Annotated in this window: 48 protein-coding genes and 1 other RNA gene (2 of these 49 cut by a window edge); 30 read left to right on the forward strand and 19 right to left on the reverse strand. The window is 34.4% G+C overall.

From position 1 onward, the window contains the following. Together WH267_RS12565 and WH267_RS12570 are read right to left on the reverse strand one after the other, a co-directional pair. On the reverse strand, positions 1-278 hold the beginning of the coding sequence (locus tag WH267_RS12565; protein ID WP_340008646.1) for a hypothetical protein. It extends 718 nt beyond the left edge of the window; the window shows 278 of its 996 coding nt (coding positions 1-278); the start codon lies at positions 276-278; the stop codon falls past the left edge of the window. 7 nt (positions 279-285) lie between these two features. After that, a complete protein-coding gene (locus WH267_RS12570) occupies positions 286-3,120 on the reverse strand; it encodes a hypothetical protein (protein WP_340008648.1) in 2,835 nt (944 codons plus the stop codon). A 366-nt stretch (positions 3,121-3,486) separates the two neighbouring features. On the opposite strand from WH267_RS12570, the gene WH267_RS12575 reads away from it, so the two are divergent. From WH267_RS12575 to rpoN, 5 genes are all read left to right on the forward strand, one after another. Further along, a complete protein-coding gene (locus WH267_RS12575; RefSeq protein WP_340008650.1) occupies positions 3,487-4,134 on the forward strand; it encodes an LA_2272 family surface repeat-containing protein in 648 nt (215 codons plus the stop codon). A 2-nt stretch (positions 4,135-4,136) separates the two neighbouring features. Next, a complete protein-coding gene (locus tag WH267_RS12580; protein ID WP_340008652.1) occupies positions 4,137-4,712 on the forward strand; it encodes a hypothetical protein in 576 nt (191 codons plus the stop codon). 11 nt (positions 4,713-4,723) lie between these two features. Continuing rightward, the gene (locus WH267_RS12585) at positions 4,724-5,323 is read left to right on the forward strand and encodes a CDP-alcohol phosphatidyltransferase family protein (protein WP_340008654.1); all 600 of its coding nucleotides are present in this window, start codon (positions 4,724-4,726) and stop codon (positions 5,321-5,323) included. 111 nt (positions 5,324-5,434) lie between these two features. Continuing rightward, the gene (asnS, locus tag WH267_RS12590) at positions 5,435-6,883 is read left to right on the forward strand and encodes an asparagine--tRNA ligase (RefSeq protein ID WP_115970145.1); all 1,449 of its coding nucleotides are present in this window, start codon (positions 5,435-5,437) and stop codon (positions 6,881-6,883) included. A 160-nt stretch (positions 6,884-7,043) separates the two neighbouring features. Continuing rightward, a complete protein-coding gene (gene rpoN / locus WH267_RS12595; RefSeq protein WP_115970146.1) occupies positions 7,044-8,507 on the forward strand; it encodes an RNA polymerase factor sigma-54 in 1,464 nt (487 codons plus the stop codon). 83 nt (positions 8,508-8,590) lie between these two features. On the opposite strand, the gene WH267_RS12600 is transcribed toward rpoN, so the two are convergent. The 10 genes from WH267_RS12600 to WH267_RS12645 form a co-directional block, all read right to left on the reverse strand. Continuing rightward, positions 8,591-8,959: a cysteine peptidase family C39 domain-containing protein gene (locus tag WH267_RS12600; RefSeq protein ID WP_115970147.1), complete on the reverse strand. Its 369-nt coding sequence runs from the start codon at positions 8,957-8,959 to the stop codon at positions 8,591-8,593. A gap of 15 nt (positions 8,960-8,974) precedes the next feature. Beyond that, positions 8,975-10,210 (reverse strand): DUF6625 family protein, encoded by a 1,236-nt coding sequence (locus WH267_RS12605; RefSeq protein ID WP_340008661.1) that lies wholly within the window; start codon positions 10,208-10,210, stop codon positions 8,975-8,977. Between the two features lies 1 nt (position 10,211). Further along, positions 10,212-13,262 carry a lantibiotic dehydratase gene (locus WH267_RS12610; protein WP_340008663.1) on the reverse strand — a complete coding sequence of 1,017 codons (3,051 nt, stop codon included), beginning with the start codon at positions 13,260-13,262 and terminating at the stop codon, positions 10,212-10,214. After that, entirely contained in the window at positions 13,259-14,413 is a 1,155-nt protein-coding gene (locus WH267_RS12615; RefSeq protein WP_340008665.1) for a lanthionine synthetase LanC family protein, read from the reverse strand. The genes WH267_RS12610 and WH267_RS12615 overlap by 4 nt, the downstream gene beginning before the upstream one ends. After that, the gene (locus WH267_RS12620; RefSeq protein ID WP_115970151.1) at positions 14,406-15,323 is read right to left on the reverse strand and encodes an LLM class flavin-dependent oxidoreductase; all 918 of its coding nucleotides are present in this window, start codon (positions 15,321-15,323) and stop codon (positions 14,406-14,408) included. Before WH267_RS12620 ends, WH267_RS12615 begins: the two co-directional genes overlap by 8 nt. 61 nt (positions 15,324-15,384) lie before the next feature. Beyond that, entirely contained in the window at positions 15,385-15,570 is a 186-nt protein-coding gene (locus tag WH267_RS12625) for a class I lanthipeptide (protein ID WP_115970152.1), read from the reverse strand. Positions 15,571-15,742: 172 nt separating this feature from the next. Then, entirely contained in the window at positions 15,743-16,582 is an 840-nt protein-coding gene (locus WH267_RS12630; protein WP_340008669.1) for a carboxypeptidase-like regulatory domain-containing protein, read from the reverse strand. 395 nt (positions 16,583-16,977) lie between these two features. After that, positions 16,978-18,603, reverse strand: a complete 1,626-nt coding sequence (locus WH267_RS12635; RefSeq protein WP_340008670.1) for an AMP-binding protein — start codon at positions 18,601-18,603, stop codon at positions 16,978-16,980. 59 nt (positions 18,604-18,662) lie between these two features. Beyond that, positions 18,663-19,337 (reverse strand): beta-carotene 15,15'-monooxygenase, encoded by a 675-nt coding sequence (locus tag WH267_RS12640; protein WP_123318050.1) that lies wholly within the window; start codon positions 19,335-19,337, stop codon positions 18,663-18,665. Further along, complete coding sequence (locus WH267_RS12645; RefSeq protein WP_115970156.1) at positions 19,330-19,821, reverse strand: RNA polymerase sigma factor; 492 nt, start codon at positions 19,819-19,821, stop codon at positions 19,330-19,332. The genes WH267_RS12640 and WH267_RS12645 overlap by 8 nt, the downstream gene beginning before the upstream one ends. Positions 19,822-20,104: 283 nt before the next feature. Here WH267_RS12645 and rnpB point away from each other — a divergent pair. The 3 genes from rnpB to WH267_RS12660 all read left to right on the forward strand — a co-directional run bounded on the left by rnpB (position 20,105) and on the right by WH267_RS12660 (position 21,767). After that, positions 20,105-20,428: RNase P RNA component class A (gene rnpB, locus WH267_RS12650), an RNA gene on the forward strand. A 176-nt stretch (positions 20,429-20,604) separates the two neighbouring features. Next, positions 20,605-21,135, forward strand: a complete 531-nt coding sequence (locus WH267_RS12655) for a hypothetical protein (protein ID WP_340008673.1) — start codon at positions 20,605-20,607, stop codon at positions 21,133-21,135. A gap of 47 nt (positions 21,136-21,182) precedes the next feature. Beyond that, a complete protein-coding gene (locus WH267_RS12660; RefSeq protein ID WP_115970158.1) occupies positions 21,183-21,767 on the forward strand; it encodes a glycine-rich domain-containing protein in 585 nt (194 codons plus the stop codon). An 18-nt stretch (positions 21,768-21,785) separates the two neighbouring features. On the opposite strand, the gene WH267_RS12665 is transcribed toward WH267_RS12660, so the two are convergent. Together WH267_RS12665 and WH267_RS12670 are read right to left on the reverse strand one after the other, a co-directional pair. Continuing rightward, a complete protein-coding gene (locus tag WH267_RS12665) occupies positions 21,786-22,655 on the reverse strand; it encodes a polyphosphate kinase 2 family protein (RefSeq protein WP_340008676.1) in 870 nt (289 codons plus the stop codon). A 213-nt stretch (positions 22,656-22,868) separates the two neighbouring features. Then, positions 22,869-23,333 carry a DUF1573 domain-containing protein gene (locus WH267_RS12670; protein WP_115970160.1) on the reverse strand — a complete coding sequence of 155 codons (465 nt, stop codon included), beginning with the start codon at positions 23,331-23,333 and terminating at the stop codon, positions 22,869-22,871. 128 nt (positions 23,334-23,461) lie between these two features. Here WH267_RS12670 and WH267_RS12675 point away from each other — a divergent pair, with 128 nt between their 5' ends. The 6 genes from WH267_RS12675 (at position 23,462) to WH267_RS12700 (ending at position 29,971) form a co-directional block, all read left to right on the forward strand. After that, entirely contained in the window at positions 23,462-26,077 is a 2,616-nt protein-coding gene (locus WH267_RS12675; protein WP_340008679.1) for a valine--tRNA ligase, read from the forward strand. Between the two features lie 93 nt (positions 26,078-26,170). Next, positions 26,171-26,806, forward strand: a complete 636-nt coding sequence (locus WH267_RS12680; RefSeq protein ID WP_123318055.1) for a DUF4241 domain-containing protein — start codon at positions 26,171-26,173, stop codon at positions 26,804-26,806. 65 nt (positions 26,807-26,871) lie between these two features. Further along, the gene (locus WH267_RS12685; RefSeq protein ID WP_340008680.1) at positions 26,872-27,762 is read left to right on the forward strand and encodes a ribokinase; all 891 of its coding nucleotides are present in this window, start codon (positions 26,872-26,874) and stop codon (positions 27,760-27,762) included. A gap of 90 nt (positions 27,763-27,852) precedes the next feature. Further along, positions 27,853-28,695: an alpha/beta hydrolase family protein gene (locus WH267_RS12690; RefSeq protein WP_340008682.1), complete on the forward strand. Its 843-nt coding sequence runs from the start codon at positions 27,853-27,855 to the stop codon at positions 28,693-28,695. Then, complete coding sequence (locus WH267_RS12695; RefSeq protein WP_340008684.1) at positions 28,695-29,339, forward strand: HD domain-containing protein; 645 nt, start codon at positions 28,695-28,697, stop codon at positions 29,337-29,339. Before WH267_RS12690 ends, WH267_RS12695 begins: the two co-directional genes overlap by 1 nt. A gap of 113 nt (positions 29,340-29,452) precedes the next feature. Then, a complete protein-coding gene (locus WH267_RS12700) occupies positions 29,453-29,971 on the forward strand; it encodes a hypothetical protein (protein ID WP_165852190.1) in 519 nt (172 codons plus the stop codon). 63 nt (positions 29,972-30,034) lie between these two features. Here WH267_RS12700 and WH267_RS12705 read toward each other — a convergent pair whose 3' ends face one another. Both WH267_RS12705 and WH267_RS12710 read right to left on the reverse strand, forming a co-directional pair. Beyond that, entirely contained in the window at positions 30,035-30,265 is a 231-nt protein-coding gene (locus WH267_RS12705) for a hypothetical protein (protein WP_115970166.1), read from the reverse strand. Between the two features lie 132 nt (positions 30,266-30,397). Continuing rightward, a complete protein-coding gene (locus WH267_RS12710; RefSeq protein ID WP_123318057.1) occupies positions 30,398-31,288 on the reverse strand; it encodes a DUF72 domain-containing protein in 891 nt (296 codons plus the stop codon). Positions 31,289-31,495: 207 nt separating this feature from the next. On the opposite strand from WH267_RS12710, the gene WH267_RS12715 reads away from it, so the two are divergent. Next, the gene (locus tag WH267_RS12715; protein ID WP_340008686.1) at positions 31,496-34,699 is read left to right on the forward strand and encodes a TonB-dependent receptor; all 3,204 of its coding nucleotides are present in this window, start codon (positions 31,496-31,498) and stop codon (positions 34,697-34,699) included. A gap of 232 nt (positions 34,700-34,931) precedes the next feature. Here WH267_RS12715 and WH267_RS12720 read toward each other — a convergent pair whose 3' ends face one another. The 3 genes from WH267_RS12720 to WH267_RS12730 all read right to left on the reverse strand — a co-directional run bounded on the left by WH267_RS12720 (position 34,932) and on the right by WH267_RS12730 (position 38,020). After that, a complete protein-coding gene (locus WH267_RS12720; RefSeq protein WP_340008688.1) occupies positions 34,932-36,590 on the reverse strand; it encodes a ribonucleoside-diphosphate reductase subunit alpha in 1,659 nt (552 codons plus the stop codon). A 56-nt stretch (positions 36,591-36,646) separates the two neighbouring features. Further along, entirely contained in the window at positions 36,647-36,937 is a 291-nt protein-coding gene (locus WH267_RS12725) for a hypothetical protein (protein ID WP_340008689.1), read from the reverse strand. A 108-nt stretch (positions 36,938-37,045) separates the two neighbouring features. Continuing rightward, a complete protein-coding gene (locus WH267_RS12730; protein WP_115970234.1) occupies positions 37,046-38,020 on the reverse strand; it encodes a ribonucleotide-diphosphate reductase subunit beta in 975 nt (324 codons plus the stop codon). 423 nt (positions 38,021-38,443) lie between these two features. On the opposite strand from WH267_RS12730, the gene WH267_RS12735 reads away from it, so the two are divergent. From WH267_RS12735 to WH267_RS12805, 15 genes are all read left to right on the forward strand, one after another. After that, positions 38,444-39,133, forward strand: coding sequence for an ABC transporter ATP-binding protein (locus tag WH267_RS12735; RefSeq protein ID WP_115970170.1), 690 nt, complete (start codon positions 38,444-38,446; stop codon positions 39,131-39,133). A gap of 85 nt (positions 39,134-39,218) precedes the next feature. Then, on the forward strand, positions 39,219-40,451 hold the full coding sequence (locus WH267_RS12740) for an ABC transporter permease (RefSeq protein ID WP_115970171.1): 1,233 nt from the start codon (positions 39,219-39,221) through the stop codon (positions 40,449-40,451). A gap of 84 nt (positions 40,452-40,535) precedes the next feature. Next, positions 40,536-41,807 carry an ABC transporter permease gene (locus tag WH267_RS12745; protein WP_115970172.1) on the forward strand — a complete coding sequence of 424 codons (1,272 nt, stop codon included), beginning with the start codon at positions 40,536-40,538 and terminating at the stop codon, positions 41,805-41,807. A gap of 99 nt (positions 41,808-41,906) precedes the next feature. Continuing rightward, complete coding sequence (locus tag WH267_RS12750) at positions 41,907-43,118, forward strand: efflux RND transporter periplasmic adaptor subunit (RefSeq protein ID WP_185018689.1); 1,212 nt, start codon at positions 41,907-41,909, stop codon at positions 43,116-43,118. 175 nt (positions 43,119-43,293) lie between these two features. Continuing rightward, positions 43,294-44,811, forward strand: a complete 1,518-nt coding sequence (locus tag WH267_RS12755) for a glycosyltransferase family 39 protein (protein ID WP_340008695.1) — start codon at positions 43,294-43,296, stop codon at positions 44,809-44,811. 228 nt (positions 44,812-45,039) lie between these two features. Then, positions 45,040-46,077 (forward strand): cytochrome-c peroxidase, encoded by a 1,038-nt coding sequence (locus WH267_RS12760; protein WP_340008696.1) that lies wholly within the window; start codon positions 45,040-45,042, stop codon positions 46,075-46,077. Between the two features lie 151 nt (positions 46,078-46,228). After that, the gene (locus WH267_RS12765; RefSeq protein WP_340008698.1) at positions 46,229-47,131 is read left to right on the forward strand and encodes an NAD(P)/FAD-dependent oxidoreductase; all 903 of its coding nucleotides are present in this window, start codon (positions 46,229-46,231) and stop codon (positions 47,129-47,131) included. 152 nt (positions 47,132-47,283) lie between these two features. Then, positions 47,284-48,549 carry a serine hydroxymethyltransferase gene (glyA, locus tag WH267_RS12770; RefSeq protein ID WP_115970180.1) on the forward strand — a complete coding sequence of 422 codons (1,266 nt, stop codon included), beginning with the start codon at positions 47,284-47,286 and terminating at the stop codon, positions 48,547-48,549. Between the two features lie 50 nt (positions 48,550-48,599). Continuing rightward, positions 48,600-49,064, forward strand: a complete 465-nt coding sequence (locus WH267_RS12775) for a regulatory protein RecX (protein WP_394337814.1) — start codon at positions 48,600-48,602, stop codon at positions 49,062-49,064. Between the two features lie 33 nt (positions 49,065-49,097). Next, positions 49,098-50,234: an aminotransferase class I/II-fold pyridoxal phosphate-dependent enzyme gene (locus tag WH267_RS12780; protein ID WP_340008702.1), complete on the forward strand. Its 1,137-nt coding sequence runs from the start codon at positions 49,098-49,100 to the stop codon at positions 50,232-50,234. Between the two features lie 126 nt (positions 50,235-50,360). Continuing rightward, positions 50,361-52,289, forward strand: a complete 1,929-nt coding sequence (locus WH267_RS12785) for a polysaccharide biosynthesis protein (protein ID WP_123318067.1) — start codon at positions 50,361-50,363, stop codon at positions 52,287-52,289. A 37-nt stretch (positions 52,290-52,326) separates the two neighbouring features. Then, on the forward strand, positions 52,327-53,145 hold the full coding sequence (locus tag WH267_RS12790; protein WP_340008704.1) for a polysaccharide biosynthesis/export family protein: 819 nt from the start codon (positions 52,327-52,329) through the stop codon (positions 53,143-53,145). Between the two features lie 7 nt (positions 53,146-53,152). Further along, positions 53,153-55,534: a GumC family protein gene (locus tag WH267_RS12795; RefSeq protein WP_340008706.1), complete on the forward strand. Its 2,382-nt coding sequence runs from the start codon at positions 53,153-53,155 to the stop codon at positions 55,532-55,534. Next, positions 55,535-56,500 carry an SDR family oxidoreductase gene (locus WH267_RS12800; RefSeq protein WP_123318070.1) on the forward strand — a complete coding sequence of 322 codons (966 nt, stop codon included), beginning with the start codon at positions 55,535-55,537 and terminating at the stop codon, positions 56,498-56,500. Between the two features lie 14 nt (positions 56,501-56,514). Continuing rightward, positions 56,515-57,671, forward strand: partial view of an acyltransferase family protein gene (locus WH267_RS12805; RefSeq protein WP_340008708.1) — the 5' portion only. The gene runs 682 nt beyond the window's last position; the window shows 1,157 of its 1,839 coding nt (coding positions 1-1,157); its start codon is at positions 56,515-56,517; the stop codon falls past the right edge of the window.

Consider the following 57,671-nt stretch of genomic DNA (forward strand, 5'->3'; position numbering starts at 1 on the left):
ACCGAAAATATGGGACAAAAATTTTCCAATAAATGCTTATTCATCTTTATAATCTGATCCCGGGAAGGATTGGAAATATAGCTGAAATATCCTCTGAAATGATTCCCATGAAATTTGCCCACTCCTTCATACACATTTTTTTCTGTAAATTCTCCTGGCTTCCCTTTTGTTGGAGGAACTATAGCAGGTGGTCGGGGAGTAACTTGGTATGTGGGAGCTGCATTGGTAGCAGCTCCTGAATACCCTCCTTTTGGATTTGCGAATGTATCGTAGCCCATAATCTGTTTATTCTGAACAATTTTTTAATGGATAACTTGGCAAGCACTTAGACTTATCCCGTAAGAAAGTTAAAGTGGTTGGCGTAATAAATTCCCAGGGAGCACCTATGAAAACAGCTCCCGTAGACCACTTAAGGCCAGATGCTGTAGATCCTTCGTAGTTTCGTTCGAGTGTGATCAACCAGGAAGTATGTGCAGATACAGATGTATCTTCTGTAATGCTTATGATTCTGTACACTTTGCAGTCTATTACTATCTCTCTGTCAATATCGGCATTGATTCTTAATGCACTTACTCCCGGACCGTAATAATCCCAATAATGATCAGTATTGCTCAGCACTACAATATTTGAGGCATTGGTTACACTCAGCCCTCCCTCTCTGTCTGAATAAAAGTTTTCTTTTTGTTCCTTTATTTCCTGGGCAATGGAAACATAATGTGGATCATTAGGTAATGGAAGAATACCTGTACCACCCCAAATTTCCCCGTAAGCTATAAAATGAGAAACATAATCGAAATATCCGTCTCTTATAGGAACCATAACCCTACAGCTTCCGGCTTCTAAAAACTTTTTAAAGATCAGATCATTGGATTCTTCTTTCAGTTTTTCGGACCAGCTGCATTTCTTTCCCCAAAAGTAAGGGTAGAAAATATAAGTAATCAGGTTCCAATTAAAAGCTTGCTCAAAAAACTGGATAAATCTCCCTTGCTGTTCTGCTTCCTTAATATTCATTTCGGGATATCCACATGGCTCAACTCTGTTTTTCATGGCATCAAACCTGTCAAAAAACTGGCATGAAATATAACTGATGACCATTCTTTTCAATTCAGCCTTTTCGGTTTCTCTGTTAATGAATGGGTTTTTGTTGTAGCGCTCTTTTTTCAGTTCTTCTTCTTTCAGTTCAAATTCTTCTTTGGCTTTTTGATAGTCAGCAAATTCTTTATTGTACTTTTCCATTGCTTTATTATAAACTTCGGTAATTTTGGAGAAAACTGCCGTTTGCCATTGTTCCTTGACATCGTCTTTTAATTTGCATCTTACGATCAGATCCCATTTAAAATTTGTGACGTCCCAGGCATGCACATTTACCATTTGCGTCCCTTCTATAGACGGTAATGGTACCATATTTCCAAGATTATTCAGTCCTCCGTCCTGGTGCCACATACTGTCGCCGTTAGGTCCTAAGCTCGCGTTAATAGAAACCCCGCCGCCTTCATTGTAATTCAGGCGAATATTAACCACACGCATGCTGATTCCTGCATAACCGGAAGGAATGTTGCAGGGAAATGCTGAGGTCCATGACCCGGATTTATTGTTTTTGCCTTTCGGATCACCCGGTTCGCCTTCCAGAGGGACTGTAGTTTCTATGAAAAAATCCGGAGGAGCAGGTACATCTTTAAGTCCGTATTTAGAAATCAAAGATTTGTAATTTTCGGGGGTAATCATTTCCTGCTTAATATCGGGAGCGACAGGCTTTACAGGTATTGTTCCCTGGAATTTAGTTTCAAAAAGCCTTTTGTATAAAGAAGCAGGTTCAGGTAAAACCAGATCAATCACGGCCTTTCTTCCATAGTTATAAACCTGTGCTCTTGATAATTTATTTACATAGAGATACTGTCCCGAAATATTGCCTCCGCTGACGTTATTGAAAGAATGCTCATTGATTTCCTCTGTCTCGAAAAGTCTTTTAGTGGAAATCAGTTTTCTTACTTTTTCTTCAACCTGTTTGGTAGCACGGTCAATAACCTCTTTGGAAGAGTTTACAATCTCTTTATTCGTTAATGATTTGGCTTGGTTATTACTGTACTTGGAATCTGCCTGTAGTTTATAGGTTCCCCAGTCTGCATTGGCAGTAACACCTGCCTCAAAAGCCGAATCTTGTTTTACGATATTTTCTGTCTCTTTCTGTAAAGAGGCTTTATCTTCGGTTTGCAGATATTTTTCTTCAAACTGTCTTATTTCTTCTTCGGTTTCCACAAGTTCTTCCGTTCTTTCCAGGCGTCTGTGTTTAGTGGTTAGCTCTTCTCCTTCCAACACATTTTTTATATAAGATAAATCTCCTGCCTGATAAGATTTTGTGTAGTCTTTAACAATCATCAAATCAATAATGTCAATTCTGGGTTTGGCACAGCATTTACTTTGTGGTACGCAGTCATCATTTACTTTACATGTGCATTTTTCATTGATGCAGCCTGGAATCTTGGTTTCGGTGAGAGAGTCCTTCACATTCAAAAAAGGAAACTCGGCAGAGCGTATTTCGGTATTGCAGGGATCAAGTTTTAAAAAACAGGAAGGAAGTAAAACCCGTTTGTCAAAATACTTCAAAATATTATAATCCGGCAGTTTCATGTTAAAATCATAGTATCTTTCTACAAAGGTCATCAGGGTAAAAACTGAAAGATAATCCATATTGGAAGGATGGCTTAAATTTTTAAGCTGCGACAAGCACAAAATTGTATCGGAAATTGCTGTTCTTTGTGTAAAATAGAGACTTTTATCTTTTTTATCTTTTGCAAAAACCGTGTCTAACCCAGCTTCCTTAATAATGCTGTAGATCTTGCTTTTATCAGGTGTATTTCGTACCGAACTAAGGCCTTCAATTGCCTTCTTCCATTCTTTACCGAGATCATCTGCTTTTTTTATGGAATCTTTGCTTTGTAAAAACTGTTTCATTTCCATATTGAGTGTGCTTACATTATTTTCCCTGCATAACATCTGCCAGTTTTTAAATCTGTCTGACTGATAGTTTTCGGGATGAGACTGGATGCCAAAGGATTGAGTATCATTAGGACTTAGCATCTCAACAGCTCTTGTTGTAAAAATTCGTAATAATTCTGACATAATATTTATTTTTTAATATGAAATTAAAATTGGCAAAATGCCTTTTTACTAATTCTATCTGATTGTGCTCACAAAATTTAATTGACAATTGTTTGAATTAAAAAATGATATTTGTGACATCTATTGATAGCTATATCAAATATCACAATACCCAAGGGAAGACAAAAGAGAAAACCCCTATAAATTGATTAGGGATTTCCCTGTTTTTTAATGGGGGTTTCCCTGTATGCTTTTACACTGTTGAGCTTTTAAAAGGATGTTTGTTTTGCGATTTTCACAAATTCAATGTTTTTTTTAATTTTTTTTCACATTGAGATTCGCGTTTTCTGCTGATAATTTTGAAACATAATTTTAAAATCATGAGCTATGAAAGCACAATTTTTTTTAATACCAATTCTTTTATTCAGTAGTCTGTTCTATGCTTCAGACACGATAAAAGTGGATTCTTTAAAACCCAGATTTTTTGGATTTTCACCTTCAAAAAAAGTGAAAAATATTAATGGAGTTTTATTTAAATATTTTGAAGAAGATGGAAATTTTGCTCCTAAAAAAGTAAACGGATTGGGGATGGGCTTTAATATGATTGGCATTTTTTATCCCTTTTTATTGTTTTTTAATTTGCCCGACGCTTTGAGTAAAGGAAGCCTGAACAATGACTATGAAATTGCCCCTGAAAATAAAATGAATAAGATTAATGGGGTTCAGTTATCATTGGTTAATATGGAACCAGCAGTTACGAATGGATTGGAAATTAATGTTTCGAGTAATATAAATACATATGCCGTAACGAATGGAGTGGCTGTTTCACCGCTGTATAATCTGCATCATGAAATAATAGGTGTTTCTGTGGCGCCGTTTGCGAATGTTGGACAAAAATGCAGGGGCCTTCAGATCGGGCTTTACAACAGCTGCAAAGACTTCTGCGGGATTCAGATCGGGGCATGGAACGAAAATGGAAAGCGGAAACTACCTTTTGTCAACTGGAATTTTAAGAAACAAAAAACAAACAAATAACCATGAGAAATCTTGTTTTAATATCTGTTTTTACAGGTGTAGTATTGAGCTTGAGCTCATGTGTGAGTTTCAACAGAAAAATGATTCAGGATGATCTTTCGGAGCTAAAGAAAGAAAATGTTCAGATGATTGATGGTCAGTATGAATATAAAGGATATGAGCATATCAGAAATAGCAATGTAAAATCTGATGCAACAGGAAACGTTGGAGAAATGCTGAATGTGAAAGAGGGAGGGGTGAAAAATGTTAATAAGCTTATTATAAAATCAATGCCGCTAGCTAAAGATAAAACGTTTGAAATACGATTTATGCTTTTAAAAGAGGATAGTCTTATATATACTTTTACCTATAAAGCGCGGCTTAAGAAAGGATTGCTTTTATTAAATAATTTCACTTCTCAATGTGATGAAATTCCTTATCTGTTTGGAGGCTGTCAGAATTTTCAGTCAAGAATAGGGGTAACAAAAGATCATAATCTCTTGATTCAGGATTATTATGATAACAGTGGCGCTTTTTTATTCTTTTTCTGGGCAGGGTATACAATCAATTATGCAGAAAAATACAGGAGAATTAATTGAAAATAATAATCATGAAAAATATACCTTATTTATTGATCTTGCCCCGTTTTATTACAGCATTGGTGATTCTGTATCTGGGATATTTTGTAGGAGAATCAGCACGTCAATATATTCTGATTCTAATGTATTTTGGATTGTTTACCGATATTTTTGATGGGATTATTGCCCGTAAAGCTGGTATTTCCTCAGAAAAACTGCGAAGGATGGATAGCCAGACCGATCTTGTTTTCTGGCTTTCATTAGGATTTGCTTCTTATTTTCTGAATCCGGATCTGATTATTAATGAATGGAAAAGCATTCTGCTGATCTTCATCATGGAAGCATTATGTTATATCATAAGTATCTGGAAGTTTGGAAAAGAAACCTGCACCCATGCTTTTTTAGCTAAAATGTGGGGCTTGAGTCTTTTATTGGCTTTTACCTATCTGATAGGTTTTCAGAAAGCAGGCTGGACCTTTGATTTAGCTGTGATCTTAGGGTTGATTTCGCATATAGATGTTATCCTGATCATTCTGTTTCTTCCCCAATGGCAATATGATGTTCCAAGCTTCTACCATGACCTGAAAATCAGGAAGGGAAAGCAAAGAAAAAAGACCATTTTCTTCAACTGAAGCATTAAATAATTGATAAATGATTTTTAAAGACAGCGCAATCATCAAGTTGCGCCGTTTTTTTGTAACTTTGCAACCATTAATTTTTATACAAAAATTTATTATCAACAAATGAAAAAGCAAACGATCAAAGAAATCCTAAAGGATTACAAGAAAGTATTACATCATGACATTACAGTTTACGGATGGGTAAGATCATTCCGTGCAAATCGCTTTATAGCTCTTAATGATGGTTCTACGATTAATAATTTGCAGATAGTTGTTGATTTCGAAAATTTTGATGAAGAGATCATCAAGAATATTAGCACAGCTTCTTCTCTTAAAGTAGTTGGTGAAGTAGTGGAAAGTCAGGGAGCAGGACAGTCTGTAGAAATTGTTGCTAAAAAGATTATTGTTTTAGGAGATAACTTTACAGAAGAACTTCAGAGTACGATCCTTCAGCCTAAAAAACATAGCCTGGAGAAGCTTCGTGAGCAGGCACATTTGAGATTCAGAACAAACTTATTTGGAGCTGTTTTCAGAGTGCGTCATGCAGTAAGTTTTGCCGTTCACTCATTCTTCAACCAAAACCAGTTCTTCTATATCAATACACCGGTAATTACTGGAGCTGATGCTGAAGGAGCAGGAGAAATGTTCGGAGTAACGAACTTTGATCTGAACAATATGCCAAGAACTGAAGAGGGGGAAATTGATTTTGCACAGGATTTCTTTGGTAAGAAAACCAACCTTACGGTTTCTGGACAGCTTGAAGGAGAAACTGCAGCTATGGGATTAGGAAGAATCTATACTTTCGGACCTACTTTCCGTGCAGAGAATTCAAACACAACAAGACACCTTGCAGAATTCTGGATGATTGAACCGGAAGTTGCTTTCAACAACCTTGAAGATAACATTGATCTTGCAGAAGATTTCTTAAAATATGTAATCCAGTATGTATTGGATCACTGTAAAGATGATCTGGAGTTCCTAGACAACCGTTTTGCTGAAGAACAAAAGACAAAACCGGAAAAAGAAAGAGCAAAAGAAGGCCTTATCGAGAAACTTGAAAATGTAATTGCTAAACGTTTTAAGCGTGTAAGCTATACAGAGGCTATCGAGATTTTAATGAATTCTAAGGAGAACAAAAAAGGAAAATTTGCTTATCCAGTTGAAAGCTGGGGGACAGATCTTCAGTCTGAGCATGAAAGATTTTTGGTTGAAAAACACTTTGAATGCCCGGTTGTATTGTTTGATTATCCGAAAGAAATCAAAGCTTTTTATATGAAGCTGAATGAAGACAACAAAACTGTTGCTGCAATGGATGTTCTTTTCCCAGGCATCGGTGAAATCATCGGTGGATCTGAAAGAGAAGCAAGATTAGACGTTTTAAAACAGAAAATGGCAGATATGCATGTAGATGAACATGAACTTTGGTGGTATTTAGACACTAGAAAATTCGGTTCTGTACCACATGCAGGTTTCGGTTTAGGATTAGAAAGACTAGTTCTTTTTGTAACAGGAATGACAAACATCAGAGATGTAATTCCTTTCCCTAGAACCCCGAAAAGCGCTGAATTCTAGAATTATAAAAAAAAAGCCTTAACAATTGTTTAAGGCTTTTTTATTTTTCAATAGTTTATATATGTAAAAAGTATAAAGCAAAAATCATGCTAAATGTATTTTTTGTCAAATAAATTTATTAAATTCGTAGAATATGTTATGTTAAAACGCCAATATTAATATGCTTAAACAACACTTACAACTCAAATTAGGACAGAAGCTGGCCCCTCAGCAGATCCAGTTGATGAAGCTTATTCAGCTTCATACTCTTGAATTTGAAGAGGAGTTGGAGAGAGAGTTAGAAGAAAACCCTGCTTTGGAAATTGTAAAGGAGGATTCTAAGGAAGATGAGTATTCTTCCCTGGAAGATGCTTATCAGGATGAGGGTACAGAAAGCATTGAAACAGATTTCGACGTTAACGAATATCTTTACGACGACGAACCAAGCTATAAAACTGCATCCAGTAACTACTCTCCGGATGATGAAGAATTTGACAATGAAAGCCTTCTGACTGAAGGACAGTCATTATATGATTATCTGACTGAACAGATTCACCTTGTCAATATCAGTGAAGAAGACCTGAAAATTGCAGAATACCTGATCGGTAACCTGGATACAGACGGATATCTGAGAAGAGAGATCAAATCTATTGTGGATGATCTTGCTTTCTCACAGGGAATCTATACCACAAAAGAAAAGGTAGATGATATCCTGGAAAATTATGTTCAGAAATTAGATCCTTCAGGAGTAGGAGCAAGAGGCCTTCAGGAATGTCTATTATTACAGATCGAGAAGAAAGTAAGTTCAGATAAAGCTGTTTCTTTAGCTGCCAATATTCTGAGATATCAGTTTGATGCCTTAACCAATAAGCATTATAACAAAATTATCCAGAAATATGATATTGAAGAAGAAGATCTGAAAGATGCTTTGGACGAAATTTCAAAACTCTCCCCGAAGGTTGGAGGAAATTTTGATACCCAAACCATTACCATCAATCAGGAAATTATTCCGGATTTTGTCATTCAGGTGAAAGATGGGCTGGTTATTCCTATGCTTAACAGCAAAAATGCACCTACATTAAGGGTTTCTGAAGAATACAAAGATATTCTTACTACCTACTCACACGATAAAAATTCTTCTGAGCATAAACAGGCAGCTTTGTTTATTAAACAGAAACTGGATGCTGCGAAATGGTATATTGATGCGATTAATCAGCGTCAGAATACTTTATTACAGACGATTACAGCTATTGTAAAGTTCCAGAAAGATTATTTTATCACAGGTGATGAAAAATCTTTGAAACCGATGATTTTAAAAGATGTGGCAGATATTACCGGATTTGACATCTCTACAATTTCAAGGGTAGTAAAAAGTAAATATGCAGATACTCCCAATGGTATTGTTTATCTTAAGGATCTGTTCTCAGACAGCTTAACGAATGATGATGGGGAAGAGGTTTCCACTAAGGAGATTAAAACCCACCTTCAGGAAGTGATCAGTAAAGAGAATAAGAGAAAACCATTGACAGATGATGCTTTGGTAGTCATCTTGAAAGAACAGGGCTATAATATTGCCAGAAGAACGATTGCAAAATATCGTGAACAGCTCAATATTCCTGTTGCAAGGTTAAGAAAAGAATTATAATAACTTGTAACATATCCAACAATATAAAAAGGTGAACATTATTTGTTCACCTTTTGTTTTATACGATTTGATAAGTATACCTATTAAGAAATAAGAAATACAGTATCACTTATTCTTTTGAAGAGGCTGAATGTATTGATCTGTTTTCCAAATTCTTTATTTTCCCAATACACTTTTCCGTCTTTATAATCATTAACCAGAGCAAAACTGCCACCATTGATTTTTAGGAATGCGATAGCAGGAAAGGGCAGTTCCTCCAGCTCTTCATGCTCCAGTTTTACTACCATAGCTTCGATGTCAAAATCATCTTTTAATATATTATAAAAACTGAAAAAGTTGTAATCTTCTACTGGAATATGGTAGTCTTTTATTTTCCTGATTTTTATATTTTGTTGTATAAACTTTTTCAGCAAAAAATTAAAAGAGATTAAGTGGTTATTTTTTTCAATCATAAATGCGGATAGTTTTTAATAGATATAGTATGCATTTTCGCTGATACGGTTTCTGGTATTATTTATACTTATTTTATAAGGAATACTTTCTTCATTTTTAAAATGAAAATCAATCGTACTAATTACCTTTTTACTTTTTCCTATCCACTGATTATCTTTAAGCTTATAAAGAGAAAATTGATTGTAATGAAGAGTTTTTTCTAGTACATTGATAATGATAAGTTTGTTCTGATCTTGCGGATAAAATGTAATATGGGATTTTCCAATTTTATATGATTGTTCTTCAAGAAAATTAATGTGTTGCTTCTGTGGGTAAGAAACAAGCTTCGATTTGAACAATAAAAGACTGTAGTAGATCTGTCTCTTGTTTTCCTTTATTTTTTCTTTTATTTTGTTTAAAGAATAAGTGAACTTATTGAATGAATAATGAATGCCCTGTGGAGAAATTGAAAAATTGCCTTTAAATTTAATCGGATCAATAAAGAAATACGGATTGTCTTTAACATTGATAAGATGAATCAATAGGTATTGCTTTTCAGTTATACTATTAATAATATTTCCTTCTATCCAATGATGAACTACTTCTGAATAGGTGAATTCCTGTACTATATCTTTATGGTAATACTTAATTTCCTTTTGAAGTTCAAGCCTTCTTAAAACAAGAGTAAAGCTTTCAATTTCAGTAGCAATATCTGTGATGTCTTTGGTATGAATAAGGATAAATTCAAAGTTACATTCATCAAAACAAAAGTGTCGTCTATTTTCTAAAATATGAGCGTAATCTTTACTCTGTTTAAAAAGATTAATGCATTGCTCATTGTTTCTGAATAAAGTAAAGAATCCCGCAGGATAATTTTTAAGAGGCGATATCACATCATATTTTTTCAGCATTTTCTCGGTAATAAAATATCGGATATTACCAAAAACAATATCAATATCACAATATCCCCAAAAGTCATAATTTTTCAAATACTCCTGAAAAATAAGACCATAAGTAGGTTTAAAATCACATAATTTATAGCCATCTAAAATATTGATGGAAAGGTTCAGTTTTTCACTGGCAATTTTACTGAATTCACTTAGATCTTTGATTTTTATAAAATGAACATTGGCTATATGAAAAGGGGCTTCCAGATTGGTAAATATTAAAAAGTCTACATCCGAATTGTATTGGCAACTGAACAAGAAATGGTCGAAATAGGAGGGCCAGCTTTTCCCGAAATAACAGTTTATTAAAGCAATTCTAGTCATTCTATGTCAGTTTTTTCATATTTAATAATGAATCATAACTTTTGTGTAAAAAATAATACAAAATAGACTCATAGAGATTAGGTTTTGAGGCAAACATTCTGTTGATAAACATATGAATGTAGCTTATTACTAACGATTTAACCATTTGTTCAGACTGTAGCTTTCTAATGTCAACAATATAGCTGGCAGTTTTTTTTGTCCTGATGTTTACTATTTTATTAAAGTCATTATTTTCCGTCAAAAGATTGAGTAGATCGCTTCTGTTGTTTCTATATTTATCTTTTAGGGCTGTTTTAGAATCTTCATCCACCATATTGCTGTATCCATGGGCTAGCTGGTTCATGATATCTCTCTTTTCAGTTGGGTTATAGCCAAAATCATCCAGGATTCTATCAACTCCTACAATGGCGAATTTCCAGGTAACTGTTTCTGTTAATTCTGCTTCTTTTAATAAACTGCAAACACATTCACTGTCAAAATGGAAAATACTTTCCATGTGATCAATAGTAGATTCTCCATATCGTTCGATCTCTCTGTTGTAGGTATCCATAACGATTTTATGGATGATCATTTCCTGAGTCAAATATTTATCAAGCAGCTGATAAACCTGATTTGAAATGTTATGATTCTCAGATGAAGTTAAAAAACGAAGTCTGATATGGTGATCCGGATCGCTATATCGCATGAAAAACCATTTTTTGATAATCCCTTTTTTAATAAGGTTATTGGCAAATTTACAAATGACATTTTTGATAATCTGATCGGTAGCCTTTGGGCTGCAATAGATCTTATAGAAAAGCCATTCGCTTCCTGGAACGAAATTTCTAATTACCATATTTTTAACAGTAGGAAGTGGCAGTATTTTATTTTTTTTACTGCTTATATTATTCCATGGAATGAGAAATTCATTACTGTGTTTATTTCCATCAATATCTTTTACAATGCTTTCATACTGATGAGATAGGCTTTCAAAAACACGTATGTTTTTTTCCTTGTTAAGATGATCAAGTAATATTTCCAGAGACACATCCTCATTCATAAATACAGGAAGCTCCATATCTCTTTCTGCAAATGTAAAGATCTCAGGAATTTTCCTTTCCTTTAAATAATCTCTGAAAATGTTTATAGATGCTTGTTTTCCATTAAAAATTTTGTCATAAGACAGTTGCCATGATGTTCTTGATAAAATAACATTATTGACCATGACCCTTGGAAGATAGTCATAATTGGTAAACATGCCCCAATTCCAGGAGTAAGAAGGACTAACATTTTGATACTGGAGATCACAAAGAAAATGATAAAGAGGTACTTTATGTAAATTATAATTGTGAGCAGACGAAAGACTTGGAATAACTTCTTTATTGTATTTTTTAGAACGAAGGATAATTCTATCATTTTTGATAGAAATCATCAGATCATTCAGATAAATTGGTTCACTACCAGTGCTATGAGGAGTAAGAATTGGGATTTCGTATTTTCTTAAACAAGGTCTAAGAAGAATATTTCCAACTCTTGGTTGTGGAGTATGAGCAATTTCGGCAATGATTTGATTTTCAAAGAAATTTTCTTCCTGCAATAAAGCTGCTTTTACAGATTCTTCCAACTGGTCGTCCAGATGACAAAAACGTCCGATAAACGTTGATGATGACGGTCCATCTGTGAATTTATTGAAAATGATAGGTTGTTTTTCCTGATCCTCATAAATTTGTACGAGCGAAGACATTGAAAACGGAACATTTTTATTTTCATGTAAAAATGGTGCCAAATCATCCTGTGTAAGCTGTATTGAATGATGATTGTTTTGGACAGCATCAATTAATTTTTTACCTAAAAATTCATTCCATTTTAGAGATCCTCGAACTACATTGGAAGTGTTTTCAGATTTAAACTGAATTCCCTCAATCAAATCAGGAGTGTCGTGATCCGAATGTAATGGATAATTGATACCTGATAAGGGGTCAAGTGCTAATAATAAAGGAATTTCCTGCTGATCGTATCTTGCTGTAAATGCTTTTTTGAAATTTTCCAGGTCCTCAATAGTGTCTTCTGCTCCAATTTGAAAAGCTAAGGAAATTACCTTTTTAAAATCTTTAAAGATATTTTTATGAAGTGAATTAGAAGTATTGCCTTTTAATAAATCAGTTTGAAGAATGTTTTTCTTGTTGCTTATAATTCCTATGGTATTTAAGATTTGGTAAATCTTATCAATAGCATTACCTATTTCGTGGGTTTTATTTACTTCCTGTACAATTTCAAATATGGAAATGAGCTTAGTTATAAGCTGTACATCATCATTATTATTTTTTGAAGCAGGGATCTTTATTTCTTTTAAAAACTGATAGATGGAATCCTGAAAATGTTTGTCAGTCACTTTTGGAGAAAGTTCACTGACAAGAATTTTTGAATCGATAAGTTCATTGATGTAGTCAAAGCTATCTTCATAAGAAATATCCTGATTAACCAATATCTCTATGATGGATGAAAGTTTTAGTCCACTTTGACAGGCTTTTATAATTGAGTTTAGGTATTTATTTTTTTCTGTAGAAATAACTTCATAATTCAGCATTGCAACCTTTGATGAAGGCTCAATATAGCGATATTTGTTTTTAGTGCTGTATATCGTATTGTTGGTATAGAATTTACAGGATTGTCTTATAAATATTTTTTGCTCTAATAGTTCAACAATATCATGGATAACCTGCATGTCTAATCTGGCATGCACTTTATCCTGTTTTTTATCCAATGTTATCAGGGTATGATCATCCCACTGTCCCATGCTTACTCCGGCATTGGTGCCAAATGGAATTGTTCTGAAATGTATTCTTAGCCAATACTTAAGTAATGATTTTTTCATTTTATCAACTTTCTCCTTTGGAAGTTTTTTTTCATCCCAAAGAATAAGCTGGTCATATAAGTCTGGTGAAGATAGATAAATGGCTTTTCGGAAACTCTCTGTATTGATATCTTTTTCCCACTCTTCAATACTTGTTTGTGGAAACGAAGGAGTTCTCAGTACATAAAAGTTTAATCTTTCTATATCGTTGTATTTCATCCTATGTTCATTAAATAAATTTTATCCCAATCCTTAGCTTTGTCAGGATATTGATAATCCAATAATACCATTCCTACTCCGGAAATACCTTCCAGAAGCCCGGTATGCTCCACCCATACATCATTTTTAGGATCATAAGGGAACTTTATTCCTTTTTCCAGTTGTTGTAATGTAATAGACATCCAGTAATCGTGAGCTTCTTTGAGTTCCTCTCGGTGAAAAATTTTGAAAAATTTATTGAAAATATGTGATATTCCCGATGTACCATGACAAATTCCTGTGTCGATACAATCATGTGTTGTACTAGAAAATACGCCTGATTTATCCAACCTGATTTTTGCAGAATTTAAAACCATATAAAGGCTGATATCTTTAAGGGTTTCATCCTGCAAAACGGTATAGGCCTTCCATATGCTGAGCGCTACACCTAAATCGCCATAGCACCATGCCAGCCTGTTTGCTAATTGTTTTTCACCGGTAACCACATTTATCTTGGAAGGAAATATATGAGCTGCATTTTTATTTTCTTCATAGAGGTTTATAAGAAAGTTAACAGTTCCTCTGATTAATTTCTCACAAGTTTCTTTCTCACAGTTTTTATGATAACATTCTGCTAAAAAAGAAATGATGGATGGTAAACCATGTGCCAGGCCAAGATCGCAGATATTATCCTCTTTTACTATATGATCAATCCAAAAAAATGAATTGTTTTGTTCATGTTTTAAATGGTCAATATATGACACTATTTTTGCTACTGTGTCAAATCTTTGAATTTCAATAAAATAAAGACCTAATCCAATAAGACCTGTGAATAAATCATATTCTTTTTTGTCTACACAGGTAGCTAGTAATTCTAAGAAAAATTCGATAGAATCTTCTTCTATTGCATCAATATCTTCATCAGTAATAATGTCGGCAGTATGTAAAAGCCTCATAAAATAGGTTACCGCCAGACTGCCACTGGCAAATGAATAATAAGGAGCTTCAGAAGCCAGGTCGATGAGAGTTTCAACTCTTTCAATCTCTACATCCTCATGGTAAAATAATGAATAATAACTACTGCCCAGGCTGAAGGTAATATTTTCAGCTTTGTCCTCATTGCATTTTTTTGAAATTTCGTTTAGAAAAAAATCAATTTTATCTTTATACATATTGGCTTAATATTTCGATAGCGGTTAAAGAATCTTTGTGTGTTCTGGAGATATTATTAAAGATAAATTCATTGTATCCATAAAGTTCTTTGAACTCCAGAAGTTTTTCATGAAAAAAGTTTCCGTCTCCGATAAGATTTATACTATTTAAATCATTATTGGTACTGCTTTTGGCAACTTTTATTGCTTTTTGTTTTGTTTTATGACAGCAGCCAGAAAAGGTCAATACCATTGAAGGTTCTTTTCCATGTTTTGCTTTGTATTCTGCTTTAAAGTTTTGTAACTCTTCTTTTAAATAGTCTTTGTTGGATCCTACATGAAATATAGATCTTGCAAAGTTAAGATCATGCTGTAAAGACACATTCAATCCGGAATGTGAAGAGCCCATATACCATACATCAGGAATATTACCTTTATAAGGTGGAATAATTAAATCTTTTTTAAGAAATTCACTTTCTTCCCTTAAGAAACTTAAAGTAGATTCCAGTTTTGGAAGGAAAGATGAATAGTAGGTATCCTTATCAACACCTGCATTAAAGTATTGAAAATCATATTCACCAACCAAACCTTTTACAAATCCAAGATCTATTCTTTTTGGGTATAAGCTGGACAACAGTTTGTAATTATGAGCTACTCTGAATGGACTTTGCAGAGGCAGAATAATTCCTGCAATTCCTATTTTTATTTTATCTGTTAATCCTAATAAGATGGGAAGTAGCATTTCAGGAGTAGACCAGGCCATATCATGTGCTTTTGAAAAATAATTTTCAGTAACCCAGAATCTTGAGAAACCAATTTCGTCTGCTCTTGTAGCATAATCGATGATGTCGTATAATGACTTTTTAGAATTGTTGAGTGAATTTTCTCTGATTCCAAACTCTAAAAGACCTATTTTTAATTTTTTTGCCATGATAAGCTTTTAAAAGCAGCTACTCCCTGGGGAGTAGCTTTCTTTTGTAAAATGTTCTGATTTAGAATGATCCGCAGATACATGCATTAGAAGATCTAGTACTTCCGGCTGTACATGTCCAGTGTGTACAGTCAGCAATAGATGTGAATGCTAATTTTCCTGCCTTTACAGACTTCATTTCGTCAGAGTTCAATTGTGATAACTTCTCTTTTTTAAGAGTTAACTTTTTTGTAAGCTTTTTGCTCATGGTTAAAAAATTTAAAATTTACCTACTCGTTAGCTTTTCGGTTTCCGCTTTATATGTATTAATTGTAATACCTTATTGATTGATAATGCTATGTGTAATACCTTGTTTTGGAGAATAATTGGAGGTGTTAAAAATCTTCAAAACAAAATTTATTCTTGTTTTATCCAACGAATTACTTGCGTTTATCTTTATTGTAATTAACATCTATATTGGAGATAAAACTTCCCATGCTGGTCTCCCAATCTCCCTGACTCTGATAATGATATAACAGATCATTTGACAATGTCTTCTTGGCTGATATTCCAAATATGAAACCTGTATCCTCCTGAGGAATACTTTCTACGAGTTGTAAGGTAATAGCCAGTTTATCCAGATGAGTGTATATGAGTTTATATTCTTGAAGGTCAATTGTTTGCCAGCCTGTCGTAGTGGTTTTAAATATTATATTTTCATTAAGAAGGGATTCATAAGGCAATCCATCCTTAACGCTATATATATTTAACTTTAAAGTAATTTCTTTAAATCTTGAACTGGGAATAATATGAAAGCTATAGCTGTTAAGCTTAGTCCAGTTGTAAATATTGAATATTTGACCTTGTTCAATGGTAGGAACGTTTTGATCAAACATTTTAGAGAAGGTAAACATAGGTCTTTTTTTTGCCCCTATTATTTCTCTTTTAGTTTTTTGTCCTGTCAGATTAATTTCCCGAATGGCATTCACCTTTTTGCCTAATTTGATATCAGCATTTTTGATGATTTCATTTACTGTAAGCTTTTTACTTTCATATCCGTTAGCTTCAATGATGACATAATCATTTTTATTCGTGTTATTAGGAATCTCCAAAGAATAGTTACCATTGATATCGGTAATCGTACTTACTTTTTCTTTCCCTATACTTATTGAACTATATGAAACAGCTTCTCTATCTTCATTCGTGACAGTACCCGAAATTTTTTGTGAAAAAACAGGCATAGTAAGTAATAAGGCGCAGATGGCCATTACAATCCTCATCGTGGTTATTAGATTTTAATTATTAATTTTTTCTTGAGCCAATATAGGAATTAATTTGTATTAATCACCATCTTAGGAATAAAATAGTGGTATTTTTTTTATTGTATATGTATTATTTGGCTATAATATGTGTGTTATTTTTATAATATGTCAAAAAACAATATTGAATTTGCAAACGAGTAAAATCTGTTTGTTGTTATTTATTGAAGGGGCAATTAGCTTGTATATATTCATAATAATTCTAATTTTAATGATATATATAAATTGCAATTTCATTTTTTATTAAAAAAAACAAAATTCACCTTGAATTAGGTGAATTTTTTGTCTTTTTTATCTCATTTTTTCAGTGGAAAATGATTTTTTTTACACTGCTAATGTTTAACCGGTGTTTTTAGTTATAGATTTTTTACATTTTCCAGTCCCAATTCTTTCATAGAAATCTCCCGCATTTCCACTTTTCTGATCTTTCCTGAAATGGTCATTGGAAATTCATCCACGAATTTCCAGTATTTCGGAACCTTATAATGGGCAATTTTTCCTTTACAATAGTCTAAAAGCTCTGTTTCAGTGATTGTAAATCCTTGTCTTACTTTTACCCATGCCATTACTTCTTCGCCGAATTTTTCACTCGGAATGCCAATGATCTGAACATCCAGAATATGGGTATAGGTATATAAAAAGTCCTCAATTTCTTTAGGTGAAATATTTTCTCCACCACGGATGATAAGGTCTTTAATTCTTCCGGAAATAGTAATATATCCGTCTTTGTCCATCACTGCCATATCTCCGGTATGCATCCATCGGGCATCATCCAGTACTTTTTTTGTATTTTCCGGATCATTCCAGTATTTCAGCATAACAGAGTAGCCTCTTGTACAAAGCTCTCCATGTTCACCACGTTTCAGGATTCTTCCGTTTTCATCAATAATCTTGATCTCAAGGTGATCCTGAACGGTTCCTACTGTACTGACCTGTTTCTCCAATGGAGTGCCAATTAAAGTCTGAGTAGATACTGGAGAGGTTTCTGTCATTCCATAACATATACTCATTTCTTTGATATTCATCAGACTTTCCACTTTTTTCATGATTTCAGGAGGACAGACTGACCCAGCCATTACCCCGGTTCTTAAACTTGAAAAATCATAAGAGTCAAAATCTTTTACCGCAAGTTCGGCAATAAACATGGTAGGGACACCGTAAAGAGAAGTACATTTCTCATCCGAAACAGCTTTTAATGTAATGTCCGGATCAAAACTATCATTTGGTATGACCATGCAGGCTCCATGAGTTGTACAACAGATATTTCCGATAACCATTCCGAAGCAGTGATAAAAGGGAACAGGAATGCATACACGGTCTTTTTCCGTATACTTGAGTCGGATACCAATAAAATATCCATTATTTAAAATATTATGATGGGAGAGGGTAACTCCTTTTGGAAATCCTGTGGTTCCCGATGTATATTGAATATTGACAGGATCATCGAACTGTACATGTTCCTCGAAACTATGAAGAACCTCATCAGAAATCTCCTGTCCGTTATTCACAAATGCTTCCCAGGTATCATCAAAGAAAATTTCGTGCTCCAAATTAGGACAAACCTCCTTGGCGTATTCCACCATTTCTTTATAATTGCTGGTTTTAAAGCTTAAAGAAGAAAAAATAAAACGGATTTCAGACTGATTGAGTACATACGTAAGCTCATGGGTTCTGTAAGCCGGATTGATATTCACTAAAATGGTACCGATTCTGGCAGTAGCATACTGTAAAAGAACCCATTCATAACGGTTGGAAGACCATATTCCTATTCTGTCTCCTGCTTTGGCTCCTAAAAATATCAGGGCCTTAGAAATGGCAGTTGTTTGATTATAAAACTCCTGATAAGTTGCTCTGTAATCCTGATGAACACTGATAAGTGCTTCTTGGTTTGGGAATTTTTCTACAGTACTTTTAAGATTTCCTCCAATAGTCTGTCCTAATAATGGAATTTCAGATGCTCCATAAACATATGATAAAGGCATAGTAAAAGATTTGGTGAAATAAAATTAACAATAATATCTTGAACTATAGCCTATGAATGCTAATTTTCCTGTGAATCGATCTCCTTTAGCTGTTTCAGGTTTTTATCCAGTTTTTTGATGATACTACCATATACCAGTTTGTAGTAAAACCAGATCATAGATACAGCAAGAAGCGTACTGACTGTAATTCCAACAATAATGATGGTGAGATTAGAGTTGGTAGGCTGTATATTTTGAGTGTTTAAAGTATAAAAGATAAAGGCAATTAATACAAATGTAAACATAAGCAGCAATACAATGCTGATAAGAATAAATGCATTGACGGTCTTCTTGAATTTAATAATCCGGGTAATAAGCCCTTTAAGATTTTCTTCAATTTTGATTCTTCGGTAGTTCTGATAAAATTTCAGTACAAAATAAGCCGTAATCAGTAAGCTTAGAATTTTAATAGCAAGATAAAAATGTCCGAAGTTGTTTTCTACCTCTGTGGCTTCCTGAGCTCCCAACCTTTCAAGCACATTACGGAAGCTATCCGATTCTTCCTCCTGAAAGAAGTAAAATAACCCCAAAACTGAAAAAAACATAAACTCTACAACACTGATCCAGAAAATATACTTTACATAATTGCGTGATTTTCTGTTCAACATCCGAAGAATCTCACTGTTGTCATATTTTGGCTCTACAGGTTGTTCCTGCCAAGTCTTCTTAAAGCTATCTAAATCAAATTCAGGCATATTTTTCCATCTGTTCTTTAAGGGTTTTCTTTAATCTGTTCATTTTCACGCGTGCATTGACTTCAGTGATTCCGAGGTTTTCTGCAATATCCTTGTAAGGCAGATCGTCAAGATACATCATGACAATGGCTCTTTCTATATTAGGAAGAGTCTTGATGACAGTGTACAAAAGCGAAATCTGTTGTTGTTTTTCATCATCATCTTCCACAAAATCTCTGTGGTTGATATCCAGTTCATTGGTAGGAAGGCTTTTGCTTTTTTTTCTAAAGAGGGTAATGGCTGTGTTAAGCGCTACACGGTACATCCATGTTGAAATCTTGGAGTTTCCTTTGAAAGAGTCATAACTTCTCCAGAGTTGCAATACAATTTCCTGGAAAAGATCCTCTTCATCTTCCAGCGAATTGGTATATAAGCGCGATACTTTAATAATCAGGCCCTGATTATCTTTGATGAGCTGCGCAAATTCTTTTTCTCTGGAATTCATAGATGTATAATGGCACGAAGATAATAATAATGTGGTAATTGGAGAAGAATAATTATGGAGAAATCGAAGATAATTTGAAGCCTGAAGCCTGAAGCTGGAGGCTGGAAGTTATTTTAGAGATTTATTTTAAAACTAACCTTAAAATATGATCAGGCAGCCTTGAAAAAAATAATATAAAATGTGTGATAGCTCAACCTTTGTACCTCAATAACTTCCAGCCTCTTCCTTCCAGCTTCCGGCCTTTCTATACTTTTACAGTAAAATTTCTGTATCTTTGCGCCCACGAGAAAATCGGCTTGTTGATTTCCCGTTTACGGGAGGTAGGAAAGTCCGGACACCACAGAGCAGCAAAACGGATAACATCCGTCACCCGTGAGGGTAGGACAAGTGCAACAGAAAGCAAGTACAGTTCGGCTGTAGTGAAACCAGGTAAACTCTTTGCGGTGCAATGGTAAGTATATCGGTTCTTTTCAGTAATGGAAATAGGGGCGGCTCGTCCTGAAAACCGAGGGGTAATCAGCTCAAGTTTTGCAGCAATGTAAGACGTAGATAAATAACAGGCACTTCTTTGGAAGTACAAAATCCGGCTTATAGATTTTCTCGTTTTTTTACAATACAATTTTCTAAAGTACTTTTTCCTGAAATTATCATTGCTGTATGTATTTGTAATATAGTATTTTATGTTTTTGTAATTCCAATATAAGACCTTTAGCAGGCTAAATAAGACCTATCAACGACTTTTATATTTTTCTGTTATCTCAAATTTGTCTTAAAGAGACCGAGATGAAAACAGAAATAACTTTACAATCAGTTCCGGAAGAAAACCCTGGCTTTATTGCTATCATACTCTATCTGGCTTTTATATACGGATTATTTTGGGTAATTAATCAAGGCCTGATCTATCTTTTCCGTGATATAACAAACGAACTATTAGTAAAAATACTCAATAATATTATATGGATAGGATATATGTTTTTACATTATAAAGTTGTAAAATATTTTCTTTATCTGATACAGAGACAAAGAAGAAGTCCTGTTATTCTTCCTGTTTTGAGTATTTCAGAAATGGGAATAAATTATTATACAGAAAGCAAGAAAACAGAATGGAAAGATATTTCAGAAATACAGATTATAGATGCGGTACTTTCTGTAACTGTGGATCTTAATTCAGAAAAAGATTTTAAACTGAACCTATTCAAGACAGATCTTCAAAAACAAATGACGCAGGACAATTTTGAAAAATTACTGGAATATCATTATAAAAAAGACGTATATATTTACAATACTCCATCATCCTGCGGATGTGGATGCTGATTGAATACTCGTTTTAAAAAAGCATTAATCAATTAAGATTTTAACCTATGAAACCTGAATTTACCTCCGTTTTATTAGACAATACCCAGCTTGATTATCTCCAAAACCCTTTATGGAAAAGGATTTCAGATTATCAGATTGACCAGGCAGAAGTAGTTATTCCTTTTTCCAGAAAATTGGCTCAAACTGAAGGTTGGGCAAGAAGATTTTGTATGCTAGCCATTGAAGAATATAAAAAATTTGTTTATTTATGCTGTATCTCCAAAAATGGAGCATCTCCTTCTATAACAGTAGATAAAGTATGGCATCTGCATCTACTGTATACCACCGAATACTGGAAAGAATTCTGCCCGAAAATCCTCGAAAAAGAATTGCATCATTTCCCGAATGTAGGCGGAATTAATGATTATCATAAGCATCAGGACTGGTATCTGGAAACCTTAAAACTTTACATCCATATTTTTAGACAGAACCCACCCGAAATTTTTTGGAGGATTCCCAATGAAATTATACCTTTCCTGTTACCGGAAAATGAAAGTAAAATAAAAACTACCAAACAGTTTACATGGAAAAAGACCTTTGAAAATTTGCATTCAAAAGTCTTTAAATATATTCACGGTACATCGGTCTAAAAACAAATTAATTCCAAATTACTCTTCCAGTAACTGTTTTTTAGACTGTTGAAGAGCTTCTTTTTCTTTTTCCGAAAGTTGAGGATACTTAAGGTCCATTTTTTCCAGAGTATCTATAATGATCTGAATTGCTGCCGTTCTGGCAAACCACTTATTGTCCGCAGGAAGCACGTACCATGGAGCATGATCCTTTGATGTTTCGTTGATTGCTGTTTCATAAGCTACCATATATTGATCAAATAATGCTCTTTCCGGAAGATCTCCTGTAGAAAATTTCCAGTTTTTTTCCGGTTCATTGATTCTGTCCAATAGTCTTTTCTTTTGTTCATCCTTAGAAACATTCAGGAAAATTTTGATAATGGTAGTACCGTTTTGGGCAAGATGCTTCTCAAAATTACGGATGCTTTCATAGCGGTTTTCCCAGAATTTATTGTCAAAATCCTTTACAGAAGACCATGTTTTTTCACTTAAATTATATTCAGGATGAACTTTACAGACCAGAACACTTTCGTAATGTGAACGGTTAAAAATGCCAATCATTCCTTTCTGAGGTAAGGCCAGATAATGTCTCCACAAAAAATCGTGTGAATATTCCCTTGAGCTTGGCGTTTTAAAGCTGGTTACATTACAGCCCTGAGGATTCACCCCTCCAAAAACATGTTCTATCAGGCTGTCTTTTCCAGCAGCATCCATGGCCTGAAGAACGACCAGAAGAGACTGGCTTCCGTCAGCATAAAGCCTTTCCTGTAATTCACGAAGTTTCTCTTTTTCCTGAATTAATAATTGTGTTCCTTCTTCTTTGGTAAGCTTTCCTTTGTAAGAAGTAGAAGCTTTTTTAATTGAGAATTTTCCATTTACCCTAAAGTCATCTGAGAAATTGGTGTCCATATAATATTTTTTTATTTAAAGATAAAAGATAAAAGATAAAAGATAAAAGATAAAAGATAAAAGATAAAAGATATTGCCGTTAAAAAACAATTCCCATATGTATACCCACACGGATATCAACATCAATAGAGGTGGTTTTAGCCAAAACTCAAATATAAATATAACAAAAAAACCGCCCCAATAGAGACGGTTTCCTTATTTTTTAGTAGAGAACTATTTCGCAGCAGCCTTTTTAGCAACTTTTGCAGCTTTTTTCTCAGCTTTAGCAGCTTCTTTCTGCTCAGCAGGAGTTAATACTTTTGCTTCAGGAGCATTAGCATCTACGTTTCCTTTGATGTAGATTACACTTCTGCTGTTGGCAGGGTCATTAGAGAAAACCTCAATCATTTTGTTGAAGCCTCCTGTAAGAGCTGTGTTATATCCTACTTTGATCTTAGCAGTTTTTCCTGGCATGATCGGATCCTGGCTGAATTCAGGAGTAGTACACCCACAAGATGGTTTTACATTTGAAATGATCAAAGGCTTATCACCAGTATTTGTTACTGTAAAGAATCTTGTACCATCTGAACTAGGCTTAATATTACCGTAGTCAAAAGTAGTTTTATCAAAGGTAATAGTTTGTGCAGATGCAAGGGCAAATGTTCCGAATAATGCAATTCCTGCGATTAATTTCTTCATATTCTTGAATGTTAATATGTTTGTTAGATAAATTTTGTGAAACAAAGTTAAAAATTATTTTAATTCATGCTTAAAAATTTTTTTCTTTAGACTATTTTTGCAAATTGCAAGCCAAAGAAATAGAATTTATGCAGATTTCAGAAAAGTACAATCCACAGGAAACAGAACAAAAATGGTACAATTACTGGTTGGAAAACAAGTATTTCCACTCAGAGCCTAATGATAAACCACCATATACCATTGTTATTCCACCACCAAACGTGACAGGAATATTACACATGGGGCATATGTTGAACAATACCATTCAGGATGTTCTGGTCCGTCGTGCAAGAATGCGCGGATTTAATGCTTGTTGGATTCCGGGAACAGATCACGCTTCCATTGCTACCGAAGCTAAAGTTGTTGCTAAACTGAAGTCTGAAGGAATCAACAAGTCAGATATTACCCGTGAGCAATTCCTTGAACACGCTTGGGAATGGACTAATAAATACGGAGGAACAATCCTTGAGCAGCTTAAAAAATTAGGGTGCTCATGTGACTGGGACAGAACCCGTTTTACATTGGAGGATAAGCTTTCTCAGCAAGTTATCAAAAGTTTTGTAGACCTATATAACAAAGGTTTGATCTACAGAGGATACAGAATGGTAAACTGGGATCCGGAAGCGAAAACCAATATTTCAGATGAAGAGGTAATCTTTAAAGAGCAGAACGGAAAATTATATTTCCTTAAATATAAAATTGAAGGTTCAGAAGAATTCCTTTCAGTTGCCACTACACGTCCTGAAACTATTTTCGGGGATACTGCGGTATGTATCAATCCGAATGATGAGAGATATGCTCATTTAAAAGGTAAAAATGTAATCGTACCTATCGTTAACAGAGTAATCCCTATTATTGAGGATGAATATGTTGACATCGAGTTCGGAACGGGAGCTTTAAAAATTACCCCTGCACACGATACCAATGACTATGAGATCGGGCAGAAACATCAGCTGAAAATGATTGATGCGCTGGATGATGACGGTAACCTTAACGAACATGGTTTACATTATGCAGGACAAAACAGATTTGAGGTAAGAAAGCAGATCGCAAAAGAATTAGAAGAAAAAGATCTTTTACTAAAAGCAGAAGATTATGTAAATAAAGTAGGAACATCTGAAAGAACAGGGGCAGTGATTGAACCTAAAATTTCAGTACAGTGGTTCCTTAAAATGTCTGAAATTGCTAAACCTGCATTGGATGTCGTAATGGATGACGAAGTGAAATTCTATCCTGAGAAGTTTAAAAATACTTACAAATACTGGATGGAAAACATCCGTGACTGGAATATTTCCCGTCAGCTTTGGTGGGGTCAACAAATCCCTGCGTATTATTATGGGGCAGGAGATGAAGATTTTGTAGTAGCTGAAACCAAAGAAGAAGCTTTAGAATTAGCAAAACAAAAAACAGGAAATCAGGAGTTCACTGTAGAAGATCTTAGACAGGACGATGATGCATTGGATACCTGGTTCTCTTCATGGCTATGGCCAATGTCTGTATTTGACGGATTACTTGATCCTGAAAATAAAGATATCAACTATTACTATCCAACTTCTGACCTGGTAACAGGACCGGATATTATCTTCTTCTGGGTAGCAAGAATGATCATGGCAGGATTGGAATACAGAAAAGAAGTGCCATTTAAGAACGTTTACTTTACAGGAATTGTAAGAGATAAGCAGAGAAGAAAGATGTCTAAATCTTTAGGAAACTCTCCGGATCCGCTTGAGCTAATGGATAAATATGGAGCTGATGGAGTTCGTGTAGGAATTTTATTAAGTTCTGCAGCAGGAAATGACCTTCTTTTCGATGAGGACCTGATGCTTCAGGGAAGAAACTTCATGACGAAGATCTGGAATGCTTTCCGTCTGATCAACATGTGGAATCATGAAGATAAGCCAGCAATCGCTACAGATAATCAGGCAATCGAATGGTTCGAAAATAAATTAAATAAAACCATTGTTGAAATCAACGATCAGTTTGAAAAATTCAGAATTTCTGATGCCCTTCATTTGATTTATAAACTAATTTGGGATGATTTTTGTGGTTGGTACCTTGAAGCTATCAAGCCTAACTATGGAGAAGGTATTTCTAAGGAAGTGTATAACAAAACAATATATTTCTTTGAAGAACTGATGAAGCTACTTCATCCGTTCATGCCTTTCTTAACAGAAGAATTATGGCAGACGATTTCAGACAGGAATATTGAGGAAGCTTTAGTCGTTGCCCTGCAGAAAGAGGCTGGTGTATTTGATGAAGCTGTTATTAAAAACTTTGAAACTGCAGCAGAATTGATCTCGGGAGTGAGAAATTACCGTCAGACCAAAGGAATTTCACCAAGGGAAGCCGCTGAAATTTATACCAATGCTTCTGAATTCGCTAACGAAGCAGTAGTAAGAAAATTGGCCAATGTTTCTGAAATCCATTTCGGACAGAAAACAGATAAGCCAAGCTTTACATTCCTTGTTGGAGCAACAGAAGTTTCTATTCCTTTAAGTGAAAACTTAGATTTAGGAGAAGAAAAGGCTAAAACTGAAGAAGAATTAAAGTATCTGAAAGGATTCTTAATCTCAGTAGATAAAAAGCTTTCCAACGAAAAGTTTGTGGCTAATGCTAAACCTGAAATTGTAGAGGTAGAGCGTAAGAAACAAAAAGATGCTCTTGACAAGATTGCGATCCTGGAAGAGAAGCTGAAGACTTTGTAAATTTAAAATATAGGCAATGCATTGCTTAATAATCAGGCTGGGTACAGATGAATAACTTGTATCCAGCCTGATGGTTTAAAGAAAAGAAATAAAATGACACATATAGAAAACATAAAAAAACTATTTTCGAAGGACTTTGTAGAAAGTCCCTTGTTAGAAAGTTTTGAAGTAGGGAAGATCTATCTTTCCAGTGGGAAACTGGTGGCTTGCGATCCTTTGATCACAAATGATATGCTTCCTTTTTCTACAGAATTTCCAAAAGGAGAATTCTCTGTAATGTTGCATAAAGAAAGAGAAAGCAATTGTGTAGCCTATGCCGAAATTGTTTTCAATACTGCCGAAATTACAGATTGGAAGTTGGCTACCACTGCGGGGCAGAACATAAAAGAACTGGCAGAAGAAGAGGTTTTTGGATATCCGGTAGAAAGTGGTATGGGCTGTTTGATGGATGTGGATACCCAGAGCAGTCTTAATGAGCTGGAACAGAAACTTTATCATAACAAAGGTGCCGATTTCATGGGAATCTACGAAGAGTTTTTCCATGAGTATTTCTTCGATGAAAACGGAGCAATAGATCAATATGCATTTTTAAAACCTTCGGAAGATCATCCCGGAACTATATTCGCATTTGAGACCGGATATGGGGAAGGTTTTTATGCCAGCTACATTGCTTATGATAAAAATCAAACACCAGTGAAAATTATTACAGAATTTATTGAAATAAGTTAGGTAAAATTAATTATTTTTGGCACGGAATTTAGTCTGTTATAATTTTTAAACTAATATCAAACACAATGAATTTCTCATCAGAACAACCAAAAATTATCGTTGTAGGAAGCTCCTCAATAGATCTTGTTTTGGAAACCGATAAACTTCCTTTACCTAATGAAACAGTACTGGCTGTAAACTCAGAGAGTTATTTCGGAGGAAAAGGAGCCAATCAGGCAGTAGGAACCGCAAGATTGGGGGCAAGCGTTTATTTTATAGGTTGTGTAGGAATGGATCCTCTTGGGCAGCAAATCATGAGAAATCTGGTGAGCGAAAATGTGAATGTAGGCTTTGTACATGAAACTGATAAAGAATCAACGGGAACAGCTTATGTAACTACTTCTGAGGGAAATGCTGCTATTGTAGTAGTCCCTGCAGCCAATAAATATCTTAATAAATCTCATATTGATGAGGCTGACCGTTATTTCCATACTTCGGACCTTGTCCTTGTACAGCTTGAGGTTTCGATGGATGTTGTGGAATATACAGTGAAAAAGGCCAAAAAATATGGCAAAAAAGTTGGCTTGTACGCTTCTCCCGCTATGAGAGTAAGTGATGAAGTTCTGGAAGATGTAGATTTTATTGTAGCTAAAAGCAATGAACTGTTCATTATTTTTGGAGAAGAAAAAAGAGAAGAAGTTCTAAAAAAATACTTTAATAAGGTGTTTGTAAGGGATGATACCAATTCTACCATTTATTTTGACGGGACAGAAATGAAGTATTACAGGAAGAATAAAGAAAAGACTGTTTATAAGATGGGGATGGGAGATGCATTTACTTCAGGATTTGCAATCGCACTTTGCCATGGGAACTCTGTGGAAGATTGTGTGAAGTTTGGAAATGAGGTTTCATCGCGCGTTTCCGGAGGTAAAGGTTCACAGACCGGCCTGCCGAGAATGTCAGATTTCTTTTCTTAACGTTATTTACGGCATATCGAAAGTTTAAAACTAAGCATTAAAATATATCGAAAATGTCCACTTTTATAGTGGATTTTTTCTTTTTATCCTATGGAAAAACTAATATTTACCACAGAGGACCAAGCTTCCGTGACCGCTCATCTTTTTCAGCCTGAGAAGAATAATGGAAAGTTATTGCTGATCAACTCGGCAACCGGTGTGAAGCAGCAGATATATTTTTCATTTGCCCAATATTTTTCTGATCAGGGGTTTACTGTAATTACTTATGATTACAGAGGAATAGGGTTGTCTAAACCTGATAATATGAAAGGGTTCCATGGATCTATGAGAATTTGGGGCTCAAAGGATTATAAAAGATTAACGACATATATTAATGATCAGTTTCCGGAATATAGGAAATTTTGCCTGGGACATTCTGTAGGGGCTTTAATTCTGGGTATGAATAAAGATTCTGAAATGTTTGAAGAATTTGTATTTGTAGGAACCCAAAACGCTTTTGTTGGAAATTTAAAGCTGAAAACGAAGATTGAGGCCTATTTGGGATTCGGTATTGTACAACCATTAACTACTTCATTATTAGGGTATTTTCCTGCAAATTGGTTCGGACTTGGAGAAAGTCTTCCGAAAAATTGTGCATATGACTGGAGAACCTTAATTTTAAATAAAAAATCAACCAACAGGCTGTTGGAGAAAATTGATGATTATTCTAAAAATTTAACGCAGAAAGTATTTGTAATTCGTGCTGAGGATGATGTATGGCTGACAGAAAAGGGGGTTATGAGTCTTTTAAACAATACCTATCCTAATCTTAAACCTACATACAGGCTGGTAAAAACTGCAGAGTCTGAGAAAAAAGAAATCGGGCACATTAATTTTTTTAGAAGTTATAATCACAAGCTCTGGAATATTATTTTAAATGAATTGATAGATTAATGAAAAGTACAATTGACAACACGGTAGAATTTGTAAAGGAAAAACTAGAGGGAGCCGAAGCAGGACATGATTGGTTCCATATTGAAAGAGTATGGAAGCTTTCCAGAAAAATAGCCGAAACAGAAGACTGTGATCCTGATGTGGTAGAACTGTCTGCATTATTACATGATATTGCAGATCCTAAATTTCATAACGGAGATGAAACGATAGCTCCTAAAATATCCAGGGAATTTTTAGAAAAACAAAATGTTCCTGATGAAACAATTAAAAAGGTTTTATTTGTAATAGAAAATATTTCTTTTAAAAACAGAAGTCAGGCACCGGAAAATCCACCTATCGAACTGAAAATTGTACAGGATGCTGACCGTATTGATGCCATTGGAGCCATTGGTATTGCCAGAACATTCAATTTTGGAGGCTTTAAAAATAATCTGATGTATGATCCCAATGTTCAGCCCGATTTAAATATGTCTAAGGAACAGTATAAAAAATCGAATGGAACAACCATTAATCATTTTTATGAAAAATTGTTGCTGCTAAAGGATCTGATGAATACTGAACATGGTAAAAAAATGGCTCAGGAAAGGCATGATTATATGCTGAATTTCCTTGATGAGTTCTATAAAGAGTGGAATGTAGATTAACATTCTCTCAAAAATTCTGAAATGAGTATCTTTGCATTATGGTATTTTTCATTCTTGTTATCTTTTGGGCGTGTATCTTTTCTTTGATTTTGTATAAAGTAAAATCAGGAAGAATGGCAAAATGGGCAAGACTGTTCCGTATTGTGACAGTAGTTTCTTCAATCTCTATTTTTACTTATTGGTTTATTAAGAAGAGTGCTGTGGCATTTGTTGATAATTCTGTAGGGTTACAGGTCATCAACAAGCTTCCGCAAGCTCTGGATTTCTATCTGATCAACGTCAATAAAATTGACAAGAATACTAAGCTTGAGCCGAAGCATATCGGAAAAATACGTCCGGAATATTACAGGGTAGAATACCTGAAGATGGATAAGTCTGATGAATACTGGATTGTAGGTTATCTTGGAAAGAAGAATCTGGTTTATTTTTCACAACATTCGGTTCCTAATAAAAATATTGACCAGATTGTAGAAGTACAGAATTATATCAACCAAAGCATGAAGCTGTCCGAAGCTGCCAAAAAGCAGGTGGATTCCTATAATTATGAAAATACAAAGCTTGGAATCTGGATTGCATTGGATTTTCTGCTTTTATTTCTCAACCTTGTTCTCCTTCTGAAAAAGAATAAATAAATTATATATTCTCTCACAGATTTTGCTGATCCGTTATTTGCAAAATCTGTGAGAGTTTTATTTTTAAGGATAATCCAGAATGTGCATAATTTCTTCTTTACATTCCTCAGGACATGCTTTTATTAATTTATCCATATTTTGTTTACTGATCTGGTGAGGTTCTAACCATTCCGTTTTATTGGAGTTCAGACTGTGATTGTCATATACTCTTTTTATAGTATGGTCTTCATAAAAGATATATTCATCTCCAAGCCAGTTGCTGGAGACACTGATTTTACAGATTTCCTTTTTCATGTCATTTATTTTTTAAGTATACCTTATCCATACTGAATAGGGTATTACTCTAATGTATAAATTTTTCTGTTATGAAAAGGTATTTACTGTAATTTGAGCAGTAAATTAAAATTAGTCTATTTAAAATTTTAACTAAAACAGGGTTCCTGTGCTTTCAGTAGCCATTTGCGGAATATGAATGTCTGTTTTCCATTCTTCATTCATTTGTTTGATGAAGTAAGCGGAAAGGAGGGGAGATGCTTTTTCAATATTCTGGTGAACAAAAAAATATAGATTTTGAAGACCTTCTTTCTTCCATTGGGAAAGATGTTTTAACCAATCATTCAGTCTTTCATAGTCACTTTCTGCATTGGCACCCACATAACGGATGAAGGCATTGGGGGTTGTAAGACGCATATGAAGCATATCTCTTCTTCCTGCAGTATCTACAATGATATTTGTAATGTTATGGGCTTCAAAGAGCTCGCAGGTTGTATTCAGAATCTCCTCATCGGTAAACCATTCCGTATTTCTGAGTTCTATGGCAAGTGGAACTTCTTTAGGCCATTCCTTTACAAATTTTTCCAGTCTGTCATAATCTTTAGGTTTAAAGTTATCATGAAGCTGAAGGAAAGCCATTCCCAGTTTTTCATCAAAATTAATTATAGCTGATGCAAAATGAGTAACGGGATCTGTAACATCGATGAGTCTTCTGAAGTGAGAAACGGTATTGGTGATTTTTGGAAAGAATTTGAAATTTTCAGGTGTTTTTTCTTTCCAGGTTTTCACCTGATCCGGAGTAGGCATTCCGTAAAAGGTTGCATTTAATTCAATGGAATTAAATTGAGTGGCATAATAGGTCAGTTCATCCTTGGTTCCTTTAGGATAGAATCCTTTAAGATCTGTTTTGTTCCATTTGGCACATCCGATAGAAATATTTTCCAGACCTTTTTTATTAAGGCTTAAAATTTCTTTGGTTCTGGAGTGATCTTTGGGAAGGGTGAAGTCTATTTTTGACGGGTCTTCTACTTGTCCGAATTTCATATTAAGCGATTTTAAACTTTAAAATTAAGCATTTTTTTGCTGTAATCTTCATGGAAAGACCGAAAAAAGATATCATAAATCCCTTGTGTGTATTAAGTTTTTTTTAAGGAAATGTTAAACTTTGTGTCACGCTATGTTAATTGTATGTTACCATACTTCATGTTTTATCAATCTAATTTTACGACAAGTTTTGTAGCATTAAAAATTATGAAGAAAAAATTGATTTGTGCTTTTGCTTTATTATCTTTTGGATTTGCATTTTCACAGGAAACCAGCTCTAGAATTTTTGGAAGATTAAAAGGAATTTCTTCTGAAGTTACGATAAAGGTAGTGCATGTCCCTACCAATAGTATCTTTGAAACTAAAAGTAATAGTAAAGGACAGTTTAGTTTAGATAATCTTCAACCGGGAGGGCCTTATAGAATTGAGATATATGATGGTTCACACGTTATATATGAAAATCCTAATTTACAACTTTCTTTAGGAAGCAATGACTTGCCAATAGTAGAGATTGGCAGTAAAGAGAAGTCTATTGATGAGGTAAAGATTACTTCAAAAAAAGCTAACGTAAAATATGGAGTTGGGATCAGCCAGACGCAAATTTCAGGACTTCCAAATATTAACAGAGGAATTCAGGATGTTACCAAATTGGTTCCTCAAAGTGCCAATAACTCTTTTAATGGAACCAATTTTCGTTATAATAATGTGACAATTGATGGTTCTATCAATAATGATGCAATTGGTTTCAGTCCCTCATTAGGAGGTCAGACCAGTACTTCAGGGATGCCTGGAAGCAGTACTCGTTCTAATTCTATTAGCTTGGATGCTATTCAGGATGTGCAAGTGTATATTGCTCCTTATGATGTAAAGCTGGGAAATTTTCTTGGAGGAAGTATCAATGCGGTGACCCGAAGCGGAAGTAATGACGTAACAGGTTCCCTGTATGTGTATGGTAGAAATGCAGCAATCACAGGTAGAAACAGAGTAGGTGATAACTCCAAAATGCCAAGTGGTTTTTCCGATTTTATATATGGTGGTAGAGTGGGCCTGCCTATAGTAAAAGATAAGGTTTTCTTATTTACTAATCTGGAATATACCAAAAGGGTAGATCCGATATTTTATAATGCCAATGATCCTAATGCACTGATAGATGAATCCGTTGCCCGGAAACTTTCAGATTTTGTACAGCAGAAATATGGATTCAATGTAGGCGGTTTTAATGGATATAATAATTTTTCTGAAAGTGCTAAGCTTTTTAATAAGTTAGATTGGAAAATCAATGATAAACATACTTTATCCATCAAAAATAATACAGTCTTTTCCCAGGCATCCAATCTTGAAAGGGATGGTGCTAATTTCAGATTTTCCAGTATGGATTTTGTGCAGAAAAATACAGCATCTACAACTACTCTTGAATTGAAAAGCCGTTTTAATGATCAATGGAACAACAATTTGGTGGTTGGGTATTCTTCTATTCATGATTATAGAGATCCCACTTCTGGTAATGCAATGTTTCCACAGGTTGAAATTACCCATAACGGTGGAACTATTTTGTTAGGAAATGACAGGGAGGCAACTGTCTTCAATATGAAACAGAAGACCTTCGAAATTACGAATAACCTAACTTATAAAACAGGGAATCATACCTTCTTGCTGGGAACTCACAATGAGTTATACAATATCAATTATGGTTTTGTAAATGCTTTAAATGGAAGGATATCTTATAAATCACTAAATGATTTTTATAATGGCACTCCTGCAAGAGTAAGAGGGACATATCCTTTTGGCGGAAACAGCAGACAGGATCTTTTTGACAATCCTTATGCTCAATATAAAGTAAACCTGCTTTCATTATATCTGCAGGATGAAATTAATTGGGGAAGAGTGAGACTTTCACCAGGGGTAAGAGTAGATTATACAGATTTACCTAACAAACCACAGCTTAGTCCGCTTGTAAACCAATCTCCTCAGGATTCTTATTTCGGAAATACTTACAACTATACTCCGTTGAGCCAGCTAACCAATAGTTATCTTAACAAGCCGACACTATCCCCAAGACTTGGATTTACCATTGATGTTACAGAAGACAGATCTATGGTATTAAGAGGAGGTTCCGGTATTTTTGTAGGAAGAATTCCGTTTGCATGGTTAGGATATGCTTATTATAATGATGGAGTTGGTTTTGGAAGTTACGATATCAATGGACCAACAACAGCACAGATTGCTCAGTACGGAGATCCATTGGTAGGAACTAATCTTGCGAATTGGCAGAATCCAAACAAAGATCCAAAATCCTCTAAAGTACAGGTTGACCTTATTGATAATAATTTTAAAATGCCAAGAGTCTGGAGAAGTTCCCTGGCATTCGATTATACTCTTGCAGGATATAAGTTGACATTGGAAGGTATTTATACGAAAGTATTGTATGATCTGAAATTTCAGCAGGTGAATAAAACAGATAATGTAACGTATTACAGCTATGATGTGAATCATGAAATGCCAATTTACACAACCAATATCAATAGCAAGTTTTCTAACGCCTACCTTTTATCCAATACAAAAGAAGGATATCGTTACAACCTGACGGCTCAGATTTCAAAATCATATAATTTTGGATTTAATTTCTTTGCAGCCTATACGTATGGTGATGCGAAAGATATTACGAATGGTATCAGAAACTCAATGGAAAGTAACTGGCAGATGAATCAATCGTTGACACCAAATGACCCTAAGTTGACAACTTCCAATTTTGCAATCAAGAACAGAATTGTAGCTAACCTTGGATATGCGTTTAATATTTCCAAATCCAACAGATTATCTACCAACGTATATTTTAATGCACAGTCAGGAAACCCTTTCTCATGGGGATTTATAAACAGTACAATTGCCAATACGGGACAGGCTGCGGGTCTTGCTTATATCTTTAAGGATGCTGCCGAAGCTGCAAAATATATTGTTCCTATAAAAGATGGATCAGGAAACGTAGTGGTAAGTACCCAGCAGCAGGTTGCTGATTATGAGAACTTCGTTAATAATAATGACTATCTGAAATCAAGAAGAGGGAAATTTACGGAAAGAAATGGAGATACAACGCCTTGGAATATTCAGGCAGATATCAGAATTATGGATGAGATCAGATTGAGCGAGAAATCTAAAAATAATATCCAGATCTCTCTAAGTATCATCAACTTTACTAACCTCTTGAATAAAGATTGGGGGAAAGTATACTTTGTACCTAATACGTTTAATTCTACAGCAAGTGTAGGACTTACTAAAACTGGAAATATAGCGGCAGGCCAACCTTCAGCCGGAGATCCTACTTATAACTTCAAAACGCCGGGATCAGCTTATACCATTGATCAGTTTGCATCAAGATTTCAGGCACAGGTGGGGGTGAGATATAATTTCTAAATGCTATTTTATTTTACTTCAATATAATTCTTTTTTATAGGCTCGGAATTTTTTCCGGGCCTTTTGTTTAAAAAATAGATACATTGCTTTGATTGGGAATGTAATCAATTTAAAATGACCCGAAACTTTCGGAGTGAATGTCTCTCAAGAGTTTTTTATATTTTGAGTTGCAAATAAAAAAGCACGCCTTACGACGTGCCTTTGCTAATATAGCGTGTTTATTATTTGTAGTCTATGCTTCGCAAGCTGAACATGTTACAAAGTTTACCATCATTTCTTTTGAAACGGAAGAACTTCTTTGGTAGTAAAGAGTTTTTACTCCTTTTTTCCAAGCTTCGATATATAAATAGTTTACATCTTTTACCGGCATTGTAGAAGGAATCTGAAGGTTCAGAGATTGAGCCTGGTCGATGTATTGTTGTCTCTGTGCAGCCTGAGAAATAACCTCCATCGGAGAAATTTCCTTGAATGTTTTGAATACTGCCTTTTCTTCGTCAGTCAATTCAGTCAGATGTTGTACAGAACCATGATTTAACATGATCGTTCTCCAGGTTTCCTCATTATCCAATCCTTTTTCTTCTAATAATTTAGCCAGATATTTATTCTTACGCATAAAGTTTCCTTTTGCTAAACCTGCTTTATAATAATTAGATGCGAAAGGCTCAATTCCTGGAGAGGTCTGTCCTAAAATTGCAGAACTTGAAGTGGTAGGAGCAATGGCCATTGTAGTGGTATTTCTCAATCCATAACCTTTCAGTAATTCAGGTTCGCCATAAATATTGGCTAGCTCTCTAGAAGCCTGTTCTGCCTGTTCTTTAATATGTTTAAAAGCTCTTGCGTTAAACTGAGTTGCTTCAAAGCTTTCAAAAGGAATCATATTTTTCTGTAAATAGGAGTGGTATCCTAAAACACCTAACCCAAGAGCTCTGTGGCGCATAGCGAAGTTTCTAGCTCCTTGTAAATAATAATTCCCTTCAGTTTTTTCGATAAATTCTGATAAAACAGCATCTAAGAAATAAATAGCTAGTTTTACTGCATCCGTATCTTTCCACTCATCATATAATTCTAGGTTCATTGATGATAAACAGCAGATGAAAGATTCTTCTCTTGTAGATGGAAGCATAATTTCAGAACAAAGGTTACTTGCGTTAACAGGTAGTCCTAAGTCTTTGTAAACCTGTGGTTTATTTCTATTTACGTTATCTGTAAAGAAAATATAAGGAAGACCTTTTTGCTGACGGCTTTCTAAAACTCTTGCCCAGATCTTACGTTTATCCATATCCCCATCAATCATATCCTGCATCCAGTAATCCGGAACACAAATTCCTGTGAATAGGTTTTGGATAGGGCTTCCAATATCTTTAATGGATAAAAATTCTTCAATATCACCATGGTCGATGTCCAGATAAGCAGCAAAAGCACCTCTTCTCACTCCTCCCTGAGAAACCACATCCATTGCTGTGTCAAACAATTTCATGAAAGAAACCGCTCCTGAAGATTTACCATTATCTGTCACAGCAGTACCCCTGTTACGAAGTTCTCCGAAATATCCTGAAGTTCCGCCTCCGATCTTAGTCTGCATGATTACTTCACCCATTTTGTGAGTAATTCCTTCAATACTATCGGGAATGTGAACATTGAAACATGAGATAGGAAGACCTCTCTGTGTTCCCATATTAGCCCATACCGGTGAAGAGAAACTGATCCATCCTTTGGTGATCATTTCCTTGAATGCAGCTTGTAATTCAGGCTTATATAATTTTTTTGCGGCAGCGGTGGTGATTCTGTCAATGGCTCCGTCTACTGTTTCTCCTTTCAACAGATATCCTCTGTTTAGCATCTGTTCAGACTCTTCATTGAGCCACCATATATTTGAATTTTGCTCTTCCATAGATGTTATATTTTCGAATTCCAAAATGAGATAATCACTCAGGAATTTTGTATTTTTTATATTATTGATTGTAAAAATTCTACTTTGTGGGAACCGTTTAGTCCACTTTCATCTCTTAATTTTTGAAACTCTTTAAAAGATGGTATATTCAAAACCTCATGCTGAATTTCTTCATTGATGTAGTTAGAATAATGCACAAAGGTAACACCATCTTCCTTTACATACACCTTATATTCAAATATTGATTGATCCAGATTTTTAAAATCCTCTAAAAACTTTTGAATATTGGCTTTATTTGTAGGAACAAATTCAGGGTTTACGGTGTAGCTTACAATTACATTAATCATCTTTTATATTTGTGCTTATTAAGTCAACTGTGATTCTGTTTTTAATTGTATTATGGATGACGTGATAATACAGTCTGTTTTGACGCTCGCTTCGCTCGCGCCCTTAAACTAAAACAAATCGTTTGCTGTAATACTCTTATCGTGTTTTGTATAATCTACTGGTCTTTTTGCGAAGAAATCATCCATGGAGTTGGCAAAAACCTCTTCTTCAAACCATTTCATAGGGCGGTATTCCTCAGGAGAAACATTATAGCGGGTTTCCATATTGATCTTCTTTAAACTGTCATCAACACGGTATTTCATAAAGTTCAATAGATCTTCTCTTGAGAAAACATTTAATTCTCCAAGCTCAAAGATCCAGTCTAAGATTTCTCCTTCCAATTCTATAGATTGGTCTACCAATGTGTAGATGTCTTCAATATCTGAATCTGTCAATAGGTCGGGTTGCTCCTCACGGATTTTATTGATCAGATAAATTCCTGCATTAGCGTGAATTTGCTCATCAATAGAAGTCCATGCAATAATATTGGAGACATTCTTCATATATCCTTTGAATCTTGTGAAAGAAAGGATGATGGCAAATTGTGAGAAAAGCGATACATTTTCAATAAGGATACTGAATAATAAAAGAGAAGAAACGTATTCTTTTGGTGTTGTAGAATTGGCGTGTTTAAGAACATTTGATAGAAAATCAATTCTCTTTTTTACGGCAGGAATTTCTATTACATTTGAAAATTCTTCATTATATCCCAACACTTCCAATAAACGGGAATAAGCTTCAGAATGTCGGAATTCACATTCTGCAAAAGTAGCTCCCAGTCCATTCAATTCAGGTTTTGGCATGTGGTTGTATAGGTTTCCCCAGAATGTCTTTACAGACACCTCGATCTGTGCAATGGCTAAAAGCGCATTTTTCACAGCATGCTTTTCATGTGGTTCCAACTGCGAATGAAAATCTTGTACATCTGCAGTAAAGTCCACTTCTGAATGTACCCAGAATGATTTGTTGATAGCTTCTACAAATTGCAGAACCTCCGGGTATTCAAATGGCTTATAGCTTACTCTCTTATCAAAAATTCCCATATTAAATATCTTTATAATTAAATAATTCAGATCTCTGTGGATAATGTTCAGAATAAGTGTAACTTTTTGTTTTTGTGATGGTTGTGAATTTAAGTTATTCACACTGTAAGTTTTCTTTTCTGAGCAAAATCTAATGACAAAGTTCGAAAAAAAGAACTGATTTTGAAAGAGGTAAATACTAATAGGCTGACTTTTAGCTGTAAAAGTTTTCCACATTTACATGAAACTGGCACAGATAATAGGCTAGAAGGCAATATAGGGGATAAATACATGGAAAACTTAAGTTACAGTTAAACAAAATTTATTAACCTGCTTTAAATAAAGGATTAAAGGGTTAAACAAAAAAATATTTGAATAAATTTTCAATCTTGTAACAATTTGAAATTATCATCTACTTATTGGGTATAAAACATACATCACTTAATGTTAGTAATTCAGGATTTACATAAGTCATACGATACAGGGAAAAGCAAACTTCATGTTTTGAAGGGGATCAATCTGAATATTTCAGAAGGAGAGTTTGTTTCCATTATGGGAAGTTCAGGTTCCGGAAAGTCTACCCTTCTTAATATCATTGGGATTCTGGATGAAAAAGATTCAGGAACCTATGAATTGGATGGTGTTCCTATTGAGCATTTATCAGAAGTGAAAGCGGCAGAATACAGAAGTAAGTTTTTAGGGTTTATTTTTCAATCCTTTAATCTTATCAGCTATAAGACAGCTCTGGAAAATGTAGCACTTCCTCTATACTATCAGAACGTACCGAGAAAAGAAAGAAATCAGAAAGCCATGGAATATCTGGAGAAAGTAGGTCTTGCACAATGGGCCAATCACCTTCCCAATGAACTTTCAGGAGGACAGAAACAAAGGGTAGCCATTGCAAGGGCTCTTATCACAGATCCGAAAGTGGTATTGGCAGATGAACCTACCGGAGCATTGGATTCCAAAACGACCCATGATATTATGAAGCTTCTTCAGGATATTAACAATGAAGGAAAAACTATCATTGTGGTAACCCACGAACCGGATGTAGCCGCACAGACAAAAAGAAACGTAGTTCTGAAGGACGGTATCATTGAAAGTGATGAGTTTATTAAGCAGATTGTACTTTAGACAATTTGAAAATTTGGAAATGAGATAATTTGAAAATTGAATGACTTTATTCTTTTAATTTTTCAATCTTTTAATATTAATAAAAATGTTTGACCTAGATCGTTGGCAGGAAATATTCAGTTCTATCCGTAGTAATGTACTTCGGACGGTACTTTCGGGATTTACGGTAGCCTTGGGACTGTTTATTTTTATTGTTCTTTTTGGAATAGGAAAAGGGCTTCAGAATGCTTTCTCGGAAGGATTTGCAGGAGATGCCAAAAACCTGATTACCATTTATACAGGAAAAACTACCTTAGCTTATAAAGGATTACAATCCGATAGAAATGTTAGTATGAACAATGATGACTACGATTTTCTTGTCAATGCAGATAAAGAAAATGTAGGAGCATCCAGTCCAAGATATGCGACCAATTTAATGGTCAAATATGGCAAAGAAAGTGGACTTTATCAGGTACATGGTGCAGAGCCGGGAGAACAGGTTATTGAAAACAGAAAGCTAGTTGATGGACGTTACATTAATTCTTTCGACTTAGCCAGAAAACAGAATGTAGCGGTTATCGGAAGAATGGTTCAGAGAGACCTTATTAAAAACGGAGGTTCTATCGGGAAAGAGCTGGATATTAACGGAACAATGTTTAAAGTTGTTGGGGTATTTTCAGATGATGGCGGAGATAGGGATGAAAGACACATTACCGTACCCATTACCACTTTACAGCAGATGAAAAAAGGGTCTGATACCGTGAATACGGTTTATATAGCCTATAATGATAAACTGCTCAACCCTCAGGATGCAATCAAGTATGGAGACGAGCTGAGAGATAAACTGAAAGCAAGGAAAAATGTTTCTCCTGATGACGAAAATGGAGTTCGTGTATGGAATAATGCCAAGAATATGAATGATACATTTACCTTTATGGCGGTTCTTACTGCAATCGTAGGGTTTATTGGACTGGGAACATTATTAGCGGGAATTATCGGGATCAGTAATATCATGGTTTATATTGTAAAAGAAAGAACCAAGGAAATCGGAGTACGAAAAGCTATTGGAGCCAAACCGGCAGGAATTGTTGCCCTGATTGTTCAAGAAAGTGTCGTAATTACTGTAGTCTCCGGATTTGTGGGGATAGGAGTGGGTGTTTTAACATTAAGCCTGATTGGTGACAGCCTTGAAGAATTTTTCATTAAAAGTCCGAGTGTAGGTTGGGGATCCATCTTTATGGCATTTATAGCATTAGTTTTCTCCGGATTGATCGCAGGGTTTGTTCCGGCATACAGAGCTTCAAGAATTAAACCGATTGAAGCATTGAGAACAGAATAGTAATTGAAAATAAGATAATCTGTAAATGTAGTAATGACAGCTATTTACTCTTTTACAACTATTAATAATTTATAATTCAGAAAGGTGAATATCATATTTAAAAAAGATACTTGGCAGGAGATCTATTATTCATTGAGAAATAATAAGCTCCGAACATTTCTTACCATGATTGGGGTAGGATGGGGCATGTTTTTATATGTGAGCCTTCTTGGGGCAGCAAAAGGGATGGAGAATGGTTTTGATAAGTTGTTTTCCGGGTTTGCTACCAATTCCATTTTCCTGTGGGCACAGAAAACATCTATTCCGTATGAAGGGTTTCCGAAGGGAAGAGATGTTCATTTGAACTTACCGGATATGGAAATGCTGAAAAGAAAAGTAATCGATATTGATTATATATCACCTCAGAATGCAAGAGGAAGTTTTACAGGAACACCTGGGGAATCTATGTCAAGAAACGGGAAAAGTGCTACTTATTCTTTGACGGGAGATTATTCTGTAGGAAACAAGATTTCAGAAAAGAAGCTGATTTTCGGACGTTATATCAACGATGCAGATGTTTCCGGTAACAAAAATGTGGTAGTGATCGGAGAAGAGATTTATAAAAACTTTTTTGATTCCAAGAAAAAAGAAGATCCTATAGGGCAGTCTATCAATATAAAAGGAATATTCTTCAATGTAATTGGTGTTTTCAGAGTAAAAAAAGGAGGTGGTTTTGAAAATGATCAAACAGCATTTATTCCACTATCCACTTATACTAAGATGTACAATGCGGGAGAGCAGATTGATATGTTTGCTATTGTCAGTAAACCTAATGCCAACGTTAATGGAGTAGAAGAAGAAGTAAAGCAGGTTTTGAAGGTGAAAAATAAAATTTCCCCTGAAGATACCAATGCTTTTGGAAGTTTCAATTTAGGAAAAGAGTTTAAAAAACTGACAGGTTTCCTTACAGGGATGCAGCTTTTAACCATTATTGTTGGAACATTAACGATCCTGGCAGGAGTTATTGCCATTTCAAACATTCTTTTGATTACTGTAAAAGAAAGAACAAAGGAAATAGGCATCAGAAGAGCATTGGGAGCTAAGCCTGCTGAGGTAAGAAATCAGATCCTGCTGGAAAGTGTTGTGATTACACTCTCTTCCGGGTTGCTGGGATTTATGTTTGGAATCTTTGTGCTGATGATCTTAAATATGGCCACGCAGGGACAGGACTCGTTTCCTTTCTATAATCCAACGGTAAACTACGGAAACGTATTTGCTGCCATGGCTGTAATGGTTATATTAGGATTGATTATTGGGATGATCCCTGCGCAGAGAGCAGTGAAAATCAGGCCGATTGAAGCATTAAGAACAGAATAATAATTTGAAAATCAAATAATTTGAGTATTTAAAAATATAAAAGTATCATCTTGTAATTTTTAAATCATTCAATCTTTTAATAAAAAATAAACTATACATATGAAAAAGAAATTCACTTGGAAAAAAGCCATTTATATTGTATTGGGGCTTTTATTTGCAGTGGCATTGTTCTCAGGGATCGGTTATCTGGTAAAATCGAATTCCCAAGAAGGCGAGGCTTTCCTTACCCGTAAACCCAGTATTCAGAATATGGATGATAAGGTAATGGCCACCGGAAAAATTGTTCCAAAGGAAGAAATTGAAATTAAGCCCAATATTACAGGGATTATCGATAAAATTTTAGTAAAAGAAGGAGATAAAGTAGAAGTAGGCCAGCTCATTGCTACTGTGAAAATTGTACCAAGTATTTCCGAAGTAAACGCTGCTCAGCAGGAAGTTCAGAATGCACAGATTCAGATCAGCAATGCGCAGATGAATGTAGGCAATATGCAGAAGCAGTTTGAAATGCAGGATAAACTGTATAAGCAGGGAGTAGCTTCTAAACAGGAGTTTCTTAATGCCCAGCAGCAGCTTTTCTCTCAGCAGCAAACTCTTAAAAATTCTCAGCAACAGCTGAATACAGCACAGAAAAGATTACAGATTGCGAAAACCGGTGCTACTCCTGAACTTCAGGGTCAAGGTCTGGCTACCACGCAAATCCGTTCCAAAGCTTCAGGAACAGTTCTTGAGGTTCCTGTAAAATTAGGAAGCCAGGTAATTGAAGCGAATAACTTTAATGCCGGAACAACAATCTGTTCCGTAGCAGATCTGAATTCTCTGATCTTTAAAGGAGAGATTGATGAAGCTCAGGCTGGAAAATTAAAGCAGGGTATGGATATGAACATTGTAATTGGTGCTTTACAAAACAAAACTTTCCCTGGAAAACTGACCATGATTGCTCCAAAAGGAAAAGATAATGTAGGAACAATCAAGTTCCCAGTTGAAGGTAACGTAGAAAACCCTAACAATGAATATATCAGAGCAGGATTCTCTGCTAACGGAGAAATTGTATTAAGCTCTCAGAAAAATGCATTATTACTGGACGAATCTTTAGTTCAGTATGAAAAAAAGCAAGGGAAAGATGTTCCTTTTGTAGAAGTAAAGCAGAAAGACGGAAAGTTTAAAAAAGTATATTTAAAACTTGGAGCTAGTGACGGAATTAATGTTCAGGTTCTTCCGGGATCTGATATTACCAAAGATTCTGAAATAAAAGTTTGGAACCCGTCAGATAAAGACAAAGAAGAGCTGAAAGAAAAATCAAAAGCAAAATAATAAACTACACTATACATTTTAAACTGTTAGATCCCGGAGATATATTCTTCGGGATTTTTTATAGAATAGTAAAGGTATCATATCTTCCAGCATATAGTTTCTAATATTTTTTCATCTTTAAAATGTAATAGATCAGAAGTTTAAAATGTCTTATTTTTAGTTTTAAAATAGAGCCATGAAGAAAAGTAGCCTTATTCTTATTATTTTTATCATTGTCAAATTTATTCTTCAATATTCGCTGATAAGCCCTGAATACGACCTGCAACGAGATGAATATTTACATTTGGACCAGGGGAATCATCTTGCCTGGGGCTATATTTCCGTTCCTCCTGTAAGTTCATGGATATCATGGCTGATAAAGGCATTAGGTGATTCTGTATTTTGGATTAAATTTTTTCCGGCTTTATTCGGAGCATTAACAATAGTTGTTGTCTGGAAAGCTATTGAAGAATTAAAAGGTGGCCTTTTTGCTTGTCTTCTTGCATCATTGGGACTGTTGTTTTCCTCATTACTTCGTTTGAACATGTTGTATCAACCCAATTCATTAGATGTTCTTTTGTGGACTTCCTTTTTCTATATTCTGATAAAATATGTCAATACTGAAAAAATAAGTTGGCTGTATTGGGGTGGTTTCATTTTCGCGATTGGAATATTGAATAAATACAATATCGTTTTTCTTGCATTAGGATTTATTCCAGCTCTTTTAATGACTAAGCAAAGAAAGATTTTTGCAAATCCTCATACATATGGCGCTTTACTTTTAGCCCTAGTGATTATTTTTCCCAATCTCATCTGGCAGTATAATAATAATTTTCCGGTAGTTCATCACATGAAAGAGCTTTCCGAATATCAGTTAGTAAATGTCAATAGGTTTGACTTTTTGAAATCTCAGTTTTTATTCTTTATCGGAGTAACTTTTGTTATTCTGTTTGGTTTTTATGCTTTGTTGTTTTATAAATCTTTCGAAAAAATTAGGTTTTTCTTTTGGGGATATATGATCACCATATCTGTATTTATGTTTTTTAGAGCAAAAGACTATTATGCTGTAGGTATTTACCCTATTTATATAGGTTTCGGGGCTGTTTACCTTGAGGGAATTTTAAAAAGCGGATGGAAGAGGTTTCTCAAACCTATTTGTATTTTACATCCTATCCTTTTGTTTTTGCCAGTATATAATCTCGCATTTCCTAATAAACCTCCGGAATCTATAGTTCAGAATCCAGATTCTTATAAGAAATTTGGACTCTTGCGTTGGGAAGATGGTAAAGATCATTCTTTACCTCAGGATTTTGCAGACATGTTGGGCTGGAAAGAATTAGCTCAAAAAGTAGATATAGAATATTCTAGACTGTCAAAATCCGGAAATACCTTAGTGCTTTGTGATAATTATGGGCAGGCAGGAGCTATTAATTTTTATTCAAAAAAAGGAGTGAAGGCCGTGTCATTCAACGCAGATTATATCAATTGGATGGATTTAAGTAAGAAGTATAAAAATCTGATTAGAGTTAAAGATACTCCAGAAAATGAACTCCAAAAGACTGGAGCATTTTTCAATTATTCGATACTGGCGGATTCTGTCACTAATCCATATGCAAGAGAAAAAGGAACTGTTATTTTTAGTTTTGAAGATGCAAAAATTGACATACGCAAAAGACTTCAGAATGAAATAGATGAAGTGAAAAGTAGAAATTAACGAACATATAGCTGTAGTTGAGTCTAATAGGTTTAAGAGATTTGAAAAAAAAAATGCTTAAGTCAGGTTAATTTTTAGAATAGTTTATTCTTGAGGTTTATGATTAATGAATGTTGTTGAGAATAGTATGTTTTATATATTATTTATTTCTGATTTGTTATATCCTTTAGTTTTGATTTAATATTGTGAATAGGTTTTATTATTTTTAATTTCACCTAAAAACATAATATGAAAAATTTAATTTTAATATTGGGCCTTCTGATATTATTTTCATGCCAGGGAAATAAAGAGAAGACAGAAACCGATATTCCTTTAATTCCAATGTTTACCGAGTTGCAAAATAAAGCAAAAGCTATATTTGGTGCTTTACCTAGCTTCGTGGATAATCCAATCAGTCCTATAAGTGACGAAAAAGTACTATTGGGAAAAGCATTGTATTTTGACCCTATCCTTTCGAAGAATGGAACCCAAAGTTGTAATACATGCCATAATCTAAACACCTATGGAGTGGATAATAAAGCTTTTTCTCCTGGAGACGCTAAAGGATCTGTAGGAGTAAGGAATTCACCTTCTACTTTGAATGCAGCGCTTCATACAGCACAATTTTGGGACGGAAGAGCAAAGTCTCTTGAAGAACAAGCTGGCAAGCCTATCCTAAATCCTATAGAAATGGGAATTCCTGATGAAAATTTTGTTATTGAAAGACTTAAGAAAAACGAAAAGTATCAAAAAATGTTTGCCACTGCTTTTCCAAAGGATAAGATTCCTATCAATTGGGATAATCTTACCAACGCAATTGGAGCATTTGAAAGAAAGCTAATAACTCCTTCCCGTTTTGATAAATACATTGAAGGAGATAATAATGCTTTAACAGATAAAGAAAAACTTGGACTTCAAAACTTTATTGATGTGGGATGTATTACTTGTCATACTGGTCCGGCTTTAGGAGGTAATTCTTTTCAGAAATTCGGAGTATATAAAGAATATTGGAAGGAAACTAAAAGTACTAAAATTGATGAAGGTAAGTCGGCTATTAGTAAAAATGAAGCCGAAAAATATATGTTTAAAGTTCCTTCTTTGAGAAATGTTACTAAAACCTCACCTTATTTTCATGATGGGAGTGTAACAGATTTGAAGGAAGTCATCAGAATAATGGGGAAAATACAATTGGATAAAGAATTAACATCAGAGCAAGTCGATAATATATATGCTTTTTTTGAATCATTAACAGGTGAAGTTAATCCTGAATTAGCAAAAGCACCTTAATCTTTTGAACAGATATTTTGTCAAAAAATGATTCCTGAATTCAGATGTTCAGGAATCATTTTTATTTATTAATTATTTAATGCAATAAAGTTGCGTTAAATAATTTTTATTGTAATTTTGTATACCAATAAATTATATCTAGACAGAAAGTATGCAAAACAAAAAAATGGATGTTATTATCATAGGAGGGAGTTACTCCGGATTATCTGCAGCAATGGCATTGGGTAGATCTTTGAGAAACGTGTTGATTATAGATCACGGAAAGCCATGTAACAGACAGACTCCGCATTCCCATAATTTTATTACCCATGATGGAAAAACTCCAAAAGAAATCAGAGAACTAGCGAAAAAGGATGTAGAAAAATATAAGACGGTACAGTTTTATGAAGGTGAAGCTAAGAAAATAGAGAAAAATGGAGATGTTTTTTGTGTTGAGTTGTTTTCCGGTGATGAGTTTTATGCTAAAAAGATTATTCTGGCTTCCGGAGTAAAAGATATGATGCCGGATATTCTAGGATTTTCAGAATGTTGGGGGATTTCTGTCATCCATTGTCCCTATTGTCATGGTTATGAAGTAAGAAATGAAATAACAGGCATTTTAGCAGACGGTGACTTAACTTTTGAATTTTCAAAGTTGGTCTTTAATTTGACAAAAGAGCTCACCTTATTCACTAATGGGAAAACAAAGCTTACCCATGAACAGGTTGAAAAGTTAAAACAGAATAAGATCAATCTTAATGAAGAAGAAATAGAGAAGATTGAACATGAAAATGGGTATATTCAAAAAATAATTTTCAAGGATGGTAGCGTTGCACCTTTAAAAGCCTTGTATGCAAAAATCCCTTTTAAGCAGAATGTTGATGTGTCAGAATTAGGCTGTGAGTTAACAGAATATGGGTTTATCAAAGCAGATTTTATGCAGAAAACGTCTGTCCCCGGAGTTTTCGCTTGTGGAGATAATGTCACGATGATGAGGTCTGTAGCCAATGCCGTTGCACAGGGTAATTTTGCAGGGGCTGTTGTGAATAAAGAGCTTTCTGAAGAGGAGTTTTAAAGATTTACCTTATACAATCTGAGGATATAAATGATTTGATTGTTTTTCCGTCTTTTCATTGTTTAGTGTTTAAAAATCATCCTTGTCAATACTAAAATCTCAACGAAAAATCCGTACATTTGGGGTGAAAAATTTCAAAAACTAAAAGTAAAATGGATATTATTTTTGACCTGATTGAAAAGGAAAGACAAAGACAAGCCCATGGATTAGAGCTTATCGCATCGGAAAATTTTGTTTCTGAAAATGTGATGAAAGCAATGGGAAGTGTACTTACAAATAAATATGCTGAAGGGTATCCCGGGAAAAGGTATTACGGAGGATGTGAAGTTGTGGATGAGGTTGAAACCTTAGCGATCAACAGAGCAAAAGAACTTTTCGGAGTAGACTATGTGAACGTTCAGCCACATTCCGGATCTCAGGCAAATGCTGCCATTTATCTTGCCGTTTTGAAACCAGGAGATAAGATCATGGGAATGGACCTTTCAATGGGGGGACACCTTACTCACGGTTCTGCGGTGAACTTCTCAGGAATTCAGTATGAAGTAGTTTCTTACGGAGTAGAAAGAGAAACAGGTCTTATTGATTATAACCAAATGAGAGAAGTTGCTCTAAGAGAAAGACCAAAAATGTTGATCGCTGGATTCTCTGCTTATTCAAGAGATCTTGATTATGCTAAATACAGAGAGATTGCAGATGAAATCGGAGCAACGCTTTGGGCTGATATTGCTCACCCTGCAGGATTGGTTGCAAAAGGATTATTAAATTCACCATTTGAACACTGTCACGTAGTAACCACGACTACTCATAAGACTTTAAGAGGTCCAAGAGGAGGAATGATCATGATGGGTAAAGATTTTGAAAATACTTACGGTCACAAAACTCCAAAAGGAGAAACAAAAATGATGAGCCAGGTATTGGATGGTGCTGTATTCCCTGGAATTCAGGGAGGTCCGCTAGAGCACGTAATTGCCGGTAAAGCTGTTGCTTTCGGCGAAGCTTTGGATGGCCAGTTTGAAACTTATGCAAAACAGGTTAGAGCTAATGCTCAGGCATTATCAAAAGCAATGATCGACAAAGGATTTGATATCGTGAGCGGAGGTACAGATAACCACTTAATGTTGGTAGACCTTAGAAATAAAGGCGTAAACGGTAAAGAAACAGAAAAAGCATTAGTACTTGCTGATATTACATGTAACAAAAACATGGTTCCTTTCGATGATAAGTCACCATTTACTACATCCGGTATCAGATTAGGAACAGCTGCTATTACAACAAGAGGACTTAAAGAAAATGATATGGAAACTATTGCAGGATTAATCTCTGAAGTAGTAGATAATATCAAAAATGAAGAAGTTCTTGCATCGGTAAGAAAGAAAGTAAATGAATTAATGGAAGGAAAAGCATTGTTCAACTACTAATATAAAATATAATATAGTATAAAGAATGGGCGGAAGCTCATTCTTTTTTTATTCATATGGAAAAGAAATCTTTTACTTTTGTTGAAATCAAGCAGAAACTGGTCAGCTATTGTGTGTATCAGGATCGTTGTCATGCTGAAGTGGAACAGAAAATGAGGGAATTTCTGCTGATTGAAGAGGCTAAAGAAGAAATTATTCTCTATCTGATGAAAGAAAATTATCTCAATGAGGAAAGGTTTACCAGAAGCTATATCCGAGGCAAATTTTATATCAAACATTGGGGAAGAAATAAGATCAGAATGAATCTGAAGCAAAAGCAAATCTCTGAAAAACTGATCAATATGTGTTTTGATGAAATCTATGAAGATGACTATACCAAAACGATCACAAGAATCTACGATGATTACTCTTCTAAACAAAAAGGACTGCAGGAATATCAGAAAAAAGCGAAGACCATAAAATATTTGATGAGCAGAGGTTTTGAATATGAGAAAATAAATGATATTTTTGACTGAAAAATTTGACCAAAACACCAAAACGCAAAAAGCTTGGAAGAAAAGAAGATTTGGCTGTCACCTCCCCACTTAGGAGGAAATGAATTGAAATATATACAAGATGCCTTTGATACCAATTGGGTATCTCAATATGGTTCAAATATAGATAGTTTTGAGAGAACACTTGAAAACTATCTTGGAAATAATTCATTTGTAACGGCTTTGTCTTCAGGAACAGCTGCAATACATTTAGCCTTGCGATTATTGAATGTTCAGGAAGGTGATTTTGTTTTGTGCCAGTCATTTACATTTGTTGCTTCTGCTAATCCCATTCTTTATCAAAAAGCCATTCCTGTTTTTGTAGATAGTGAATCCACTACCTGGAATATTTGTCCAAACGCATTGGAGGATGCTATTAAATATTGCTTGAAGCAAGGAAAAAAGCCCAAAGCAATTATTACTGTTTCTCTATATGGGATGCCATTTATGGTAGATGAAATTTTAGAAATATCACAAAAATATGAGATTCCGATTATTGAGGATAGTGCCGAAGCATTAGGAAGTAAATACAAAAATAAACCTTGCGGAAATTTCGGAGACTTATCAATTATTAGTTTTAACGGAAATAAGATTATTACAACCTCTGGTGGCGGAATTCTTATATCAAGAGATCAGGAATCTAAAAACCAAATACTTTACTTTGCTACGCAGGCAAAAGAAAACCAAGATTATTATAGTCATTCAGAAGTTGGATACAATTATAGAATGAGTAATATTTCTGCAGGAATAGGAAGGGGGCAGCTGGAAGTTTTAGAAGACAGGATAATAAAAAGAAGAGAGAACCATCGATTCTATCGTGATATTTTTGAAAAATATGAAGAAATTAATCTCTTAGAAGAACCTAATGAAGATTTCTTTTCAAATTATTGGCTGAATACGATCACTTTTGAAAAAAAGGATTCGAAAATTACAAAAGAAAAGTTGAAACAAGTATTTTCTGAAAGTAATATAGAGACCAGATACTTGTGGAAGCCGATGCATCTTCAGGTATTATTTGAAAAGTATAAATTTTTTGGTAGTAATGTTTGTGGTATACTTTTTGACAAGGGTTTATGTCTACCATCCGGGACTAATCTGACTGATGGGGATAAAGATAAAATAAAGAATATCCTGATTAATCTCAAGGATTAGATTTATTTTTTTCAGATTTAGGGAATTGATGAGATTTTATTTTAATTTTGCATGATCCCTAGAAATTGATATTAATTTAATAAAGGGCTTTTGTACCGAATAATAATATGAACACAAATAAAGACAATGTATAATTCTTTCAGAAAAAAAATATTTGGAGGAGATAATGTTGTCAATCTCTCAGATGTAAGATATCTTCCCAGATGGATAATACTCATAATAGATATTATTATTCTGGTTATATCCTTATTTCTTTCAACGTATATTATAGAAAAAATCACTCAAAAAGAGTTTATTTACCATGAAGATAAAAGTGTAGTTTTTGCTTTTATTATACTGGTGAATACAATCTTTATGTATCTTTTTAAGACTTATGCAGGGATTATTAGGCATTCTACTTTTATAGATTTATTTAAGCTCCTTATTTCATGCTTTTGTACCATGTTTGTTGTAGCTACAATCAATATGACGTATTTCTGGGTGACGGGAGGTAAATTTATTCTAACTCCCTATCTGGTTTTATATTTTGTAATCTCTTTTATGGGATTATTTCTCTTTAGGCTTTATGTCAAAGAGTTTTTTCACATTGTAAGAGAATATAGAAGAAGTGCTTTGAAAAAAAGGATTTTAGTACTGGGTATTGATGAACAGTCTATTGCTATTGCCCGAGCTATTTTGGATAATCCAAATCTACCTTACCAAGTTGTGGGTTTTTTGACTCAGAGGACAGATTCAAAGAGAGCTTCACTTCTTGGAAAACCAATCTATGCAAAAGAAAAGATTGAAACCAGTACAAAAGATGATCTCGTTATAGATGGGATTATTATTGTCAAAGAAATGATGGCAAAGGATGAAATGAATTCCTGGGTCAATTTATTTCTGGAAAAAGATCTGAATGTATTTAAGGCTCCTTCTGTTCAAAAATTAAGAGATAGTGATTTAGGAGGATCAATAAGAAACCTTCAGATTGAAGATTTACTTAACAGAAAACCTATAAAAATAGAAAACGAAGAAGTTAAGAGCAGACATTATGGCAAAACTGTTTTAGTTACAGGTGGAGCTGGGTCTATTGGTAGTGAAATTGTCCGACAGGTAGCCCAATTTACTCCCTCATTAATTGTTGTACTTGATCAGGCCGAAACACCATTGTATGATATTGAACTTGAAATGAAGGAGAAATTTCCTCATATCAGATTTAAATTTGTTCTGGCTGATGTTTCTAATATGAATAGGGTGGAAACATTATTTCAAACCTATAATTTTTCGATGGTATACCATGCGGCGGCATATAAGCATGTACCTTTAGTTGAAGATAATCCTAATGAAGCAATTCGCGTAAACGTTTTGGGGTCAAAGAATATCGCTCTTTTATCAAGCCGATATAAGGTTAATAGATTTGTTATGATCTCTACAGATAAAGCTGTAAATCCTACGAATGTAATGGGAGCATCAAAAAGAGCTGCTGAATTATTTGTACAGTCTTTACAACATACTGAGGGAAATACTACAAAATTTATTACGACAAGATTCGGAAATGTTTTGGGGTCAAATGGTTCTGTTATTCCTCACTTTAAAAAGCAAATAGAAGCTGGCGGTCCGGTTACGATAACCCATCCTGATATTGTAAGATATTTTATGACGATTCCTGAGGCCTGTGAACTTGTTCTTCAGGCTGGAACAATGGGACATGGAGGGGAGATCTTTGTATTTGATATGGGAGAACCTGTAAAGATTTTAGATTTGGCCAACAGAATGATAAAGTTATCTGGATTTGAACCCAATATTGATATTAAGATTATTTATACAGGGCTTAGACCAGGTGAAAAGCTATACGAAGAGCTATTAAGTGATAACGCAAAAACTCTTCCCACTCACCATGATAAAATTATGATTTCTAAGGATCCTATTATATCATTTTCAGAAATTGATGATCTTGTTAGCTTGATCACTGAAGCATCCATAATGAAAGAAAAAGTAGAGGTGGTGAAAATTTTAAAACTCATAGTTCCTGAGTTTAGAAGTAATAACTCCATCTATGAGGTTTTAGATAGGTAAAAAAAAATATAAATGTATATTTGTACAATTTTAAAATATGAAAAGTAAAATAATAGGAATGTTTTGTATTTTCTTATTGATTTCTTGTAAGGTCAATGAGAAGGCAAAAAATGATTTAAACTATATGCAAAATATAGAAAATGTTGCTATAGAATCATCTACGAAAAATTCAAACTCTACAATACAGTCAGGTGATCAATTAGTTATTCTTATTACTGCTAAGGATATGGATGTTGTAAAAGCATTTAATCAAAATTATTCATCTTCCGAACTTATTCAGACAAATACCTTTGCCGGAGGTAATACTCCTAATCAAGGCTTAACAACTATCTCTGGGCCTACTTATATTGTAGATTCTAAAGGTGAGATAGATTTTCCTATAGTAGGAAAGCTTAATACAACAGGAAAAACATTATCTGAATTTAAAGATATATTGAGATCAGAAATGACCCGATATGTTATTAATCCAACTGTAAATATTAGATTAGCTAATTTTAAAATTACAGTTTTAGGAGAAGTTACGAGACAGGGAGATTATGTGGTTTCCAACGGACAGGCTACTATTCTTAATGCCCTTGGTATGGCTGGTGACTTAACAGCATATGGTAAAAGAGATAATATACTGATCATCAGAAATGAAAACGGGGAGATAACACATGGTAAAATAAATCTTCAGGATGCCAATCTAATTAATTCACCTTATTATCATTTAAAACAAGGAGATGCTATTATTGTAGCGGCAACTAATACAAAAGATTTAGCCTCTAAACAAAACCCAAATACAGGATTATATTTAACAGCTGCTTCAATTGCTATAACAGCAGCAGCAGTTGTTGTAAGTTTAATCAAGAAGTAAAAAATTAATGGACAACCAAAAAACTATGCATTCCTCAGAAGTAGAAAATTCAAATAATATTAATGAAATCATTAAGCCCTATTTAAGAAAGTGGAAATGGTTTATTATTTCAATGCTTTTATGTGTTATTGCTACTTACTTTGCTTTGAAATTTACTACTCCTGTTTATAGTATAGAAACTACAGTTCTTATAAAGGATTCTAAAAATACTCCTGCTGCCGGAAGTGAAATGGGCATACTCCAAGATTTATCCGGATTTGGAGGAATGAAAACTAATAGCATTGATAACGAGATTGAGGTTTTTAAATCTAAAAAACTCATGAGAGATGTTGTAAAATCTTTGAATTTGCAGGCTGATATTATTGCAGAAAAAAAGATCGGAAGTGTTGAATTATACAAGCAATCATCTCCGGTACTTGTTAAATTAGTTTCAGAAAAATCATTGGCGGAATTTCCAAAAGTACCTGTCAATTTAAAGATAAAAGGAGATCAATTGTATCTTACCTCAGAAGAACTTAATAAAGAAATTGTTTCCAGTTTTGGTAAGACTATTAATTTACCCTATGCTACAATTATTATTCTGAAGAATAACGAGTTTAATCCGTTATTAACTAAGGATATAAATACAAGAGACCTGAAGCTTAGAATATTCCCGATGGAAGCTAAAGTTTCTTATTTGCAAGGTATTTCTAAAATTGGTACTGTAAGTAAAGATGCTACTGTTTTGGGATTATCAATGACTTATCCACAACGTGAAAAAGCTATTGACATTTTGAACGCACTGGTTATTGCGTACAATAATGATGCTATTACTGATAAAAATCTTGAATCTAAGAAAACCTTAGATTTTATAGAAGACAGAATAAAAAAACTTTCTACTGAACTAGGTGATGTGGAAAGCCAGAAAGAAAATTTTAAAACAAAAAATAATCTTACTGATCTTGAAACGGAAGCCAGAATAAACCTTGAAAGTTCTGCAGCGGCAAGAAGTAAACAACTTGAACTTGATGCTCAATTGGAATTAACCAATTCTTTAATTGGATTTGTTTCCAAACAAGGTCAATTTCAGGTTCTTCCATCTAATGTAGGCCTAAATAGTCCAGAAGCTAGTTCTGGGATTTCTACTTATAACCAGCTGGTAATGCAGCGTAATAGATTGTTAGAATCTGCAACCCCTGAAAACCCTGCTGTTATTGATATTACTAAGCAGATCAATTCAATGCGTACAACAATAACGCAAAGTTTGCTGAAAAATAAGGATGGATTAGAATTAGCTAGAAATGAGTATCTGGGTGAACAAAATAAAGTTTCAGGAAAAATATCCAAGTTACCATCTATAGAAAGGTTATTTAGAGGAATAGAGAGACAACAACAAATTAAAGAGAATTTATATCTTCTTCTTCTGCAGAAAAGAGAAGAGACGGCTATCGGATTATCTATTACAGCCCCTAAAGCAAGAGTAATTGATACAGCATATGCATCAAATGCTCCTGTTTCACCAAAAAAAATCATTATTCTTGGGGGTGCATTGCTTGTAGGACTTCTTATTCCTTTCATCATTATTTATTTGCTTGAGCTATTAAATAATAAGATTGTATCTAAGCATGATCTTGAAAATCTGATACATGCTCCAGTAATTGCAGAATTGCCTAGTCTGGAGAAAGGAGATTCTGATATTGTTCAGATGAATGATATCACTCCAATGGCTGAAGCATTTAGAATTCTGATAACCAATATGAATTTTATGCTTCCTAAAAACAAGAATAAAGGAAAAGTTGTATTTGTTACTTCCACCGTTAAAGGGGAAGGAAAAACATTTACTTCTGTAAACCTGGCTCTGACTTTAGCGAATCCAAAGAAGAAAGCTATTATTATTGGTTCAGATATTAGGAATCCTCAATTACAGAGATATAATCCATCAAGAAAAGGGTTGGCAGGACTTACTGAATATCTTTATTCAGATCAGATCCAGTTAGAGGAAATTATTCATGTTTCATCTTTTAACCCACATTTGGATGTTATTTATTCAGGAATGATTCCTCCTAATCCTACTGAATTGCTTTCTAATGGAAGATATGAAGTATTGGTTGATCAGTTGAAGGAAAGATATGATTATGTAATTCTAGATACTGCTCCATTGCTTTTAGTAACGGATACTTTCTTAATTGCAGATATGGCAGATGTAACAATTTATGTAGCAAGATCTAACTATACAGAGAAATCATTAATTGAATTTGCTAATAACAACGTTGACCAAAGTAAAATTAAGAACGTTGGATTTGTATTAAATGATGTAAGCCATGAAAATTTGGGTTACAGTAATAAATATGGCTATGGTTATACTTTTGAAAAGAAAACCTGGTTTCAAAAATTAAAAGATAGATTTTAAATGAAAAAGGTTCTAATTACAGGAGGCGCGGGATTTATAGGTTCTAATCTTACAGAATATTTCTTAGGGAAAGGATATAAGGTGGTTTGTCTTGATAACTTTGCTACAGGACATAGACATAATGTAGAACCTTTTCTTGTAGATCCGAATTATACATTAATTGAAGGGGATATCCGTAATTTTGAAACTTGTGTAGAAGCTGTACAAGGAGTAGATTATGTACTCCATGAGGCTGCTTTAGGATCAGTTCCTAGATCTATCAAAGATCCTCAAACCTCTAATGAGGTTAATATTTCAGGCTTTTTAAATATGTTAGTGGCTGCAAGGGATGCAAATGTTAAAAGATTTGTATATGCAGCTTCATCCTCTACTTACGGAGATTCTAAAGCTTTACCCAAAGTGGAAGAGGTGATTGGACGCCCTTTATCTCCTTATGCTATTACAAAATATGTGAATGAATTATATGCTGATGTTTTCAGCAAAACATATGGGATGGAATGTATTGGCCTTCGTTATTTTAATGTTTTTGGAAGACGTCAGGACCCGCACGGAGTATATGCAGCAGTAATTCCACTATTTGTAAAACAATTTATGAATGGGGATTCGCCAAGAATTAATGGAACAGGAGATTATTCCAGAGATTTCACATATATTGATAATGTTATTCAGATGAATGAATTAGCAATGTTGACAGATAACCCCGAAGGAATAAATACAGTTTATAATACAGCTGTTGGAGAGCGTACTACATTAAATGACTTGGTACTATGCTTAAAAAAGCTCCTAAGTAACTACGATGCAAGAATAGCTGATATCGAAATAGAATATGGACCTAACAGATTAGGAGATATTCCTCATTCATTAGCTTCAATAGAAAAGGCTAAAACATTATTAGGATACTCTCCTAGTCATACTCTTGAAAAAGGGTTGGAGGAAGCCGTGAAGTGGTATTGGGAGAATATTTAAGGTAATAAATTTATATGAATGATTTTAGAGCAGACATTCAGGGGCTAAGAGCATTAGCTGTTTTTCTGGTATTTATTTTCCATATTTCTTCTTCAGTGCTTCCTGGAGGTTTTTTGGGAGTAGATATCTTCTTTGTGATTTCCGGTTATTTAATTTCTGGAATTATTTTAAATAAAGTAGAAAAAAAAAGTTTTCGATTTATAGATTTTTATATTGGCAGACTTAAACGTATTGTACCAGTATATTATATAGTTTTAACTGTAATTTTAATTATAGCTGTAATAATTTATCTACCTTCTGATATTTTGCAGCTCAGGATGAATGCATTTTGGTCCGCAATTTTTGCTTCCAATATCTATTTTTCTACTTTGGATACCTATTTTGGGGCATCAAGTATCGAGAATCCTTTTCTCCATACTTGGACTCTTTCCATTGAAATGCAGTTTTACTTTTTATTACCATTATTACTTTATTTTATCAATAAAAGATGGTTACCAACAGCATTGATAGCTATTATTATTGGTTTTTTAGGGTATTCGGTTTGGGGAACTTATTTTTTAGATCTTAAAAGTAAAATGTATTTCTCTTTGGCAGCGAGGATTCCTGAGTTTTGTATAGGAGCATTGTTTGCTGTAAAGCAAGATACCTTTAAGAAAATAGGAACTTCCACTCTTAATTATATATCAGGCATTAGCCTTGTTGTAATTCTTGTCTGTGCTTTTCTGTTTTCTGAAAAGTCTGATTATCCTGGATATTTGGTCATTATTCCTTGTCTGGCCACCAGTTTTTTATTAATCAATAAGGATAGCTTTATAAATCGTAATATTTTCAGCCATAAGATCGCAGTACATATTGGAGAGTTATCATATTCTATTTATTTGTGGCACTGGGCGGTGATGGCTTTATGGCGTTATTATAAGGTTAATTATGAGTTTACTGGAGTAGAAGTTGTCCTAATTGTAATTTTGACTTACCTTTTATCTCTATTCACATATTTTACGGTAGAAAGTTATTTTAGAAAAACTAATAATAAAAAATTTTTTACTTTACTTACTGCTTTAGTAGTCGTTCTTGGAGCGGTAGCTGTATTATTACCTAGATTAAATACTTATTTTTATAAAATACCAGATAAATATTCTCGACCTACTTTTGGTCTTAAGTCTCACTCCAA

The sequence above is a fragment of the Chryseobacterium sp. MYb328 genome, assembly GCF_037572595.1.
GTDB classification, from domain to species: Bacteria; Bacteroidota; Bacteroidia; order Flavobacteriales; family Weeksellaceae; genus Chryseobacterium; species Chryseobacterium pennae.

What these genes read in the sequence shown, in the direction of transcription:
- WH267_RS12570 (WP_340008648.1), bottom strand. Translation starts at nt 3,120, where the DNA reads ATGTCAGAATTATTACGAATTTTTACAACAAGAGCTGTTGAGATGCTA.
- WH267_RS12575 (WP_340008650.1), top strand. Translation starts at nt 3,487, where the DNA reads ATGAAAGCACAATTTTTTTTAATACCAATTCTTTTATTCAGTAGTCTG.
- WH267_RS12580 (WP_340008652.1), top strand. Translation starts at nt 4,137, where the DNA reads ATGAGAAATCTTGTTTTAATATCTGTTTTTACAGGTGTAGTATTGAGC.
- WH267_RS12585 (WP_340008654.1), top strand. Translation starts at nt 4,724, where the DNA reads ATGAAAAATATACCTTATTTATTGATCTTGCCCCGTTTTATTACAGCA.
- asnS (WP_115970145.1), top strand. Translation starts at nt 5,435, where the DNA reads ATGAAAAAGCAAACGATCAAAGAAATCCTAAAGGATTACAAGAAAGTA.
- rpoN (WP_115970146.1), top strand. Translation starts at nt 7,044, where the DNA reads ATGCTTAAACAACACTTACAACTCAAATTAGGACAGAAGCTGGCCCCT.
- WH267_RS12600 (WP_115970147.1), bottom strand. Translation starts at nt 8,959, where the DNA reads ATGATTGAAAAAAATAACCACTTAATCTCTTTTAATTTTTTGCTGAAA.
- WH267_RS12605 (WP_340008661.1), bottom strand. Translation starts at nt 10,210, where the DNA reads ATGACTAGAATTGCTTTAATAAACTGTTATTTCGGGAAAAGCTGGCCC.
- WH267_RS12610 (WP_340008663.1), bottom strand. Translation starts at nt 13,262, where the DNA reads ATGAAATACAACGATATAGAAAGATTAAACTTTTATGTACTGAGAACT.
- WH267_RS12615 (WP_340008665.1), bottom strand. Translation starts at nt 14,413, where the DNA reads ATGTATAAAGATAAAATTGATTTTTTTCTAAACGAAATTTCAAAAAAA.
- WH267_RS12620 (WP_115970151.1), bottom strand. Translation starts at nt 15,323, where the DNA reads ATGGCAAAAAAATTAAAAATAGGTCTTTTAGAGTTTGGAATCAGAGAA.
- WH267_RS12625 (WP_115970152.1), bottom strand. Translation starts at nt 15,570, where the DNA reads ATGAGCAAAAAGCTTACAAAAAAGTTAACTCTTAAAAAAGAGAAGTTA.
- WH267_RS12630 (WP_340008669.1), bottom strand. Translation starts at nt 16,582, where the DNA reads ATGAGGATTGTAATGGCCATCTGCGCCTTATTACTTACTATGCCTGTT.
- WH267_RS12635 (WP_340008670.1), bottom strand. Translation starts at nt 18,603, where the DNA reads ATGCCTTTATCATATGTTTATGGAGCATCTGAAATTCCATTATTAGGA.
- WH267_RS12640 (WP_123318050.1), bottom strand. Translation starts at nt 19,337, where the DNA reads ATGCCTGAATTTGATTTAGATAGCTTTAAGAAGACTTGGCAGGAACAA.
- WH267_RS12645 (WP_115970156.1), bottom strand. Translation starts at nt 19,821, where the DNA reads ATGAATTCCAGAGAAAAAGAATTTGCGCAGCTCATCAAAGATAATCAG.
- WH267_RS12655 (WP_340008673.1), top strand. Translation starts at nt 20,605, where the DNA reads ATGAAAACAGAAATAACTTTACAATCAGTTCCGGAAGAAAACCCTGGC.
- WH267_RS12660 (WP_115970158.1), top strand. Translation starts at nt 21,183, where the DNA reads ATGAAACCTGAATTTACCTCCGTTTTATTAGACAATACCCAGCTTGAT.
- WH267_RS12665 (WP_340008676.1), bottom strand. Translation starts at nt 22,655, where the DNA reads ATGGACACCAATTTCTCAGATGACTTTAGGGTAAATGGAAAATTCTCA.
- WH267_RS12670 (WP_115970160.1), bottom strand. Translation starts at nt 23,333, where the DNA reads ATGAAGAAATTAATCGCAGGAATTGCATTATTCGGAACATTTGCCCTT.
- WH267_RS12675 (WP_340008679.1), top strand. Translation starts at nt 23,462, where the DNA reads ATGCAGATTTCAGAAAAGTACAATCCACAGGAAACAGAACAAAAATGG.
- WH267_RS12680 (WP_123318055.1), top strand. Translation starts at nt 26,171, where the DNA reads ATGACACATATAGAAAACATAAAAAAACTATTTTCGAAGGACTTTGTA.
- WH267_RS12685 (WP_340008680.1), top strand. Translation starts at nt 26,872, where the DNA reads ATGAATTTCTCATCAGAACAACCAAAAATTATCGTTGTAGGAAGCTCC.
- WH267_RS12690 (WP_340008682.1), top strand. Translation starts at nt 27,853, where the DNA reads ATGGAAAAACTAATATTTACCACAGAGGACCAAGCTTCCGTGACCGCT.
- WH267_RS12695 (WP_340008684.1), top strand. Translation starts at nt 28,695, where the DNA reads ATGAAAAGTACAATTGACAACACGGTAGAATTTGTAAAGGAAAAACTA.
- WH267_RS12700 (WP_165852190.1), top strand. Translation starts at nt 29,453, where the DNA reads ATGGCAAAATGGGCAAGACTGTTCCGTATTGTGACAGTAGTTTCTTCA.
- WH267_RS12705 (WP_115970166.1), bottom strand. Translation starts at nt 30,265, where the DNA reads ATGAAAAAGGAAATCTGTAAAATCAGTGTCTCCAGCAACTGGCTTGGA.
- WH267_RS12710 (WP_123318057.1), bottom strand. Translation starts at nt 31,288, where the DNA reads ATGAAATTCGGACAAGTAGAAGACCCGTCAAAAATAGACTTCACCCTT.
- WH267_RS12715 (WP_340008686.1), top strand. Translation starts at nt 31,496, where the DNA reads ATGAAGAAAAAATTGATTTGTGCTTTTGCTTTATTATCTTTTGGATTT.
- WH267_RS12720 (WP_340008688.1), bottom strand. Translation starts at nt 36,590, where the DNA reads ATGGAAGAGCAAAATTCAAATATATGGTGGCTCAATGAAGAGTCTGAA.
- WH267_RS12725 (WP_340008689.1), bottom strand. Translation starts at nt 36,937, where the DNA reads ATGATTAATGTAATTGTAAGCTACACCGTAAACCCTGAATTTGTTCCT.
- WH267_RS12730 (WP_115970234.1), bottom strand. Translation starts at nt 38,020, where the DNA reads ATGGGAATTTTTGATAAGAGAGTAAGCTATAAGCCATTTGAATACCCG.
- WH267_RS12735 (WP_115970170.1), top strand. Translation starts at nt 38,444, where the DNA reads ATGTTAGTAATTCAGGATTTACATAAGTCATACGATACAGGGAAAAGC.
- WH267_RS12740 (WP_115970171.1), top strand. Translation starts at nt 39,219, where the DNA reads ATGTTTGACCTAGATCGTTGGCAGGAAATATTCAGTTCTATCCGTAGT.
- WH267_RS12750 (WP_185018689.1), top strand. Translation starts at nt 41,907, where the DNA reads ATGAAAAAGAAATTCACTTGGAAAAAAGCCATTTATATTGTATTGGGG.
- WH267_RS12755 (WP_340008695.1), top strand. Translation starts at nt 43,294, where the DNA reads ATGAAGAAAAGTAGCCTTATTCTTATTATTTTTATCATTGTCAAATTT.
- WH267_RS12760 (WP_340008696.1), top strand. Translation starts at nt 45,040, where the DNA reads ATGAAAAATTTAATTTTAATATTGGGCCTTCTGATATTATTTTCATGC.
- WH267_RS12765 (WP_340008698.1), top strand. Translation starts at nt 46,229, where the DNA reads ATGCAAAACAAAAAAATGGATGTTATTATCATAGGAGGGAGTTACTCC.
- glyA (WP_115970180.1), top strand. Translation starts at nt 47,284, where the DNA reads ATGGATATTATTTTTGACCTGATTGAAAAGGAAAGACAAAGACAAGCC.
- WH267_RS12785 (WP_123318067.1), top strand. Translation starts at nt 50,361, where the DNA reads ATGTATAATTCTTTCAGAAAAAAAATATTTGGAGGAGATAATGTTGTC.
- WH267_RS12790 (WP_340008704.1), top strand. Translation starts at nt 52,327, where the DNA reads ATGAAAAGTAAAATAATAGGAATGTTTTGTATTTTCTTATTGATTTCT.
- WH267_RS12795 (WP_340008706.1), top strand. Translation starts at nt 53,153, where the DNA reads ATGGACAACCAAAAAACTATGCATTCCTCAGAAGTAGAAAATTCAAAT.
- WH267_RS12800 (WP_123318070.1), top strand. Translation starts at nt 55,535, where the DNA reads ATGAAAAAGGTTCTAATTACAGGAGGCGCGGGATTTATAGGTTCTAAT.